Below are 51,347 nucleotides of genomic sequence, written 5' to 3'. Positions count from 1 at the left end.
ACTGCACCGCCAATGGCGCCAACACCATCGTCACCTGTGCGCTCAACCCGACCCCGCTCGCGGCCGCGGCATCGCCCGGCGCCAACGGCGGCACGGTCAGCTTCACCATTCCGGTCACGGTCAACTCGCCGACGCTCAGCGGCACCTACACCGCGAATGCCGCGCTCGGCCGCAGCGTGCCGGACGGCGACGGCGATACCACCAACAACGACTACAACACCGCCAATGACACCGCCAGCGGCCCGCTGGTGTTCCAGAAGCAGCCGATTCTGCGCCTGCGCAAGGCGCTGCCGCTGGGCCGTTTCGTCGCCGCCGATCAATTCGCGCTGAGCATCGCCGGCACCGGCGGCCCGGCCACGGCGACGACCACCGGCACCGGCAACACCGCGACCGGCGAGGCCCTGTTGAACGGCGCCGTTGCCGCGACCTACAGCTTCACCGAAGCCGGCGCGGCCGGCGCCAACCTGGCCAACTACACGACCGCCTATGCCTGCACCAACGCGCTCGCCGGCGGGCAAACCCCGAGCGGCAGCGGCGCCAGTTTCAACGTCACGGCGGTGGCCGGCGACGAGCTGACCTGCACCTTCTCCAATACCCGCGCACCGCTGGCCAACCTAGTCATCAGCAAGACCAACACCCCGGGCTCCGGTCCCGACGATCAGGGCACCGACACGCTGACCCGCGGCGCCGCAACGACTTATTCGATCGTGGTCACCAACAACGGCCCGGACGCCGTCACCGGTGCGATCCTGCGCGATCAGGCGGCCGGCCGCAGTGGGTTGACCTGCAACGGAACGCCGACTTGCACCGGCAGCGCCTGCCCCGGTGGTGTGACGATGGCCGCGCTCGAGGCCGGCGTCCCCCTGGGCACGCTGACGAGCGGAGCGAGCGTGACCGTGACCCTGCCGTGCACGGTCGACTGAGCGCCGTACACGCAGCACGGCGCCTGCACCGGGTCGGCATTGCCAAGTCGACCCGGGTTGAAAACCCGGCCCGAGCACCCATTGGATAGGGCAACCAGGCGCCGACGACCACGATGACGACGGACATCCGAGCCGCACGATGGCCACAGGATCTGCCTGTGGTGCGCAGCTTGTTCCACGAATACGCCGAGAGTCTCGGCATCGACCTCGGTTTCCAGGGGTTCGAGAACGAAGTCGCCGCGTTGCCGGGCAAGTACGCGCCGCCCGGCGGACGCTTGTTGATCGCCTGGCGCGGCGAGGAAGCCCTCGGCTGCATCGGGCTGCGCGCGCTGTCGGCCGGCTCCGGCGAGATGAAGCGCCTGTACGTGCGGCCGCAAGCGCGCGGCGAACGACTCGGGCGCCGGTTGGCCGAGGGTATCTGCGCAGAAGCGCGCGATGCCGGCTATTCGCGCATCTGCCTGGACACCTTGCCGAGCATGGCGCCGGCCCAGAAACTGTACGAGTCGCTCGGCTTCCGGCCGATCGCGCCTTATGTCTACAACCCGGTGGCGGGCGCGCGTTTTCTGGCGCTCGATCTGTAACACGACGAAGTGAAGCGGTCACCTTCGCCCCATCTCGTCGCGATCACGCGTCGGGCAAGCGCAACCGCGCTTCGCCATCGCACGCGCGCGCGCAGCGCGGAACGTGGCCGGATACGCGTCGACATCGCGTAACTCTGGTGAGACCGCCGGCACCGGTGCCGCGGTCGTCTCCAGGGGGAAAGGCCGTGCATCGAGCCAAGCGCTTCGCGTTGTTGTTTGCATTGTTCGCCATCGTCTCGACGAGCATGGGGTGCACCAACCTCGGCGCGGTCCGCAGCTTCGCCGCGACCTCCAGCCAGCTCACCGGCTATCGCGAAGTCACCGAGCGCTATGTCGGCAGCGCCGATCGGCAACTGGCGAATCTGCCCGCAAGCAAGCTCTACGACCCGGCCCGTAAAGAGCTGCAGGCGCTGAAGCAGAGCAGCGAGCAGCAGAAGGACAGCCTGCTCAAGCTGCACGACACCGCCACCGGGTATATGAGCGCGCTGGCCGAACTCGCCGGCGAGGACGCTTACAACCTCAACGCCGATATCGACAAAGTCTCCGGCGCGATTACCGCCGCGCCCGAGCTCGGCATCGGCGCCGAGGACGTGGCCGCCTACGGCAAGATCGCCAAGCTGGTCAGCAGTTGGGCGCTCGCGGCCAAGCAGGCGCGCGACGTCAAGGCCATGTTGAAGACCTACGGCGACGACATGGACCGTTTGCTCGGCGCCATGCAACGTGCGGCCCGGTCCTACGAAGGCGTCCTGCAACAGGAAAAGGCATCGGCGGACAGCATCCAGATGCTCAGGCTGACCGTGTGGAAACAGCCCAAGAGCGGCGATGGGCTGCTCGACGAGGCGCGCCGCGATGCCATTGTCGCCATGTCCAACAATGCCTATGCCGGCATCGCCGAGCAACAGGCCAAGGCGCTGCGGGCCGCGGCCGCCGCATCGCAAGGCCTGGCACAGGTGCGCAGCGGCCACGCCGCCATGCTCAAGGACGCCGACCGTCTGAAGTCCAAGCAGTTGCAGGCGCTGCTCAAGCAGGCCGTCGCCGACATGAAAACCGTGCGCGCCCAGCTGGACGCACTTTGACCGACAGGGGAAGGACATGGCCAAGCAGATACTCGAAACCGCCGAAAGCGTCCAAGCCGCGGCCGACCAGTTCGTCGCCTGCGCCGACGACGTCGGCAAACGCGCCAAGGCCGGGTTCGATGCCGGCGACATCGGCATCGAAGAATTCATCGCCCAGGTTCCCGAAGAGCTGCGCCTGCGCGGCCAGGCCATGGTGCTGTACAGCAAGGCCATCGATTACGTGCTGACCGATGCGCAATTGCCGCAGGCCGAGCTCGACCAGGCCATCGCCGAGGCGCGCGCCAAGATCGCGACGATCAAGCAGGTCCGCAAGGCGATCGAAATCTTCTCCGGCGTGGTCGTGCTGGCCGCGGCGATCGTCGCGCGCGACGCCAACGGCACGGTCAAGGCGACCAAGGCCCTGGCCAAGCTCGCGAAAAGCGACGAACACAAGCCGGCCGCGAAGGCCGCAGCCAAGAAGGCGAAGAAGGACCCGAAGACGGTGGCCTGATAGGCGCCGCTCATCGGTGGCTCGACGATCACGTCGAGCCACCGGGCCGGCTCAGACCATGCGCGCCTGGAACACCGCCAGCCCGTTTGCCGCGACCGCCGCCAGGTACAGCCCGATCCCGAACACGGTGTGGTTGAGCACACTGTGCAGACGCGCGTGGCCAGGGCGCGGCGTGCGGCGTGCGGCGAGGCCGGCGCCCATGCCCGGCTGCATCAGCAGGAACGGTGCGGCGACGCTGCCGATGCCGACGATCAAGGCCGGGGCGAGGCTCGGCTGGCCCGCCCAGTCGAGTCCCCATGCGGCGAGCAGCACCGCCGCGAAGGCGATGCCGATCAGATAGTGGGCGGTCCAGCCGATCGCGCGTTCGCCGCGTACGCGCGGCGTCGCGCCGATCGGGTCGTGGCGGAAGCGTCCGCGTGGCAGGCAGGCGATCCAACGGCCGACCAGGCCGTAATCGGGCGCCGCCATGCGCAACCACCGGCTCCGGACGAGACCCCAGACGTCCATCAGCGCGGTCGCACCGATTCCGATGGCAGCGGCACGCACCAGCGCTTCGACGAGCTCAGGCACGGTCTGCGCCGTTCGATGACAGCGAAGACGACGAGGCGCGCGCACCGATCATCCAGCAAGCGGCGGTGTAGCGGACCTCGGCGCCGTGTACGAAGGGATCGAACGCGGCGCGTACCGTTTCGACGATTTCAGCGCGGGTGCGCTCGTCGGCTTCTTGCAGGAACAGGCCGAGCGGCCCCAGCCGACTCAGATAGCGGGCCAGCTCGCTCGCGGGGAAACTGCAGGTCACATCGATGGGCTGCAGGCCGATGTCGGTCCAGCCGCTGTCGTCCAGGATGCGATGAACGCGCTGCGCATCGGCGAAGGCGAACTGGCCGGGGCCATCGGGCTTGCGCGCGGGCAGTGTCGGCAGCAGCGGGGCGGCGGCGCGTTCGGCCGTGGTCATGAACGGATTGTCGGCGGCGCCGCGCCAGGCGATGAGGCGCAACTCGGCGCTGTCTTTCGCGGCGTGTCGAAGATTGGCGAAGGCGGCGACCGGGTCGGCGAAGAACATCACGCCGAAGCGCGAAACGATCGCGTCGAAGCGGGCCGGCGCGAAGGCATGGGTTTGCGCATCGGCGCACAGGAACTCGGCGGATATGCCGTCGGCATCGGCCCGCGTCCGCGCCAACGCGATCATCGGTTCGGAAATATCGATGCCCACGCAGCGTCCGCCGGCGCCGAGCCGACGCGCCAGTGCGAGGGTGACCGCGCCGGTGCCGCAGCCGATGTCGAGCACCTCGCGCGCCGAGCCGGCGACCGCTTCGACCAGTCGTTCCTGGATGGGTTGGAACATGCCGTCGAGCAAGGCCTGGGTGTCGACCCAGGCCCGACCGGCCAGGCCGTTCCAAAGTTGCGCCTGCTCGTTACCGGCGTCGTAGGCGGTGTTCATGTCCGTGTCCCGATTGCCATTCAGCGGCGGAAGCGGCACTGTGCCAATTCAAGTCGACTTGAGGTCAAGAGGGTGAAGGAACTGGACATCGCCGAGGTGGCACAGCGCTCCGGAGTGCCCGCTTCGACCCTGCGCTATTACGAAGAAAAAGGCCTGATCGCCTCGATCGGACGGCACGGCCTGCGCCGCGTGTTCGCCGCCGGCGTGCTCGAACGGCTGGCGCTGATCGCGCTGGGGCGAGCCGCCGGTTACCGCCTCGACGAGATCGCATCGATGTTCGCGCCGGATGGCCCCCCGCGCATCGATCGCGAGCAACTGCGCGCCAAGGCCGACGAGCTCGACCGGACCATCCGCCAGCTCAGCGCCATGCGCGACGGCCTGCGCCACGCCGCGGCCTGCAAGGCGCCGAGCCACATGGAATGCCCGACCTTCCGTCGCATCGTCCAGGCCGCCGCCACCGGCGCCCTTGGTACGCGCATGCGCAAGCCTCCGCAGCGATCGCGCGACTGATCGAACGCGCGATCAGAACGCCCAGTCCGAGGAAGGCATCTCACCGTAATCGGATGCCGCGGTTTCCCTTGCTCATGCCGACGCCCGCAGCGGCCGTGACGACGGCGCGGTGCGCGCGCCGCGTTTGATGGCCTGCGCACGCTTGGCGATCAAACGGATCACCACCGCCGTGAACAGCAGCGCCGACGGCACCGCGTACCAGAAGTTGACCGGCACCCGCTTGAAGTACGAGTAAGCGAAGATCGTGGCGATGATCCACATGCCGACGACGTGCAGCCGGTGCCAGGCGGTCGGTCCCAGGCGCCGCGCCAGGGGCCGGTACGAGGTGATCGCGAGCAAGGCGATGAAGGCGTAGCCGAGGCTGCCGGGCACGTTGGTCAGTGCCGAACGGCTCGGCCAGAACTCCGGGTTGAGCTGTCCGAAAGCGTAGATCGCGAAGGCATGCAGCAAATGCGAGAACGCGAACGACAGCCCGACGACGCGCCGCTCCTTCAACAGTGCGCGAGTGAAGTCGCCGGGCAACAGGGTTGCGAACGAAGACGCGGTGAAGGCTGCCAGGAACAGCACGAACGAGGTGCGCGCGGTCGCCCGGATGGCGCGGCGGCTGCCTTCGACCGCGTCGGGGCCCATCAGGAAAGCGGCTGCCGCGATCGCGCACAGGACGATGGCCAGCAGCAGGAACAGCCGCCAACCGGTGAGGCGTTGCAGGACGAAGGTGGCGATCATGCGAATGCTCCAAAGCTCGGGTTCGGGTGGAGGCGGGACTCTCCGGCGGCGGCGCCGGTCGTTTGAAGTTGGGCGTCGACGATGCCGAGGGCTTGTAACTGCGCAAGCACATCGAGGCCATGCTCGATGAGGCCATCGGCCGGTTCGCCCGCTTCCTCGGCCAACGCCCGCAAGTGATCGCGGCTGCTCAGCGGCTGCGCCGACACGGCGAGCAACAAGCGATAGCCGAAGGCGGTTAAGCGCAGGGTCCGCAGTTCGTGATCGGCGCCGCGCTGGACGATGAGCAAGGTCGGCGCCTCGGGTGGGTCTTCGAGATCGCTCAGCCCGGCTTCGGCCGCATCGACCGGCCAGCGATAGCCGCAGATGCGCACCAGCGGCGACAGCATCGGCACGCTGTCGCCGGTCATCGCTACGGAGCCTGTCGGCGGCGCGGCCGTTGCGGCCAGCAACAGCGCCTGCTGGGTCCACTCGAAATGCGCGAGTTCCGCGGCCCAGGCCGGCAGGTCGGAGGCGTCCGCCCGACTCAGGTAGTCGACGAGCTCGCCGCCGACTTGGGGGAACAGTGGCGTCTCGCAGCGATGCCGTGCATAGAAGCGGGCCACCAAGGCCTGCCAGCCCGGCGCCTGCAGCGCCCGGCGCAGCCGCGGGAAGCTGCCGGCCAGCAGGTTCTCGACCGCGCCCACGCACAACGACCGGTACAGCGCCATGCGTTGCGGCGCTACGTCCTGCGGCGGCGGATGCGACGGGTCGCGCAGATGCCGCGCCCACGCCAGTTGCAGGGTTCTCAGCGATTCAGTCACGGACGGGCTCCGACGGATGCGTCGAGCGGACGGCCTCGGCCTGCAGCGCGCGGATCTGCGCGAGCTCGCCGAGCAGTTCGTCCCAGACCGGGAAATTGAAGTCGCGTTCGAGCAGGGTCGGTCTTACCCCGAAGCGCCGATGCGCCTGCTCGAGCAGGGCCCAGACCAGCGCCTTCACCGGTGCGCCGTGGGTGTCGACCTTGAAACCGTCGTCCTGGTCGAGGTGCCCGGCGATGTGGTAGGAGGCCACGCGCTCGCGCGGAATACGCGCGATGAAATCCAGCGCGTCGTAGCCGTGATTGCAGGCGTTGACGAAGACGTTGTTGATGTCGAGCAGCAGATCGCAGTCGGCCTGCGCCAATACCGCGTTGATGAAGTCGATTTCGCTCATGGCCGGCTGCGGCGCCGCGTAGTAGGAGATGTTCTCCACCGCGATGCGCCGGCCCAGCGTGTCCTGGACCTGGGCGATGCGGGCCGACACATGCCGTACTGCCTCGTCGGTGAACGGCAACGGCAACAGGTCGTAGAGGTGACCGCCGACGGCGCAATAGCTCAGGTGCTCGCTGTAAAGACCGACGTGGTGGCGATCCAGAAAGCGGCGCGTATCGGCGAGCAGTTTGCCGTCGAGCGGATCGGTGCCGCCGAGCGACAGCGACAGGCCGTGGCAGGCGATCGGAAAGCGTGCCGACAGGTCGGCCAGGGCCTCGCCGAAATGGCCGCCGACGCCGATCCAGTTGTCGGGCGCGCACTCGAGGAAATCGACCTGGCCCGGCGCCAGCCCGAGCAACTCGTCGATCAGGCTGCGCCGCAGGCCGAGGCCGGCCGAGGCCGCAGGCAATGTCTGGTTCATGGCGGTGCTCCGCGTGGATGAGCGCCGCCACCGCAGGACGATGGCGGCGCGGGGTTTCAGTCGGCGATCTGCGAGAACAGTCCCTTCGGCATCGGCTTGCCGTTGGCCTGGTAGGTGCGCTTGAGGAAGTCGTGCGCCTCGGCCTCGCTGATGTAGCCGTCCCGGCCGCGGTCGATGCGATCGAAGTCGGCCGCGCGACCGGCCGCGACGGCGAGGAACTCGGCGCGCGACACCTTGCCGTCGTGGTTGCTGTCGGTCTTGGCGAACGAAGCATCGCCGCACTTGCCTTCGCCGCAGGCACCTTCGGCCGTGGCCTTCTTTGCGGACGTGCCGGTTTTGCCGGCGCCGCATTTGCCTTCGCCGCACTTGCCTTCGGCGGCGGCGACGCCGGCGAAGCCGGCCAGGGCCTGCGGTTGCGCGGCCATCGCTTGAGCGCCGAACAAGGCGCCGCCGGCCAGGACGATGCTCAATGCGCCGACGAGGGAGTTGCGGGAGTGGGAGGTGGACATGGGTGGTACTCCGATTGGATGCACGCCAGGCGTGCGGGATGGCTGCCGCGGCTGCGGCAGGGAAGCAGGGAAGGGATTGCCGAGCCGGAACGGATCAGGCGGCGGACAGCGCCGGGGCCGGCCGTCGCGACTTCGCCAGGTGCAAGGCGATCGAGGCCAGCCCGATCAGCGCGCCGATCGTCGCGGGCAAGGGCAGCAGCGCGATCAACGGCAGGCACAGGGCGAAGGCGACCACGCCCCAGCCGAGCGAGCCGCCGCGCGCGAGGTCGGGTGCCGCGTGCCGGAACAGCCGGTCCAGGCTCAGCGTGCCGCCGCCGCCGAGCATCAGCGGCAACAGCATCGCCAGATAGATCAGGGGCAGCTTGAAGTTGCCGTAGCCCTGGTCGCTGATCGCATAGCCGCGCCACAGCTCGGCCAGGCCGCTCCAGTGCTCGGGCCAGTGCACCGCGGCAATGGCCACCACGGTCAGCACCCACAAGACGTACGCGACCGCGCGGGTGCCCAGGCCGAGCAACAGGGCGAGGCTGCAGCCCAGTTCGAGCCAGGTCGCCATGGTCCAGTTGAGATCGGGGCTCAGGCGCGAGAACGGAAACGGAAAGCGCTGTGCGATGTCGGCGAACCAGTTCTGGCCGTGCAATTTTTCGATGCCGGCCTCATAGAACTCCCAGGCCAGCAGGATGCGCAGGCCGAGCGGCGACAGCGATGCTCCGACGCGGTCGAGGCGCGGGCCGAGGCGGGTGATGAAGGACGGCAACATGCGAGGCTCCTGGCTGGACGAGTGACGAAAGACCGGGAGCCATTACGCGATCGCGACGTATCCGCAGGGTGTCGGGCGAAGCGCGGATTTGTGTACCAATGTGGCCGCGCGCGGCCGCGGATACATTGCGATACGAATCGGCGGCAGTGCGGCGCTCGGCGACCGCCACGAAGGCCCTGCCTGCGCCCGGCACCGGGGGTTGTCCACCGGCGCGGCGGCATCGGTTTGTAAGCGAACGTATCCGGCGCCGCCGGCGAAGCCTTGCGATACAAGAAGCGATGCACGCGGAAACACAGGCGATACAGCCGCGGCGCGCAATGGCCACTCCCCAGCCCAGGAGTGTCCCCATGATCCGCACGCTGTTGTTCGCTTCCCTGTTGGCCGCGACCGCCGGCTCGTCCGCGGCCGCCGAGCACGTCCGCCCGATCGATCCGCACGCGCCCACCGTCGTACTGGTCCACGGCGCCTTCGCCGACGGCTCCAGCTGGAGCCAGGTCATTCCCCGTCTGGCGTCCTGGGGCGTGCCCGTGGTGGCGGTGCAGAACCCCCTGACCTCATTGGAAGACGACGTCGCCGCCACCCGTCGCGCCATCCGCGCCGCGCCCGGCAAGGTGGTATTGGTCGGCCACTCCTGGGGCGGCACCGTCATCACCGAGGCCGGCAACGACCCCAAGGTGTCGGCCTTGGTCTATCTCGCCGCGTTCGCGCCCGATGCCGGCGAGAACTCCGCCCAACAAGGGCAGGGTTATCCGGTCGCTCCGGGCTTGAGCCGTCTGCTCGAGCGCGAGGGTTTCCTGTCCTTGCCCGAAGCGGCGGTGCGCGAGGATTTCGCCCAGGACCTCAAGCCCGCCGCCGCGCGCCTGATCTACCGCACCCAGGGTCCGCTGAAGGCGAGCGCTTTGGCCGAGCCGGTGACTCGAGCCGCATGGCGCGGCAAGCCGAGCTGGTACGTGCTGTCGCGACACGACCGCATGTTGTCGCCGCAGTTGCAGGCCGCGACCGCCCGCCGTATCGGTGCGCAAGTGCATTCGCTGTCGGCCAGCCATGTGTCGCTGTTGTCGCAACCGGACGCAGTGACCAACGCCATTCTCGAGGCCGCCGGCATCCAGGCCGCTGCCGCCACCGCCGATAGCGGAGGCTGAGGTGATCGCCCTCGCCCTGGCCGCGCTTGCCGGCATGGCCACCCTTCTCTCGCCCTGCGTGCTGCCGGTGCTGCCGATCGTGCTGGCGCGCGGTGCCGGCGGCGATCGCCGCGAGCCGCTGTTGATCGGCGCCGGCTTCATCGGCGCGTTCGCTGCCGGCGGCATCGCGCTCGGTCTGCTGGCGTCGTCGTCGGGGCGCTTCGAAGCCGCCGTGCGCCTCGCCGCGATAGCGGTGTTGCTGCTCGCGGGGCTGTCCTGCGTGTGGCCGGGCGTGTTCGAACGGGTGCAACAACGCTGGCTGGCCGGATCGCGGCTGCTGGCCTGGCAGCCGCGCGCCGCCGGGCCGGGCGGTGCGCTCCTGGTCGGGGTCTCGCTCGGCATCGCCTGGACGCCCTGCGCCGGTCCGGTCCTGGCCTCGGTGTTGGCGCTCGCCGCTGGGGCGCAGGACCCGGCGCGGGCCAGTGCGCTGCTGGGCATGTACGCGCTCGGCGCGGCGGTGCCGTTGTTGGCCTTCGTTTACGGCGGCCGTTGGGTCGCCGCGCGCATGGCCTCGCTGCAACGGCATAGCGCTTGGCTGCGCCGCGCATTCGGCGTGGTGGCGGTGGCCATGGCCCTGCTGCAACTCGCGCAACTGGATACCGCGCTCATCGCCTGGCTGCTGCCATGGCTTCCTTCGATCTCCACCGGACTATGACCATGTCGAAAACCATCACCGCACTGCTCACGGCCGCCGTCGTCATCGTCGCCGCCCTCGCCATCGCGCCCGCGCTGGCCTGGCCGGAGGCAGGCGCGCACGGCAAGGGCGCCATCGCCTCGACCGTCGCGCCCGACCTCGCCGGCGGCGGCCCCTGGATCAACAGCGAACCGTTGTCGTTGCCGAAGCTGCGCGGCCAGGTGGTGCTGGTCGAGTTCTGGACCTATTCGTGCATCAACTGCATCCGCGTGCTGCCGCATGTTTCGCGATGGCACGAGCGCTACGCCGCGCAGGGCCTGGTGGTGATCGGCGTGCACACGCCCGAATACGGCTACGAGCGGGTCGGCGCCAATGTCCGCGCAGCGGTAAAGCGCCTGGGCATCGGTTATCCGGTCGTGCAGGACAACGGTTTCCGTATCTGGAACGCCTACGGCAACCGGTATTGGCCGGCGCTGTACCTGATCGACCGCCAGGGCAGGATCGTCTACCGCCATTTCGGCGAAGGCGACTACGCTGTCACCGAAGCGGCGATCCGCGAACAGCTGGCACGCCCGTCCGCCGCGCCGGCGCCGCGCGTTACCATCGCTGGCGCAGTGCGATAAGCCCTCCGGAACCACGCCATGACCCATGTAGACCACATCCTGATCGTCGACGACGACCGCGAGATCCGCCAGATGGTCGCCGACTATCTGCAGAAGAACGGCCTGCGTACGACCACCGCCGCCGACGGCCGCGAAATGCGCGCGGCGCTGGAGACCAGCGACGTCGACCTGATCGTGCTCGACGTGATGATGCCCGGCGAAGACGGCCTGTCGTTGTGCCGCGGCCTGCGCGCCGGCCATCACCGCGCCGTACCGGTGGTGATGCTGACCGCGCGCGACGACGAGACCGACCGCATCGTCGGTCTGGAGATGGGCGCCGACGACTACGTCGTCAAGCCGTTCTCCTCGCGGGAACTGCTGGCCCGCATCAGCGCGGTCATCCGCCGCACCCGCATGCTGCCGCCGAACCTGCAGGTCAGCGAGGCGGGGCGCCTGATCGGCTTCGGCCGGTGGCGCCTGGACACGACCGCGCGCCATCTGCTCGATGCCGCGGGCACGGCCTATCCGCTCAGCGGCGCCGAATTCCGCCTGCTGCGCGTGTTCCTCGACCATTCCCAGCGCGTGCTCAGCCGCGACCAGTTGCTGAACCTGACCCAGGGCCGCGACGCCAATCTGTTCGATCGTTCCATCGACCTGCTGGTCAGCCGCCTGCGCCAGCGCCTGCAGGACGATCCGCGCGAACAGGCCTACATCAAGACCGTGCGCAGCGAAGGCTACGTGTTCTGCCAGGCCGTCACCCTGCTGGACGAAACGCCATGAACGCGGCGCCGCGCTGGCGCTGGTTCCCCCGTACCATCGCCGCGCGCCTCACCCTGATCCTGTTCGCCGGCCTGCTGCTGGCGCACGCGCTGTCGTTCGCGTTGCTGTTCTACGAACGCTACGTTTCGGCGCGCTCGATGATGCTGGGGAACATGGAGCAGGACGTCGCCATCAGCGTGGCCTTGCTCGACCGGATGTCGCCGGCCGAGCGCCGTCAGTGGGCGCCGCGCCTGGAGCGCCGCACCTATCGCTACCTGCTGCAACCGGCGCAGGCCGGCGCACCGCTGTCCAGCGAACGCGCGCGCCAGGTCGCCGCGTTGATAGACCGCAGCCTGCAGCACCGCTATCGGCTCGTGGCCACGGCGGTCTCGCAATCGCCGGAGCGTTTCCAGGTGCAGTTGAAGTTGGCCGATGGACAGCCGCTGACCCTGGAAGTGACGCCGTCGGTGATGCCGATCGCGCGCTGGCTGCCGTGGGTGCTGGTGGCGCAACTCGCCTTGCTGCTGCTGTGCGCGTGGCTGGCCGTGCGCTTGGCGACCCGCCCGTTGGTGCGGCTGGCCGATGCCGCCGAGCGGCTCGACCCCGCCCATCCCTCGGCGCCGCTGAGCGAGTCGGGGCCGGTGGAAGTGGCCAAGGCCGCGATCGCCTTCAACGCCTTGCAGGCGCGTATCGGCCACTACCTGGCCGAGCGCCTGCAGATACTCGCGGCGATCTCGCACGACCTGCAGACCCCGATCACGCGCATGAAGCTGCGCGTCGAAAGCATGGACGCCAGCCCCGAACGCGCGCGCCTCGGCGAGGATCTGTCGCAGCTGGAGCAACTGGTGCGCGAGGGCATCGCCTACGCACGCAGCACCCACGGCGCTACCACTGCGCCGGTCCAGCTCAATTTGCAGGCTTTGCTCGACAGCGTCGTCTGCGACTACCAGGACGCGGGTAAGCCGGTGCGCCTGAGCGGCCATAGCGATCTGTCGCTGACCACGCGCCCGCAAGCGCTGCGCCGCGTGCTCGAGAACCTGATCGATAACGCGATCAAGTACGGCGGCAGCGCCGACGTCGGCGTTCGCGCCATCGCGCCGGACCGGTTCGCCATCGACGTGGACGATGCCGGCCCCGGCATTCCCGAGGAGCACATGCAGGCCGTGCTGCAGCCCTTCCATCGCCTGGAGAGCTCGCGCAATCGCGACACCGGCGGCACCGGATTGGGATTGGCGATCGCCGAGCAGCTGGCGGCTCACCTGGGCGGCCAGCTGCAGCTCACCAATCGCCGCGAAGGCGGGTTGCGTGCGAGCCTGGTGTTGCCCCTCGTCGCCTGAGGCAAGGCGCGGCGCCTGCCCTTCGCTGGAGCTGAACCAGTCAGCTTGAATGCCGGTCGCGACGCAGCGGCTGCGGTCAGCCGCTGCTGGGGCCGCTGGCGTCGCCGAACCAGCACAGCGCATCCAGCTCCGCCGGCGACAGATAGCGCACGATGATCTCCGGTGCGTCGGGCGGATGAATCAGGCGCACGGCGGTCGTCGTCTGCTGCTCCTGATAGTGCGTCTTGGCGGCATGGCAGGCGCCGGCGATCGCATCGGCGCGCGACGAGTACGCCACCGGCGGCGCATCGGACGCTTCCGCGCGCACGCACCAGGCGCCAGGCTGTTCTTCGATGACGTCGTAAAACTGCACTGTCCTGGCGACTCGACCGTCGCGCCCCCTCTTGTTGCTCCTGGCGTGGAGAATAGCTTGCCGGGGCGCGGAAGACGCAAGTTGCTGCGCCAAATGTCACAGCTGTGAAACCTCCGCCCAGCGCAGGGGGGCCGAGCGCGATCCGGTCGAGGATCGCAGGCGCCGATCGTGTCGCTGAGCCGGAAGCGACATCGAGCCTTGGTCGCGCCGGCCGGAACAGGGCAGTCTCCTTTCGGCCCGCCCTGGCGCCGGGCTGGGATGGGCGAGGACCGCGCACCGGCGACCGCGATCGCCACAACGGCCGAGCGTACTTGCCTCGACTCGGGACGGTGTGGAAGATCACATCGAGGGATCGTGCTGTAAGAATGCTAGCGTCGAGGCATGGAAAACCGCTGCGCATTTCGACACACAGGTTTCAAGCGCGAGTCACGAATACCGAAACCCGGAGTGCGATGAACGACACCGTTTCGGCCGGAAGAGCGATCTCGAAGTCGTCCGGATTTTTCCCGTAGGGTCGAAGGTGTTCGCGCGGTCGCCCCGCTTCAATCGCAGCGAACCTTCGCGAAGGTGGGCGAGCGTCGGGGCCACGTCATTGCCGCGGTCGATGATCGTGCGAGACGAGCGCATCGCATCGCTCAATTCGAGGGGCGCAAAGTCTTGGGCTGCGCACTGGCGGACAGCGGGCAAGCATCGGTCAGGCTCGCCGAAGTTTGTTCGGCCGTTGCTCGGGGGCGGTCCGGTGTCGCCGCGATTCGCTACGCAGCGCCTTGCGCCCTGACCAGATAGCCGATCATCGAGACGATCAGCCAGATGGAGGCGAAGGTAATGGGCGCGGCCAACAGTGCTCTCCACCTCCATCCGGTGCCGCTGACCTTCGATGCCTTCTGCAGTCCCGCCACGACGTAGACGGATCGATTGCCGATGTAGATCGAGAGCAGTACCGCGAGCGCATAGGACGCATAGGTGAGCAGGCTGCTGCCGAATTTCGCTCCGACATAGCCTACGGCGGCGACGAGCGTAGTCCACTCGACCACGCGGAAAACCTCTTCCGATAGCCTTCTGAGTTTGTACTCGAAGCCGACTTCCTTCTGCAGCCCTGCCCAATCCCTGGTTTCGTGGTTCATGGAGGTTCCTGCTTCGGTCGTGGACTGATGAGCACAACGCGGACGGCGCCCCATGCCGGCCATGGTCCGGCTTCAAGGCGACAATCCGCGTTCGGTGGGTATGTCGTGCGGTGATTGGAACAGGCATTACTGGGACGATGGGCGAATGCGTTGCCCCTTGGTAGGCTCGCCTCGCGTCACCGGCGCGCCATCGGCGAGGTAGTGGGTAAACTGCGCGGGCAGCGCGGTCGAGCCGTTGAACTTCGGGCCGTCCTGCAACTGATAATGCAGATGCGCTTCCGAGGAATGGCCGCTGTTGCCGCATTCGCCCAGACGGTCGCCGGCATCCACGCGGTCGCCCCGTTTCACACGCAGCGAGCCCTTGCGAAGGTGGGCGAGCATCGAAAACTCGCCGTTGCCGTGATCGATGATCACACGGTTACCGGTCAGGTCCCTGGCATTCAACTTGCCGGGCGGATTATCGGCGACGTAGTCCACCACTTCGACGACTTCGCCTGCGGCCGGCGCCAGGATCGGCTTGCCGAAGCAATAGTAATCTTCATTGCGAAGTCCATCGCCGGCATGAGTGGCGCTGCCGCGAACGATGGCCAGGTCGGCGGCGAAACGCTGGCCGACGAATTCGGCATGGTAGTTCTGCTCGAGCGTGCGGCCGCCCCAGAACACCATGAACTCTTCCTCGAACGGCAATTGCAGCGCGGTCTTGGTCCGATAATCGAGGTGCTTGCTCGGAGCGGCCTGTTTCGGCGTTTTCGGCTCCTGGACGACGGAAAAATCGGCGACCTCGCCATCCTTCGCGAACGACCAGATCACCAGGTAGATATCGGGAGACTTCTCGAACCGGACCCGGCGCCTGTACACGCTCGCGAGGGGGTCTTCGCTAACGGACTCTTCGAGGACGGTCTGCTCGACGCCCAGATGAGTGTCGATCTGATCGCGAAAGCTCGCGAGACCGTCGCGGGTCTTGAGTGCGCCTTGCATTCTGGCGCCGAAGCTATCCCATACGGTATCGATTCGTTTCGCATAGAACGCGGCAGTCAGATCGGCGCCGGCTTTGCGCGCATCCAGTGCATGCGCAGTCGTTGCATGAAGCAGTGCGGACAGCAGGATGAGCAAGAGATAGCGCTTCATATCGCAGCTCCTGTATCGCATCAGTTTCTCTGATGCTCTAGATCGCGATTTAGCGCGATCGCGGAACTGCGACAGCGCCGCCTGTCTCAAATTCGACACGCATGCCAGCCAGAAGAATCGGTCGAACGTTCGTCGTGGAACTCGACGCGAGTAGGCGATCGATGCGCAAACAGGAAAACGCAGAACGCGGCAGGCGGCGGCCGCGCTTCCAGCGATTCCCTCTATCGCTTCGATGCCGTGCGGATGCGCCGCAGCAGCGTCGTCATACCGGCCGAAAGCGGCGGTTTGTTATCGGCATGTTAGTCTTCGTGAGCAAAGTGAACGCCGGACGTCCGCGCAGGACGCGAACCCAAGGAACGGACTGATGAGACAGACAGGCAAGTGGATGGTGGTCGGCGTGCTTCTGGCTTTCGCCACTGCCGATGCGCGGGCTCAGGGAGCCACCGACATCGGCGCCACCATCGACATATCCTCGTACCGGTTGAACCCGCCCGTGTATCCGCGCGAAGCCATCGAGGCCTGCGTCGCCGGCACGGCGGTCTTGCTGATCGATATCGACAAGGACGGTCAGCGCAGCCAGGCCGTGGTCGAACGTTCCAGCGGCTACGCCTATTTCGACCGGGCCGCCATCGAGGCGAGCAAGCGCTGGAAATACAACCCGGCGACGGAAAACGACCAGCGCGTACCCGGCAAGGTGCGCATACCGGTCGACTTCGCCGAGTACGAAGGGTGCTGGACGGCCGACCCCGACGTGGAAGCCCGTCTCGGGGCCGCTTCATTGAAGGAGCATCCGCCGAAATGGCCGGTGATCGTCGCAGAGCAACATCTGAGCGGCCTGGTCGTGCTGCTGATCCAGGTCGACAAGGACGGCACCAGGAAGAACGTGAAAGTCGGCGTATCCAGTGGCGACCACGACATCGACCAGGCGGCCATGCTCGCAGCGCTCGATTGGGAGTTCCAGCCGGCGACGCTGAAGGGCAAGCCGGTGCGGTCCTTGCTGCAGCTGCCATTGCCGTACGGCCAGCAAGAAGCCCGCTAAAGCCTCTCTGAGCGCTCCATCCGTCCTGAACTGAACGTATGAATCCACGTGTCGGCGGTCATGGGGCGCTTCGAGTTATTTTCTATCCAAGCCCGTGAGGTCTTAGCGTAGTGAGAAATCTTCGATATGCCCGATTCCTTTCGGAAAGAAACCGCCAAATTCAACGGTGCTGAACAGGATGGAAGAAAATCAGATTTATCCAGCAGGCTTTGATTTCGTGTGGATCGGGCGTGATGAAAAGGGTCGCCTGGCGGCTTTCGTCACTGCCGGGGGCGGTCAGATTCCGAAGAGCCTGCTCGGCAAGAGCGGCGAGATGCTATGCGATATCGAGAGAGCGATTCTCGACCTTCCGAAGGTCTCTGGCGTGAAGCTTCACGTCGAAATTCCCAGGCCAGATGACTTCATCGCGATGGCAGAGCGCGGGTTCTTTGTATTTGATTGGCGCGATGTACACCGAGCGACAAAAGAGGAAAGCGGCTGCTACGAACTCGTCGCGACTCCCTTGCGGCCGACGACCTTCGCAGAGGCTGCGGCGGGGAAAATAATCCAAAATGTGCCGCTATCTGATTTTGACCTTAGTGCCGTAACGAAGATTCGCTTACGAAATGTGGATGGATTCATCGGTCCTTATCCCGAGTGATCCGCTCGGAACCTGCCGATCGACCGTCCCTTCAAGACGGCGTCTGGCCGCTGCCGATCGCTGCAGCTTGAGGGGGTGAGTTGTTATTTAACAGTCTGTGGATTGAACTCATGAAGCCTGTATGTTGCGGCGCGCTGGTCGGTGTACTGGTGTTCTTCGCGAACGGAGCGTATGCGCAAGACGTCCCAAGCATCGATGCGCGCGTGGATCGGATGTCGAAGTTCCGCCATCCCCCGGTCTATCCCAAGCAGGCGATCCACGCCTGCGCCTCGGGCACGGCGGTCATCATCATCGATGTCGATGCCAATGGTCGTTTCATCGATGCCGTCGTCGAGAAGTCCAGTCGCAATGCCCATCTCGACCGGGCCGCGCTGGAAGCCTCGCGCCGGTGGAACTACAGTCCCGCGAGCGACGAGCAGGGCCGGAAAGTGGCGGACAAGATACGGATTCCGGTGGATTTCGAAGCGCACGAAAGTTGCTGGAGCAAGCAGGTACCCGACACCCCGGCGCGTCCCGAGCTGTCCTCAGTAGAGCGCTCACCGCCGCGATGGCCTGCCATCGTCGACGAGAACGGGCTGAGCGGCGAGGTCGTGTTGCTCGTGCTGCTCGAAGAAGACGGCTGGAAGCATGCGGTCAGGGTCGAAACAACCAGTGGCGACCCGGATATCGATTACGCAGCCGTGAACGCCGCGGAGAATTGGAAATATGAGCCGGCGCTGCTCGACGGCAAGCCCGTGCGCACGATTCTGCGTTTGCCGATGCGTTACGGCAAAGGCGAGCCCGCTCGCTGACGCAGCGTCTTGGGGGCAGTGAGTTCGGTGTGAGCAGGGGCTCGATCTGGATCGCACCAGCGGTAAACGAATCGACATTCGGAGATCGGCCTGTCTCCACCGCGGTCAATGCGCTGACTTATAAAGTTCGCGAGCGGGTGCTGCCAAATCGTGGAGCTTCAGTTGGCGTAGGGCGGAATCAAGCCCGCCCTACGCAACCTCCAGGTTAGCGCGATGCGTATGCATCCCAAAGCGGCCCTTCCATCCTGCCGCTAAAGATGAGAGTAGCGCCGTCAGAAACCGGCTCGTACCCGCACGCAAAAGAGCGAACTCCGTACTTGAGCGCCAACCGTTCCGCTCCATGTCTCAGTGATGTCGCCGTCTGCCCCGATGCAGAAGTCGTGTCCTTCCACTCGAAGATGATCAGAGCATCGGTAACCCCTTCCGCACAGATCAACTGGACTAAGGGCTGGGAAATTGAAGCCTCGCCAATCAAAAGTCTATTTGCTCTTAAGCTCAACATCCCAGGAGAGGGCGGCTGTGCTGAACTGAAGACGGAAATATAATCACCCAGGTGAGCACCGGCCTCCATCTCAAATTCGCTTGCCGAAAGATCAAAAGGCGGCTCTGTGGAAAAGAGCTCCATTACAAACGGTTCTAGCGCGCCCACCGGAACCGCTTCGAACACTAGCTCTATCAATTGGCCCATTGTGGCCCTGCCTTCTCCTGAGTACCTCAAAAAATCCTCCGATAGTGCCATCCATCGAACGAATTAGTTACGCCCGCCGCCTCCGCTCTGCGCCACCCAAAGAACAGCGCTACGGTCCAAGCCAAGAGAGTCAATGACTTCATCAATAACCTCTTCCCGTTTACTCGCGGAATCAAGGCGTAAAGTGAATTGTCCAGCCTGCTGATGAAGAAAGGAAATTAGCTCAATGACGGATCCAGACTTTAGTTGGGCACCGATGGATCTCCATGGCCCGAGACCTACCCCATCGCCTTCCAACAACTTGCCGCCGAAATAGGTGGTTAGAAGCGACTCATCCAGTTGCAGGATCGCCAGTTCTATGTAGTCACCACTTGGCCAACGTGTGCTCGGAGGAAGCGGGGTCATTGCTAGACTGCTCATATAATCGGAGAGATGCCAGTACGGTGTCGCCACACGACGAGGTCGCCTCAGTGGGGCCGCGCCTTCGTTTACCTGCACTCTTTCACCAATAAGCTAAAAGTAGTTTCTCGATCGGAACTGAACAAGTCGACGTAGGTCGTCAAGCAGAACCACGCTGCACAAATACTTTGCTCCCTTGCGTGCAAGCATTAGCTGCATCACGACCAGCAACCAATACCAACAATCAATAGCCAAAAAAGAACAACGCGATGCGGGTCTTGAGCTTCATGCGCTGCCAGGGAGTGAGCTTGTCCTATTAGGCCGACGGGGAAGCTGCAAAAGGTCCGACGCCATCAATGCTGAAGATCCACGGCTCAAGAGCCGACACAGAGAAGACTTCCAGTACGTGTCCCGTGGCGAATACCAGCGCCGGATCGAAGCCAGCAGTGGAGCTCTGGCTGCGGCATTCAACGATCATGTTTCCGACAAGAACCGATTGAAGTGAAGGAACGTCGACCTCGTCAGATCCCATCAGGAACTTCCCTGTCTCGAGTACTCGCCACGCGGTCAGCAGCGTCAGATGCCATCCATGGCCGTGAATCAGGAGACAAGGATCCGTGTAGGTCACACTCCTAGCCACGAGTGGGAGCTGCCGAGCTAGTATTTCCATGCTATTCGAGTTCATGCTTAATCTCGTTGCTCCACATGTGTTCTTTCCCAGACGTAATTCCGGCGTTCTGCGGTTGTAGCTCCCCATGGAGGGTGCGGCACTGCACCTTCAGGTGTAACTGGTCCGTCATTCGTGTGGTCAAATGACGTTCTTCGTGGAGCTTGACCCGAAGGGTCCATGGCTCGTGCGGTGACGCCGTTCGGAAGCTCGTACGCGCTGTTCTGCACTTACCCATGCGTTACGGCAAGGATGAGACTGCACCTTCTCGGTGAACCATGACTATCCAGGCTTGTGCAGTTAAGCAATAACCCGCAATTAGCTATGCACCATCAATAACGGCTTTGTCGCGGCCAATCCTGCTTGTTCCGTAGCGGATTGAACGCACAAGCCGCCAGGTAGTGGCTTGTACGTAAGTAGATAGATAACTTCATCTAGTATGTATAGCCGATGCTCTTCTCGACAGCAGCTATTAGCGATTCCAGCGATTGGTCGCGAGCACTAGCCCCTAATCGTTGTAGGAACTGAGCGAGCTCTTGCTGCAAATCTTCAGCCGCGTACTCGATTGGGTCGGATCTATTAAGGAGAACAGAGCGGGCCGGCTTTATCAGTCTGGTTTCAGAATTATCTGAACTCGAAATTAGCCTGAGACGCATTCCTTCGGAGTCATAAGCAACATATCCGGAGATGTCAGGAGATTCGACATACTGCTCGAGATCATGTGCCGTCCGAAAGAGTAGAACATCTCCATTGTCGATAAGAACTATCGGATTTTTCATTAGAAGCGTCCGTAGAATGACTGATCCGTAGACTTGGTTTCCCAAGGTCGATGTCTGCCAATACCTTGCCCTGGGCAGTGTACTTCCATCTGGAGCTAGCCCGCGGCGGTGATAGTGCGGCCATTTTCCAATAGGGTGTCCCGTTCGATTTCCGAATGGTGCGATACGGAGGTTCTTGCCGAAGGAGAACTCGTAGCCTAGGCGAATGAAATTTATCCCGCGCCAAATAGAGGAAATTGTGGATGCGCCGCCGGAACGTCCCAATGAAAGTGCTCCGAATCCAGCGACTCCAGATGTGATGCCCACTCCTCCCAGTTCATTACCGCCGCTTGGATTTCCATGGGATCAACGTTCGCAAACCAGTCTTCGTTATAGCTAGCTTGAGGCGCTACCCTTTCTGCTGCACTAGGGCCGCTGCTTGACGATTGCTTATTACGCCCCGTATCTAGTGAGCTGCGTGCGGATGTTTGCAATTCTGCGGCACCGCCGCTATCGCATACGCTTTTAATACGAGTTCCAGTGCAGCCCAAACGGCCGTCGGGATCCAAGAACTTGTACGGATTGTTGTTGGCATACCAGTAGCGATTGAAGTTCGCCTCAGTGCCGCTATTCGTCGTTACGGGATCGACCGACAAGAATCGTCCGATATCGGGATCGTAATAGCGCTGCTGCATGTAGTTCATACCGGTCGCCGCGTCAAACACATGCCCCGTGTAACCAGGACCATCATCAGGCGCCGTTGGCGCTAGCACCTTGCCGTACGGCTCGTACTCGTTGCGTTGCAGCGCGTTGCGCCTGGTATCCGCAAACTGCAGGCGACTTCCTAGCACATCCATGTGCAGGCACCCCGCGCAATGGCGCTGCCGCCGTAAGCGGCGGCTTCCAGATTGTCAGGCTGCCACCAAGGCAGACATGGTCCTTCGCGCCTTCCGAAAGTTCTGCTGATAGAGCAGTTGCCCCGACTACTGCATCCGCCGCTTCTAGCGCCACTATGGGGCTGCGCGCTTTGCAAAAGAGTCCATGGCTTTCTCAAAATCTGGTTCAACAACAGCGTTCGTCAAGTACTTATCTCCTTCAAAATCTAAAATGATCTTTGCGTCAGGAGCCCTTACTCGGTACACGTAAGATCCAATCTTCTCAAACACGCCATCGAAATCTATTTCGTAAAGACATTTGTCTGAACCCGCGGCGCTAAATCTTGTTGTCGCTTCGACAAACAGGGTGTATGTAGAGCCAATCTCTAACGGAACATTCGAACACATCGAACTGTAATTGGCGTTCACCCCCCTTTTTGATTTCAACTCTTTGATCGAAGCCTCATCGAGCGAAACCATGTATAGGCGCTTGCACACACCTCCAAGCTGATCGCAAGAAGCCGTTACTTTCGTCACTTTTCCAACGACCACAGCATCTGCGCTCTCAAATAGCGCCTCTACAGACCTACTTGATGGCGAGGTTGCACAACCGACGCTAGGCAATGCAGATGCAAAGGCTGTTAAAAGCACCAAGACTCGTTTCATGGTCAGTTCCCTTCGTCCATTTTAGCCCGCCCGGCATTCATAGTCTCTCGCGCAGCTACCTCAACGTCTCTCTCAAACTGACAACTCCATGGCACACAACCTGCCGCCTGCTGGAGAACCCTTTGGTTGTTGAACTCTGTGTCGAAATGGAAAATCTCGTGCATGAAGCGAAATGCCCTGTGGTAGTCCCCACGACCATCAAAGTACCTCGCGGCACTAAGAACAATAGAGCCACGGTCTGTCTTTGAATCAAACAGGGCGAAAGCCACAGACGTTGGCGCCACACTGCCTCCTTGGTAAGTAACAGAGTCCCAATTGCTGCTATCGATTGCGATGCCTGCAAGCTTGTTGAACGCCCTTACCGCTTGCGAGTCGCCAGAAGCCTTTGCCGTTCTACCAACGGCATTTGCATCTTTAACTGCCGCATTTATCTGGCCTTGCGTAGCTTGACTTGGCCCAACAGAACTGACTATAGATGAAGTGATCGTTTGCGGCTTTATAGCCGTATTTTCCTTGGTTGTGAACTCACCGGTGCTTTTGCAAGTTCCATCATCATTGGCGAGGCGCGACCCTGTGCAACGACCGTCTGGGTCGTAGAACCGATAAGGATTTCCTGTCGGCCCAGAGTTTCCGCCGTGCGCCGAGATAGGATCCACGCTCAAGAATCGCCCAATCTGCGGATCGTAATAGCGCTGAACACTCTGACCCGATGCGGGTTCCGCCTGTTACTGCGATCAACCCTAGACGCGATCTAGCCCGCCGTCGCATTTCGCCCTTGAAGCACCTCCTTCCGACTCGTAAAAACGCCTTGACGCGACTTTCGGCTATTTCAATGGCACAGCTCAAGACGCGGTTTCGCAAGTCATTGGCCGCGTTGAGGTCTTTCGGGGACGGCGAGAAGAGCGGTACTGATCAGGTACTACACGCCACACCTAACGCATTGATCTTGCTGCTGGTCGGCTAGTACCGCTCTAGTACCGCGTAATTGCGGCATGGTGCGTGCAACTACGCGATAAGCCGCATCGTCACAGCGTCACAATTCAGGGCGAACAGCAGCGCTCCGATTGGCCGGTTCGGCTCCAGCCGGGATCGTGTGTCGTCTCTGGCCACACAAGGTCAGCAGGCGATGACGGGGTGTCGGGGCAGCGCCCCGACGGTGACGCTCTTGATCGCGATCGCGCCGACGGCGATTCGCGTTCCAGGGCGGCAGTGTTCGTAATCCGATGTGACTTCCTCCCTGCTGACGCGCTTTTGCTGCAACCACGACGACAACCATGCGGCTTCGGCTCGAACCGCGCAGCGGTTAAGCCGAGCCGCCCGCACACAGCCAGTCGCCAAGCGTGGGCGCGTAGCGCGCACGCATCTCCGTGTGAGCGTGCGCAGCACGCGCACGAAGCGCGTGGCGAGAAGGCGATCACCGTCAGCGCCGACGAACTTCTGTTCGATGCGGACGAACGCGGCCCGACAACACCCTGCGCCTGAAGTCCGAGGCCCTGCAGCAGTTCGACGAAGACGAACGACAGACCGCGCAGGCCGTGCTTGAAGGACTCATCCTCAAGCACCAGGCCAAGCAGTCGCAGCTGCGCATGCAGCGGGCTCGCACCGACAAGAAGCAGGCCGAAGGCCAGATGCCAACCTCACAACCCCGATAACGAACAGGGCCCGCAGAGATGCGGGCCTTGTGCTCCCGCCTCACGAGCAAGCTCTACGGGACATCCTCGTAACTGATGTAAGCGCGCCTATTCTGCGCTCGCCCGTCTTCCGTCTCGTTATCACCAATCGGCCTCGCGCTACCTAAACCCTTCGGCGCAGACAGCCGAGACTTCGATATGCCATGACTGAGCAACCAATCGTGCAGAGCTTGCGCCCTGCGTAGCGACAACTCAGAGCACGGCAACTCGGAGCATTCTTCTGAGTCCGTAAAGCCTAGAACTCTTAAGGGGATCTCCGGCGGCATCCTTTTAAGGAGCGCAAGGTCATTCCCCAGCGCTTCTTGATCGCGAGGGCCAGCCACCGCTTCCAACAACGTCTTGTCGGAAGCTGGCTGGCCAGGCTTGAAGTTGACGCCCCAGAAGTCGCCAGGATCAGCAAAATAGCCTTGCTTGCTATCCGTAGCAGTAGATTCAACCGGGGACGAACTTGCACAAGCCGAGAGCGTGGCCACGGCGAGGCAAATGAGGAACGATTGCAATTTCATCGGCAGCTCCCTTCGTTCGATCCTGTGCAAGATGACATCACCGAGAAGTTGGCTCTCGCATCAACTGCGCTTTCGTTTATGCCGTCACCTGGATTCCAAGGCGCCCAAAGGTTGTTTGAGTTCTGAAGGAACCCCGCAGCCTTTTGGTAAAACGCTTCGGCTCGATATCCGGATTTTTCTCTATCCAAGCGGTCCGATCTCGATCCTGGAAAACCTTGATTCACTATCCGCACACCATGATCGCCTTCATGTAGCGACCGCATCGCCAGCCCATTCAACGTGCCGGATACGCTCGTGCTCTTTCCAGCGATAGCTTTCAAGTCAAACGTGACCGTACCTTTTCCTCCGCGGTTCGTGTTGATTCGAGCGGCGTCGCCCTTCAAATCGCCAAACGAAACTTTTATATCCGTATTGCCTTTTTCGCCAAAGAAGCCAACAGCCGCGCTCAGCGCGCCTCTTTGGTCTGCGGTTAACTTGGAGCTAGTGGAAGCCTCCTTGGCCATGTTGATCGCCTTATCAAAATTCCCGCAATCAGTCTTACTACCTGAGCAAACGTAGCGCCCGTTGGGGTCTTTGAACCGGTACGGGTTGTTGTTTCCGTACCAGTACCGGTTGAAGTTCGTCCCATTCGCCGGATTTGCCGTGACAGGATCAACGCTGAGGAACCTTCCAATCTGCGGATCGTAATAGCGCTGCTGCATATAAGTTAGCCCAGTCGCGCCATCCATGACATGACCGGTATAGCCGACGCCGTTATAAGTCGGCTTGCCGATTGCGGCTCCGTACGGCTCCCAGTCGGTGCGTTCGACGACGGCCCCCGCGGTGTTGGTAACCGCGACCGGACTACCGAGCGCATCGGTGTGTTGGTAGCGCACAATGGCCGGTGTATTCGCCCAATCGATTTGACGAGTGGCGAGCAGCGAATTGCCCAGATAAATATGCTCCAGCGCCTTTGCTGGTGTGCCGTGGTCTTCGCTATAGAGCATCTGCCCGGACTTGCCGTACATAGACAGGCCATAACCCCCGCCCTGACGCGTGGACTGCACGCGCCGGCCGAGCGAATCGTAGCGATACGATTCTTTGCCGGCCACTTCACGCAACCGGTTGCCGTAGTCGAAGGAGTAGGCTTGGCCGTTCTTGTTCTCCAGGTTGCCCTGCAAGTCGTAGCCCAGGCCGATCACAGACGCACCGCTGCCGTCGCGGATATTGGTCAGCTGGTTGTGGCCATCATAGTAGTAATGATGATTCTTTACTCCACCAAGCGACCAGCTCCTGAGATTGTCGAGCGCGTCGTAGCTGAAACGATGCCAGCAATCGCCGCCGAAACTGCAGGATCCGGCCGCTGTGAGGCGGTCCAGACTGTCGTAAGCCAGCCAGCGGCCGAACTGCTCGCCTCGTACACCGTCGAGGATCTCGATCACATTGCCATTGGCGTCGTAGCTCATGCGCAAATCGAGCACGCCGTTATCGAGACTGCGGGCGGGCAACTGACGCGAATTCTGGGTCATCGAATGCACGATGCCGTTGCCGTAGGAGAACTGGGCAATCGCGCCGTTCGGATGGTACTTAATCGCGCTGGCGTAGGTATGTTGTGGCGAATTCACCTGGGTGGGCTGACCCAGGGCATTAGGCGCGTAATCCAGCACCGTCCCGGTGGGATAACTCTGCCAACGCAGGTTGCCATTGGCGTCGTAACTGTAGCCCAAGACCCAGCTATACCGGTTCGACTGCGCTTGTGTCTCGGAGACTAGATGGCGGCGCTTGTTATAGGCATACGTGTTGATGATATTGCCTTGGCCGATGCCTTCATTGCTGGTGATGACTTCACTAGGCAAGCCATCGGAGGTGTATTGCCAGCTTTGATTGCCGCGCCCGTACGGGGAGTTCAAGGCCGTCAATCGATTGCGCACGTCATAAGCGCGTCCGACAACCCGCCCTGACGACTGCGCCTCGGTACGGTTGCAAGCGGTGGCGCTGGGCAGGTTCAGCCCGCTCGCGGACCATGCCAGGTTGCCGGCTGCGTCGTACTCCATCACGGTCGAGCCGGTCTCTGGTTCGATCACTTTGCAAAGGCGCTGATGTTGGTCGTACACGTAACGACGCGCCAGCGCCAAGGGGGCAGGCACGCTGTATACAGCTGAGCCGTTCAATAGAGGGTTGGAACCACCTTCCAGCGAGATGCCATGAATATAGATTTTCTTGTTGGCATGTTCCTGCCGCATTGTCGGCGTCAGCGGAATCGAAAAGCGGTAGGCCGTGCCTTGAGCGTGGCAGGTTGCCGCGACCGCGGGTTCGCTAGGCTGATTCGCGGTTTGCACGGCGACGAATGTCCCGGTGCCGTAGGCGCCTCCCACGTACATATGCACGTCGATGGACTGATTCCTGCCGGTCGAACAGGCCCAGCCGAAGACTTTGTACTCACCGTTGGCCAGGCCGACGGTATCGATGGAACCGGTAACTTCCGTTTGAGTTACCGTGACCGATACCGGTGCGGATGAAGTGGCTCCACCATTGTTGTCGACGGCTTTCGCATAGACCGAATAGGTGCCGACGGCGACGTTGTTTACGGTGATCCCATAAGGTGCGCTGGTCGCGGTGCCGATGTGGTTGCCATTGGCGTAGTACTCGACCCGAACGACTTGCCCATCCGGATCCGAGGCGTTTGCGGTCCAGGTCATGGTCGCCGGAGCGATGAAGGGGCCACCAGTCGGAGCGTTGATTGTCACCGTTGGGAGATTGCCGCCCGGCGCGATGACCTGGATCGTAACGGTCTCGCTGGCCCCGGCACCGTCGGCGACCGCTTGGCCGGTGAAATGGTGGGTGCCGATCTGCAGGCCGGTGAAGGTGTGCGACAGCCCGTACGGATTGCTTGCGATCAATTGTCCGTTATGGAACAGATTGACCTGCTGGATCGGAATGCCGTCGTCGTCGTTGTATCCGTTGACGCCGACGGTCACGGTGGCAGGCGCTACGACGTTGCCGTATTCCGAGGACGTCATGGTGACGTACGTGGCGTTAGCATCGGTGACCGCGCCGATCAACAACAGCGTCAGCAGCAGTCGGGAAATCATTGAGTACAGCATCGGGGTCGGTCCTTCAGGTCCTGGGCACTGGAACGCTCGAAATCGCTGCGAGCTTCAGTCTTCGTGTCGACGAGTGCGTACTCAGCCTTCTGGGCCGGAACGAATCATCTCCAGCGGCTTCCCGAAGATGTCCCGATTGATGGTCGTCGACACGCCTGCGGGCGAATCTATGCCCAGGGGTGCGTCAAGGGATGGTTGGTCGAAGACCTGGAACCGTTGCGTGGAAACCTTCTGGCGTGGGTCGGTGATCCGTCGCTGGAAACCCGTCAGGTACTCGGTGGTCGTGGCCAGGACGCCCAGCTCGCTGTCTTGTTCCACGCGCGTGACCCGGTCTAGTGCGTCGTAGAAGGTACGGGTGCCCTGAGCGACATCGCCGAAGTTGCCGACGTTCCGTAGCGGATAAGACCGAAAGTTCAACCGGCCGTTGGAGTCGTAACGCTTGACGACCTGGCTCAAGGTCCCGGCCGTGTCGGCAGCGTCGTGCTGCTCTTCCAGTACCGGCCGCCACAGGGCGTCCATGTACAAATTGATATGTTTGTTGCCTTCGACACGACTGCTGCGCCAGTGTCCGGCAGGCAGGCCATGTTCATCGGCGGCAATCTGCTGGAACGACAGCGAGACCGGGTTCCATGCCGTGCTGTCGCCGGTGGGATAGGCGATGCTGGCCAGACGTCCCATGGCGTCGTAGCCGTAATTGGTGGCGAAGCCGTTTTCGTCGGTTACCGAGCCTATCCAGCCTCTGTCGTTGACGACTGCCGATTGGGACGTGCCACCGGGGTAGCTGATGTTCTGCGGCACTCCGCGTTTCCAGTTCGAAAAACTGGTCCTCTGATTCAGGCCGTCGGCCACGCTCTCCAGCGTCGCATCCGGGTTGTAAACCAGCGTCTGGATGGTTTTGCCGAAGGAGCGGATCTCCGTCGGCAGCGCGGTCGTCGAGTGATAGAGGGTTTCCTCGCTCAGTACGCCGTCGATACTGGTCGACCTGACCTGCCCCAAAGTCCAACTCGTCAGATTGTCGTGATAAGCGGTGGTCTGCACCTTAGAGGGGCCGAGCGAGCTCCACTTCCTCTCGGCGACGGGACGGGCGAAGCTGTCGAACTGGTTGACGTATGAGCTGAACTCGACGCCGTCCTGCACGATGGTGTTGCGCCTGATCGGGCGAATACGGACGGAGCTGGAGTCGTCGGAACCCGTCAGGACGCCGTAGATGTCCGGGAACGGCATCGAAGATATCTCGCTTTCGGACACGTACTCGGAGGTCTGGGTTCTAAGCACGGTTCCATCGGCCTTCTTGATGGTCGTGCCGAGCAGGCGGCCGTCATTGACCAGCCACAAAGCCCCATACTTCTGCTCCTGAATGCTTCCGTCGGGCTGGGTGACCCAGACCCGCTTCCAGTCGCGGCAGGAGGTGCAAGGTATCTGATTGACGCGGCCGAACTCCTGCGGAACTTCGTACTCGTAAGTCCATTGCATGGCCGGCAAGCCGGGCCCTGCAATGGTTTTGGTGGCCAACGAGTAGTTGTCGAAATACTCGGGGATGCCCAGCGAGTAGTACTCGTTACCCATGTTGTCGCGATGATCGAATACGCAGGCGTTGGCAGGCGTGCCGTTCTTCAGATGGCGCATGAAGTTGAATCGGAACGTGCCCAAGGCGCCCGAGGGGTGGGTAATCTGCACCCCGAGCATGTCGACCGGCTCGAGGGGTTGCGCACAACGCAGATTGGCGTCGAGGCCCTGGTATTGGGGCAGCAGCAGGGCATTGCTGATGGTGCCGTTCTCGCCATAGATGCGGTACTGCCAGGACGATCCATCCGGTTGCACCACCCGGGACAAGAGCTTCTTGGGGTAATAGTCGCCGATCGTCTGCGTCGCGTATTCATAGGTCCACTGGCGCCCATCGGCGGTCGCGCTGGACACCCGTCCGTCGGTATAGCCGAGCTGGATCGATCGGCCGTCGCTGGAGGTGATGCTGGCGAGCTGGTCGCCCGAGTAGTTGTAGGCGACCCAGTTGCCGTGTCTGTCCTCGACCCGGCTGGCCATCAGGAAGACCTTGACGCGCCCGATCATGGCGCTGCCGTCCTCGGATCCGTACTTGCTGACGACCGGGGCTCCGCGTTCGATGCCCACATCGAAGGTATAGCGATTGCCCTGCGTATCGACGGCAATGAAGCCTTCGCCCGGGTAGCCGTTGCTGGTATTGGGCTTGCAGCGGAATCTATGGTCCGACCGGGAACCCCATTTGTAGGTCGCTCCGTCATTGGGGACGACGGTATTCGCCAAGAGCAGAAGCATCTCGGTATCTCCGCCTCCTGGAATATGCATGTAGGTCCCGCTCCAGATGTCGGCGGTACTGAACGGGGCTCCGACGTCCGGATACCAGACCTGCGAGCATCTCTGGGTAGTGCCCGTGCCCGACACGTTCCATTTGGACCCTGCTGGAAACACGCCATACATATAAGGGACATCGATATCCCAGGCGCCGAAGCCGCCCAGTACTTCTGTCTCCTTGCGTGACTCGACCTTGAAACGCCGGCCGAGGCGTACGGGAAGGGCGTTGTTGCCCGGAAGATCGATATCGGTCGCGACGAATTCGGTGGAGCCGTTGTAGAGGCTCACGCTTTCGCCCATCAGATCGGACTGCAGTGGGCTGACCATCTCGGCCGAACGTACGCGTTTGGAGTACTCCTCCAGCGGCGCGACCGGCGTACGGGCGTGTGCCGTCCCCATAGCAATAGCCACGGCAGCGGCCAGCACGCAAGCTGCGCGCCGCCCGATCGATCCCTTCATGCTGTCCCCTTTCTGCGCCCTTACCGGGCGGCTCTGTCGATCAACGGATTCCCAGTACAACAACACCTTGTCCCAAGCGCCGAGAAGCCGCGGCTTTGAATGGCTGCGGATACGCATTGGGATTGATCTATTCGTTTTCAGTCGGCGAAAAATGCCCAGTCCTTGTGCTCGTGTGCTTCCTGCTGCAGTTGATGCTTCGTGCTCGCCTGGACAGCCCCGGTGACTTGCCCCTATCCACCTGGCATTCGTGGCCGGATTGTTAGCCGGTGACGGTGTGTCCGCAACGGCCGATCGGCTCTGGCGGCATACCCGGTCGCATTGGGGGCGATCTGAAACTGCTTATAGCCGGTAAAAAAGCATGGCGCTATATGTGCTTTCTTCTGATCGGATATCGGCTTGGAGGTGCCGGCGAGCTTAGTGCAGGAACTGCCCGGGCGGATGTAGGGAAATTCTGATTCGGGGTAGATTCGCTCCCGGCGAATCATCGTTCCGCTTCCGCTCGGTACCTCCTGCTCGTAGCTCGGATGGCCACTCAGTCCACAGGCTGCAATTCGCCACCAACATGCGCGGTTTATCCAAGCCGCAAGCCCAGCGTCGGGGCCAGCATGCTGGCCTCGTCGATGCCTGGGTTGAAGATGAAAGACTGGATATTGCGCTGGTATGCGCCGCTGTTTCTGTTCGGTTTCGTCGGCACGGCCGCGTGGTGGGTCGGTTACCGCCACGGCCCTGCCTTGTGGTTGTTGCCATTGCTGGGTTTGGCGGTGGTGCTGTCCTTTCTGGCCGAACGCCGTTGGCCCTACGACCGGCATTTCAACCAGGACCATGGCGACCGGGCTCGCGATGTCGCGCACGCGGTGGTCAATGAGGCGCTGAACCTGCTGTCGATCGCATCCGTTCCGCTGTTGGCGGCGTGGATGCCGTGGCAGTACTGGCCCACGCACTGGCCGTTCGCGTTGCAACTGTTGCTGGCGGTCATCGGGGCCGATCTCGGCGTTACTCTCATGCACTACGCCAGTCACCGCATCGGTTGGCTCTGGCGCTTGCATGCGGTGCACCACAGCGTGACCCGCATGTATGGTTTCAACGGTTTGATGAAGCATCCGCTGCATCAGGCGGTCGAAGCGGTCGGTGGGGTGTTGCCGTTGTTGCTGCTCGGCCTGCCGTATCCGGTCGCGGCGGTGCTGGCGTTCGCCATCGCCATCCAGTTGCTGTTGCAGCATTCCAACGTCGACATGCGGCCGGGCCTGATGGGCCGGCTGGTGGCGTGGGCGCCGTTGCATCGTTTCCATCACCTGCGCTACGGCGCCGCCGGCGACGTAAACTTCGGCCTGTTCTTCACCGTTTGGGATCGGTTGTTGGGCACCGCTTTCGATGCGCCCGGTTATCGACTGGGCAGCCGCGACCTGGGGATCGGCACTCAGCCGGATTATCCGCGCGATTATGCAGGCCAGTTGCTGGCGCCGTTCCGGGTGCTGCCGCAAGGCGATGTGCCGGCGCTGCCGGCCGAACTGTTGCAGGCGAGGGTTCGGCGCGGTTAGCGATATGCCTGCAGTTGCAAGCCGTGTAACTGCGCCGCGCCGATGCCGAACATGCGCCGCAAGTTGCGCGACAGATGCGGCAAGTCGGCGAAACCGGCCGCGTGCGCGCTGGCGGTGAGGCTGTCGCCGGCCAGGAAGCGCGCCAAGGCATGATGCAGGCGTCGCCACAAGACCCAGCCGCGCAAGGTGATCGCCAGGTCGGACTGGAAGCGACGATGCAGCTGGCTCGGCGAGAGATGCGCGGCCTCGGCGATGTCGGTGGCGCAGACGCTGTCGGGCAGACGCGCAACGACCTCGGCGATGGCCGCCTGCAGGCGACGGTCGAGGGGCTGCGCCCGGCATAACTCGGGCAATAAGGGCTGCAGCGCCGGCAGCCGGGCCGGCAGCTGCGGCAATCGCTGCAGGATCGCTTCCACGTTGGCATGGCCGGGTTCGAGATAGACCGTGCAGCCTTCGCTCGGCGCGGCCAGCACCGCATGCGGCCGAAACGAGGGCAGCCACAGGCGCTGGCCCGTACGCGGTTCGCCGTCGATCTCGACCTGCCACGGCGCGCCATCGCTGAGCAACAACTGGTGCGCGTAATGGGCATGGCGATCGCTGCCGCCGGCCTGGCCCTGCAGCACCGCGAGGTGCTCGCCGAGCAGCAGGGTGCCGGTCCAGGCGCGATCGGCGGGCGGTGCGGTGATGCAGGCGTCGGGCACGGTCGATGGCGTCGGAATGGAGAGTGAAGGCGAAGGTATCGGCAGACAATCTGGATGGCGCTGTCAGTCTAGCGTTCGTTCCGATGCCGCTGCCTCGCCGTGCCCGGGACCGGGTCCTGACTGTGTCGCTTACGCGTTCCATCGGCGGCTTGGCAGAGTCGCGCGGGCAATGTGCTTTCTTCTGGCGCCGTCGCCGCCGAGGCTCAATCCCAGGCCGCCCATCTTTCCGGAACGGCCGGTCGTCGGGCGCACTCAGGTTCACCCGCCGGTTGGGCAGGTCCCGCACAGGCCGTATTCAAAGGGTTTGGACCTCTGAACTCCATACGGGCGCCGCGGAAAACGACCGGGCACGCTTACTTCGGCCTTGCGGTCCGGGTATATTTGGTGACGTTCGTCACATTTATGTGTCGCAGGCAGGGGTGGGACATGCGCGAGATCGGTCGGACGGGGCTCGCGAGCAGCGGGCCTGAGGGGCGTCGCTTCCAATGGGGATCGATCATTGGATTCGCCGAGGCTCTCGTAGTGCGCGCGATGACGGCCTGCGACCGCTCTGCCGACGCAGGCCGTCATCGCATCGGCGGCCGCGCCAACGTCGTCCTGGCCGCAATGCTGTTGCTGACTTGTTTCGCGCCACCGGCCTTTGCCCAATACGCCACCGGTGGCTCGGGCCAATACCGCAGTCAGATCTTGTGGTTCGACTGGGGTACCACGCCCAACAGCATCCCGCAGGGCGGCACGTCGGTCACCAACACCTTCAACATCGCCGGGCAGACCCTGATCGTGTCGTGCAGCCTGAGCAACATCTCCTCGACCGCCGCCGACCCTGACCTGCGTATCAGCCGACCCGGCTCGTTCTTCCTCGACGGCCTGGACGACCTCTACAACATCGGCGGCTCCGGTGCATCCAACACCATGGACATCGGCCTGATGAACCGGGTCGGCGGCGCCAACGTCTCTTTCACCTACAGTTGCTCGGCGACCTTCGGTGGGGTTCCGTATGCGCTCGACGGTCTGGTGTTCGCCGATGCCGAAACCACGAGCCCCACCGAGTACACCGAAGTGACGCTGCCGGGCGGCGCGACCATGCGCGTCATCGAGCGCCTGCGCGGCACCGGTTGCACCGATGGTTACAACGTCAATCGCAGCGGCGTGACCTACCGTTTCTCCACTCTGGGCGATTGCAGTGGCGCGGGCGCCATCGCGCCGATGGGCGTGTTCTTCATCGACAACGCCAGCAGCGCGAACATCGTCCTGCAAGGCGGGCCTGCGGCCGCGGGCCTGCAGGCCGTTGCGCTCGGCGTGATGCTCAACGTCGCCGACTTCGGCGATGCGCCCAACAGCTACGGCCTGGCCGGACACGTTCCGCAATACAGTTGGAGCGGCGGGACATTGCCGGTCGGCAACGTCAACATCTTCGGAGCGGGTTTCACGTTGGCCACGCAGGCGCAGCCGCTGACGGCCTTGCTGGGCACGCGGGCCGACGTCGAGGGCGCATCGCTGTTCAGCGCCAATGCGCTCGGCGACGACAACGACGGCGCGGCCGACGACGAAGACGGCGTCAATACCGCTGCCTTGGCGCCGCTGTATCGCGGCCTGTCCGGCAACGTCTACACCGCCACGGTGAGCTGCATCGGCACCGCGTCGCTGGCCGGCTGGATCGATTTCGACCGCAATGGCACCTTCGACAGCGACGAGCGCTCGGCGACCGCGATATGCGCGACCGGCAGCGCGAGCCTGAGTTGGACCGTGCCCGCCGACATCGCGCCCGGGGCCAGTTTCCTGCGCGTGCGCACGGCCACCAGTGCGCTCGAAATCCTCAACGCCATCGGCGTCGCCGGCACCGGCGAGGTCGAGGATTACACCGTGACCATCGCCGATCCGAAGATTCGCGTCGCCAAGATCACCCAGGCCGGCGCCGGCGGTTCGTTCGGTTTTTCCACCACCAACACGCTCAGCCAGCCGTCCGCGTTGACGACGGCGACGGCCGGAACCGCGGTGACCGGTACGCCGGTCTCGATCGACGATCTCGCTGCCAGCGTGGCCGTCACCGAGGCGACGCTACCCGCGGATTGGGCACTGACCGCGATCGCCTGTACTCAGTCGGGCGGCGCCGCCGTCGCCGGGGCGGTCTACGATCTGGCCAATCGCCGCGCGACCTTGCCCAGCAGCGCGCTGTCGTCGGCCGCGGACATCACCTGCACCTTCAGCAACGGCAAACGCCCGATCCTGCGTCTGCGCAAATCGCTGCCGTTGGGCCGTTTCGCCAGCGGGGACCAATTCGCTTTGAACATCGCCGGCCCAGGCGGGCCGGTCGCCGTTACCACGACCGGCACCGGCACTGCGGCCAGCGGAGAGGCGGCCTTGAATCCGGGCAATGTCGGCGGCGCCTACACCTTGTCCGAAACCGCAGCGGCCGGAGCCGACTTGGCCCGTTACGCCAGCGCCTACACCTGCGCCAATGCGCTCGCCGGCGGGCAGACGCCGAGCGGCAGCGGTACCAGCTTCAGCCTGACCGCGGCGGTCGGCGACGACCTAACCTGCACTTTCGCCAACATCCGCAACCCGATCGTCGACCTCAGCATCACCAAGACCAACACGCCGGCGGCGGGTCCGAGCGACCAGGCCGGGGATACCGTCAGCCGGGGCGCGCCGCAAACCTACAGCATCGTGATCACCAACAACGGCCCTGACAGCGTGACCGGCGCGATCGTTGCCGACCCGATAGCGAGCCGTATCGGCCTGACCTGCACCACGCCACCGACCTGCAGCGGCGCGGGTTGTCCGGCCGCGCCGATCACTCTGGCCGCGCTCAACGCAGGCGTTGCATTAGGCACTCTGCCGATGGGGGCGACGGTAACCATCACCCTGAGTTGTTCGGTGAACTGATTCCTTCAAGGCGGGCGGCAAGTGCAATCGAGCGCCGGACGTCGGCCATGACGGCAGGCGAAACGGTGCGAGGCCTGCCGCGGTAACCACAGACAGGTCGGCTGCGGCTCCAGAGGGGAGAGAGCCTCCGCCCAAGGCCGCAACGCGAACTCAGTGCATTGCCCGATGAATCGCGAAAGCCAGCAGCTCTTCGAGCGCGTTCCGCGATCGCTCGCCTGGCTCGACGATCGACACCCAACCGTTCGCGCCATAGGTCGGGTGCGGAATCAGCGTATCGACCGCAGCGAAGTCGAAGTCGCCGCGACGATCGGCCAGATCTCTGGGAGCGAAACCGAACAGCGCCTCGAACTTCGCCTTGCCGACATCGAGGTTGACCCGGTACAGGCCGCGATCGAGTTGGGACTCTTCGTCGAAGCCGGCGTAGTCCTTGGTGACGATGGTGACGAACGGCATCTTCTTCGTTTGCCCGTCGGCGCCCACAGCGAAGCAGAAGGTATCGCCCCAGGCCATCTCCGGGCTGCCGTCTTCGCGCGCCGCCACCTGGATGCGAACCGAGCCGTTTGCGGCGAGGTACCGTCGAATTTCGTCTTGGGTCACGAGTCTGTCTCATGGTTATTCGGGTGGGGATTCTAGCAATCGGGCCTGCGCGGATGGCCGCTATCCGGCTCGGTCCATCGAGAGCTCGGAGTGCTCCGGATCCCGGTTCGTGCGGGCGGCCTGTCCGATAATTCAGCCGAACCAGAACCGGCCGCGGCCCGGTTGGCCCCAGACGCCAGGCGTCCAACTCAGAGCATCCTCATGCGAATCGACAACCTGTTTACGAATGCCGCGGCGCCGGCGCAAGGCGAGCGCTTCGAAGCCTTGCTCACTCACAAGAACCTGGTGATCGAGCGCATCGTCAGTTCCGCGACGATCACTCCGACGCAGTACGTGCAAACCCAGGACGAGTGGGTGGCGATGCTGCAGGGTGAAGCGACGCTCGAGGTCGCAGGCGAGGCCGTCGAGCTGCGCTCAGGCGACTACCTGTTCCTGCCTGCCGGCACGCCGCATAGCGTGCGCCGTGTTTCCGAGGGCGCACTGTGGTTGGCGATTCACTTGCATTGATGGTGGGCACGGCCGCTTCTGCTCGCATCTCCACCCACGCATGGCCGCGGGGCGGCGCGACGATCGCTTTAGCGACGATTCCTAGCCAGACGAAGGGATCGCGTTCGTGGACGCTTCCTTCCGCAGCCACCGGCAGAACGCATCGACGGCCGGCGCAGTGTCGGCGCTTTGTCGACGGACGATCCAGAACGCGTAGGCGTTGTCGAGGGATCCGTCGAAAAGCTTGATCAGGCGGCCGCGTTGCACGTCTTCCTCGACCAAAGGGGCGACGCCCAAGGCGACGCCGTGCCCGGCGACGGCGGCCTCCTGGGCCAGGTACATGCTGGCGAACATCGGGCCTCGGGTCGCATCCACTCCCATCGCGCCGGCGGCTTCCAGCCAGGCGGCCCAATCCGGTACGCCGGCGCGCCCGGTCGAACCTTCGTCATGCAGCAGGGTGTGCTGGCGCAGGTCGTCGGGAGTGGCCAGCGGCCGGCGCTCATCGTTCGCCAGCGCAGGCGCGCACACCGGAAACACCGGTGCATCCAGCAAGCGCTCGGCATGGACGCCCGTGTAGGCGCCGGGCCCGTAGCGGATGGCGACGTCGATACCGTCGCGGACGAAATCGACGCGTTCGTTACCGGTCTCGATGCGCAGTTGGATATCGGGATGGTCGTGGTGAAACCGGTGCAGCCTCGGCGCGAGCCACTTCGCCGCGAAGGATTCCACGGTGCTGACGCGCAGATGCATCGCCGTGGGAGCGGCGACCCGGTCCAGCACCCGATCGAGCTGGCCGAACAGTTCACTCAACGATGCCGCCAGCGCTGCGCCTTCGGCGGTCAGCTCGACCGCGCGGTGGCCGCGCTCGAACAGCTTTACGCCGAGGTAGGCCTCCAGGCGCTTGACCTGGTGGCTGACCGCCGCCGGAGTGACGAACAACTGCCCGGCCGCCTCCTGGAAACTCAGGCAGCGCGCGGCCGTTTCGAAGGCCCGTAGGGCGTTGAGCGGGGCAGGGGGGCGTGACTTCAAGAGTGCCTCGGGTTCGCGGACCGAAGCGCGCATCCTATCAAGTTAGTTTTTCTAATGCGGGACTCAAAACATCTCGTTTGTCGGCGCCCGGGGCGCTGGCAATGATGGCCCGTCGCAACACGGTGAGCGTTGGTCATGAGATTCGAGTCCCTGGGTTCCGATGTACTGATGTTCGTCGGCGACGACTACGAGTCGGTCGCCACCGCCTTTCTCGATGGCGACGATGTCCTGCTCGTCGATTCGCTGAGCAGCGCGGACGATGCGAAGTGGATGCGCAGGGTCCTGTGCGACGACCTGGGCAAGACCGTGCGGGCCATCGCCGCGACGCACTACATGAGCGACCACATGGCGGGTCTGTCGCTGTTCCCCGACGCGCTCACGCTGGCCCACCGCCATCATCGCCATACGTTTTTGTCGCAGAACCGGCGTGTCGACGATTTCTATCGCGAGCCGAAGCTGGTCTTCGACAGCGCCATGACCCTGCGCTGGGGCGCACACGAACTGCGCTTCGTGCATAACCCCGGCAAGACCATGGACCACGTCAGCGTGGACGTGCCCACCGCCGACCTGGTCTGCGTTGGCGACAACATCGTCGGCAACATCGTCTACCTGTCCAAGGCGGACCCCGCGCTGATCCGTGCCGCGATCGGCCGGATACGCCAGTTCGGCCGGAGCACGGTGATCGGCGGACACCTGGGGCGATTCCCCGCTACCGTGCTCGACAACGCGATCCATTACCTGGATCGGCTGCGCGACCAGGTCATCCGCATTCGCAACGAAGCCGCGGGACAGGACATCGAGCGGCGCCTCGCCGCGATCGCCATCGAAGCCTGCCTGGCGCCGCAGGTCGAACCGACAGCGTTCGAACGCGACTGGCACCAGCGCAACCTGGAGGTCATCGTCGCGCAGTCGGTGTTCGAGCTCGATACGGCGATGGCCTCGCGGGAGCGCTGCGCATGAGCCGCGACGACGAAATTCTGGGCCGACCCATCCGTCGCCGCGAGTTCCTGCTCGGCTGCGCTGGCCTGGCCGGTGCGGCTTTGGGTGGTGCGGCCTTCGGCGGTGCCGCGTTCGCGGCGGGCCGCGCCGACGGCTTGCGCATCCAGCGGCTGACCTGGGCCGGTATCCGCCTGCAGTTGCCGCAGGCCACCTTGTTCATCGATCCGCTGGTGAATCCGCAGGAATGGGGCGCAGCGCTCAAGGACGCCTTGATTCCGGTCGGCGATGCCGTGGGCGACGCTTCGGTCCTCATTACCCATGCGCATGGCGATCACTTCGACGCGAAGGCGGTCGCGGATGCGCTGGGCAACGGCGGTGTCCTCGCGCATCCGGCGGGAACGAATCCGCTGCCGCTGCCTGCCAAGGCCCGGGTGCGGCCGAGCCCGCTGTGGGAGCCGCAACTGATCGGCGACTTCACCGCTACGGCCGTGCCGGCGTCGGACGGCTATGGCGACCCGCAAGTGTCCTGGGTGGTATCGGCGGGCGGGCGCCGCATCTTCCACGGCGGAGACACGCTCTGGCACGGGCACTGGTGGCGGATCGGCCGCCAGTTCGGCTCCTTCGATGCGGCATTCCTGCCGGTCAACGGCGCGCGTTTCGGTTGGCGCAAGCCGGTCAGCGGCCAGCCCGGCGTGCTCACACCGGAGCAAGCCGTTGCCGCCGCGACCATCCTGGGTGCGAAGCGCTTGGTCCCCATCCACTACGGCGTGTCCGGCATGGACGAATACGTGGAGGTCGCCGACCCGATCGAGCAATTGAAAAAGGCGGCTCGTGGAAAGGCGATCGACATACAGCCGCTGACGCCGGGCGCCTGGGTCGATTGGGGACAGTGAGGGCAGCTCGAAGGTCGGCCCGCATACGTCGGACCGCTCGAACGAACCGCGGCCCTTCACTCCCGGCTGCCGACCGAATCACTGCACCGCTACAGTTTCTTTCTGTGGGCGAGACCGGCAGCGATAAGGTCCATGGCACCGGCTCGGCCCTGTCGTGGGCGACGCAGACGATCGTCTTGCAATGCCTGGATGACGGATGTCGATGAGAGTGTCCGGATCGGCGCTCGCTTGCACTGTCCGAGTTCGCGAATCGGCACGTGATAGGCTGAAATCCGAATACAAGGAGAGTGTCAGCTGTGCGAAAAACAGTGCTTATCGCTGTCTTGACGATTGCTTGCGCGGATGTGGTTTTCGCCGCCCTGCCCGCAAAAAAACCCTTCGTTATCAAGCTGGTGCCGCCCGAACTGGCGACGTGGCCGAGAATGAAGGCAACCGATTTCGGTTGCATGCTCGAAAAGCGTTTCGGAATACAAGACAAAACATACGGCTGCGCGGCCGATTTCGACCGCATGGACTGGGGTGACGCCTGTCTCGGTGCTACAACTAATTACAATGTCGGGCCAGCACTTCCGCTCAGCGTTGCCAAGTCCCTGCCTTCGCCGATCAGTGAGGTCGACCTTGAATGGGAGCACGGAGAGCTGCAGGACCTGTCCGTGACATTCGATCGAAAGGTGAGCGCGCGCGAGGTCGAGGCCATGTTCGGTCTGCGCATCGATGGCCCGAAGCCGGAGAACGTCATGTCTGTGGATCTTCAAGATTGTGCGCAGGGAAAATCCTGTCTCACGCTGCAGGGATTCGACCATATGGGCGCGGCGGATTTCGAATGCGGCACTTAGGCTGCGGCCGAGCAAGCGAACTAGCCTGATTCAGCCGATCGGATCTCGCCTGTCTTGATCCTGTCATGGCCTGGGCATCGAATCCCCGGAACGGCTCAAGTGCCGGGGAGACGAGTCATGGTTTCGTTCTGCATTCTTGCGACGCGCCGAATCGCGGCCATCCCCGCTAGGCTGGCCCGGTACTTGGCCTGCCTTGCGTTCTTGCCGATCGCCTGGTCGGCGAACCTTGGCGCACAGGCCCCGGCGTGGCGGACGGTCAGCGACAAGGACGGCATCCGCCTGGAAGCCCGCAGCCTTCCCCGCGAACGTTTCGACGAGCTTCGCGTCACCACCTCGCTGAAAGCCTCGCCGCAAACGATTGCGGATTACCTGCTCGGCAAGTACCTCGACGAGAAGAACAAGAACATCCGCCGCAGCTTCGTCCAGCGCGGACCGGACCAGGCGATCTGGTCCGACGTGCTCAGCACGCCGGTCACCAGCGAGCGCTGCTATTCCATGCGTTTCGAGCGGCAAGCCCTGCCCAGCGGCGAGATACGGGTGAAGTTCGTATCCCTCGACTATGTCGGCAGAAAACCCAAGCCCGATTGCATTGCGCTGCGTTCGCGCGGTGAGTGGACCATGACCCCGACCAGTGCCGGGACGCGACTGACCTATTTGTCGTTGACCGACATCGGCGGCCAGACCCCCGCGTTTCTGGCGCACCGGTCGCTTTCGTCGGCCGCCGTCTCCAGCGTACGCAAAGTGGTCGCGGGCTCAGCGGGGCTGGCCTTGCCGCGGGGCATCGGCGACTGAGCGGTGCCCACGAGGGCGCAAATTCAGCAAGGGCCGAACATGGACGGCTGGGCTGACCGCGCAGCCCAGCCGCCCCTGATGGAGCTCTCTCGACTGGCGGGGAAAGCTCCGTGCACGATTCAGACTTCGGGTCGCGATCGCATGAGCGATCGAAACGCGTCAGTCCGAGGAGAGCGCTTCAGAAGCAGGGGCCTTGCTCGACCTCGACACGGCCCTGCGAGACACCGAAGGTCGAGACGATGCCGGTGCAGTCGATCAACCGGGCTCCCACCAGATTGTTGGAACTGTCGTAGTACTTGTATTCGATCCAGCCGGAACCGGTCGGCGGCGGGCGCGCGACCGAAGCGCCGAAGGCCAGTGCGGAAAGCGATGCTGCGATCAACAGAGCGGTGCGGACGGGACGTTTCATGAATCCTCCGAGGGATGGGGCAGGGTGGCAGTCAGACAAGGCAAACGCGCTCGGCTACGGGCGGGCGCCGGCTTCCGCCGTGCCTCGCCATCGACGCTCAGGCCGAGACGGTTTGTACGGTTTGATTGGGGTCGAACGAAGGGCAGGGATCGAGGCAAGGTTTGCCAGGCACGCAAGGCGGCGGCACGCACTCTCCGCCCGAGCCCGGCCCGCCCGGCCCGGTGCCCGGATCGTTCGGGTTGATGCAGTAGGGCGGATAATCCACTGCGATTTCGCCCTCGGCGCAGAACGAATAGTCCGGATTGCTCGGGCCGTTGCCTGCTTGCGCCTGGGCCTGGCCGACGCCCGTCGACCACGCCGCAGCCTGCAGCGCAGTGCCCAGCACCAATACTTTCAAAAGCATCTTCATCTTGTTCCCTCGTAGGTTGAGACCGATGGAGTACCTGCCGACGCGGCGCATGCGCACCCGCGGCCATGGCGAGGACGTCGGTGCACGAGTTCCTGCGCAGCGGAAACCTGTCCGCGCGTTCGCGGGGCAGGCAGGACACTCGCTCCATGCGAAGCCGCCGTGCGCGTCCGATGCGCCGGGTCGATACTAGGTAATGCCCGCCATCGCTCAAGGCCGAAACCGGGCCATGCCGGGAACGACGCGGGTCAAGCGGCGATGCGGCTCCGCACCGACGATCATGCGCAGGCCGCTGTCTGGAACGCCGTAACCCCGCGCTGCGCCTGATAATTACGTCGATTCGTTCCCGCCGATACCCGCGGCCATGCGGCCCTGCGCTTTAGACCGGGTCGGTGCCTGGCGTCTGTGTCATGGCCGTCCGGATTGCATCGCGGTTCACCGGCCGCGCTCCGTGCCGATGCGAAGTGAAGGTGCCCAGAGGCCCGCGCCCGATTCGATTCGCAGACCGTGCATATCGGCGCACACATCAGTGCGACATGGTCTTGGAGAACAGATTCATGACGACGACTCCGGCCACGATCAAAGCCATGCCGGCCCCTGCCCCCAGGTCGAGCTTCTGTCCGTAATAGATCCACGAGAACGCGGTGACGAGGACCACGCCGAGACCGGCCCAGATGGCGTAGGCGATACCCACCGGAATCGAGCGCAACGCAAGCGACAGGAAGTAGAACGCCGTCACGTATCCCGCGATCACCACGAGCGACGGAACAAGCTTGCTGAAGCCGTCGCTTGCCTTGAGTACGGACGTTGCCACTACTTCGCCGAAAATCGCCATAGCCAGGAATATCCAATGTTTCATGGTCCGTCTCTGCGGTTGGGAGCGACGGATTGTGGTGGCGTCGATCTGCGATAAACAGTCTTGTTGCGAACGGATTTCTCTGAGCACTCGCGCGTCGCAAGGCGAGTCCTCGACGCGCTCGAGGCGGCCGTCGTCGTCGTGTTCCTCTGCGTTCCTCTATAGGGATCACACAAATCGCCATGCGATCGGCTGGGGTAGCCGGGGGAGACATGCGCCTGCCTGCGCTTTTACCTGTAGCGAATGTGCACTCGCTTTCGCCGCGCGAACGTAGCGCGCCGTGCGCGCGGCTTACCTTACCCACACAGGAATCGAATCCATGAAGCTGTTAAACAAATCACTGCTTGCCGCGGCGTTGTTCGCTTGCGGCAGTGCGGCGGCAACCGCGAAAGTCCCGAGCAAACCCGTTGCCAAAGCCGCCGAGGCCGAGTGGAACGTGCTGGTGTTCATGAACGGCAAGAACAACCTGGAGCCGTTCACGGTCCACAACTGGAACCAGATGGCGAAAGTCGGCAGTTCCGACAAGGTCAACATCCTGGTCGAGTACGGCCGCATCGCAGGCTACGACAGCAGCAACGGCGACTGGACCGGCGTCAAGCGGTTCCGGGTCAAGAAGGGCGACAAGCCGACTGCCGCGGGCGCGCTGATGGACTTGGGCAAGTCCAAGTTGAACACCGACATGGGCGATAAGGAAACGCTCGCCGAGTTCATCAAGTGGGGCACGCAAAAGTATCCGGCCAAGCGCACGATGCTGGTGATCTGGAACCACGGCCAAGGCTTCCGCGTTGCGCCAGGGGCGAAAAACACCCACCGCTCGGTGTCCTCGGACGACGAAACCGGCAATATCATCTACAACTCCGACGTCGCCGATGCGATCAAGACCGCGCTTGGCAGCAAGAAGCTCGACATCGTTTCTTTCGACGCCTGCCTGATGGCGATGATCGAACCGGCTTACGAACTGCGCGATCGCGCCAAGTTCCTGGTCGGCAGCGAAGAACTCGAGCCGGGCGAAGGTTGGGATTACGGTTTCCTGGCCAATCTGGCCAAGCAGCCGGCCACGACCGAGGCGCAGGCGCTGGGCAAGTGGGTGGTCGACAGCTACAAGGCCTACTACACCAACAAGCCGTCGGGCCACACCACGCTGTCCTCGATCGACCTGAGCAAGACCGGTCTGGTCGCCGACGCGCTCGACGCGGTGACCGAAAGCCTGACCACCACCGCCGAGAAGCAGGCCGCGCGCGATGCGCGCAAGGCGATGACCCCGTACGAGACTTCCTATGGGGTGGACATCGGTGCGTGGCTGGCCACGCTCAAGACCAAGGCCATCGACGCCGACAGCAAGGCCGCGGTGCAGGACGCGCAGGACGCGTTGGCGCTGGCGGTCAAGGCGAACTACAGCAGCGGCAACAAGATCGGCAACAAGTTCTACGGCGACACCGGTCTGGCGGTGTTCTTCCCGCAGAACGCCAAGGAGTTCAACGCCGACTACTCCAGCGGCGGCTATAAGGTCGGCAATACCGATCGCCCGATTCGCTATGTGCAGGAGTCGGCCTGGCCGGGCTTCCTGAAGACGGTGTTCTCGGTGCCCACCAACTGATCGCGATCGCCTTGCGATCCCGATGACGCCCCGACGGAAGCGAGCGATCGCTTCCGTCGTTGGCGAGTGCGGGGGGCGAGGATCAAGCCTTGCCGTTCACGACCAAGGCATAAGGGCGCCGGCGCTAATCACCATAACGGTTTCATAAAGGTCGCCGGGAAAATGGGAGATGACCCCGAGCGTGACGGCCAAGTCGTATGGCGTGTCCGCACCCGGTAGCAGACCGATGCTATGACGCATGCAGATCTCGCGATGTCGGCGGGCGGGTCATCTCCGGTGTGTGGTCACTATCCAGGCACGCGAATCGAACCAGACGCCATCGGCCTGTTGGTGCTCGGTCAACAGACCGCGGAGGCGATCGAGGGCCTGTTCGCGTGGGCCGGTATCGAGGCGGGCGACCTTCTCCTGCACGGTAGAAAATCCGGACACGAACTCGAAGGCGGCATCGACGTCGGTCCCGTAGAAGGCGGGCTCATGCACTTCGTCGAACATCGGGGCAGCGAAGCCGGCGGCATCGAGAATGCGTTTGACGAAGTCCTGATCGCCCAGGGAGAAGGCGGGCGGAGCGGCGGGGGAGTTTTCGATTCCTGCTTCATCGGGCGGGAACGCGCTTTCGATGGCGGTGGCCCATTCGTTGCGATCGCGCTGCTGCCACACCATCATCACCAGCCGTCCCTGCGGACGCAATGCGCTGCGTATGTTGGAGAAGGCCGCGAACGGATGCTCGAAGAACATCGTGCCGAATCGGCTGATGGCCACATCGAAGGATTCGTGCGGCAGCCCATGTCGTTCGGCGTCGGCGCATGAGTATTCGACGTTGCCGAGCCTTGCTGCACGAGTGAGTTCCCGTGCGCGCTCGATCATCTCATTCGAGCGGTCGATACCTAGCGCAGACCCCGTTGCCGCGAGTTGCGCCGCTTCGCGTGTCGTCTGCCCGGTCCCGCAGCCGACGTCGAGGACCCGATCGGAAGCGAGGATGCCGTACGCGCGCCGCAACACGGCGTTGTGGCGTTGCAGCTCGAGGTCGTAGTCGATCATTCGGACGGCTCCTGGTTCGTGCTTCGGCTCCGGCGAGGACGGGTATCCCCGATAGGCGGCATGAAACTTGGCAGGCTAAGGACTCAAACGAACGCAAACCAGAGCCTGGGTACGAATCGCGGCGCCTGCGTGGGGGGCGGTGCTAGGATTCAAGAACAGCCGGGGTTACTCAGGGGTGATCGATGAACGAAAAGAACAGGAAGACGTTGCTTTGGGCGATGTTCGCCATCGCGATCGTCATCGCCTGCGGGACCTCGCTGGTAGTGGTCGCCTCCCGCTAGTGTTGCGGCGGCTGGATGAAAGCCGTCATCGCGCCCGCTGCAGACTCAGAAACTTGTACATGTTCTCGATGGCGCGTTGGCGCCGCGAGGAATCCATTCCGCCATCGTCGACCAATTCCAGCCCGGCGTCGGCGATCCGGTTCGAAACCACCGCGTTATCGATGTCGAGGTCTTCGCGGCGGACCAGGCCGGAGACCCGGTAGGTTTGTTGCATGCCGCTGACATCGAGCGCCAGCAGGCCCTGAATCTGCACGCTGCCGTCCGGCTTCACAGCGACCACCTCCGCCGGAATGATGGTCAGCAGGTCGTTGGACGCGTCCTGAGAACTGCTGGCGGCCGGCGGTTTGGCCCAGGTCGATTTAAGTGCGAACACCCTGATGGCGTCGCCGACATGATGCGCAGGCTGGACCGCCGGGTAGCCGACATAGTCGTTGACGTCGACCGGGCTTTTGAGCGGCAGCGAGGACGCCGGCGGAGGCGCCATCGGCATCGGTGGCGCCTCCAGCACCACTGCGGATGGCTCAGGCAGCGGAGGCGGAATCGGTGGCCGCGCCGGGCTCCGAGCCAGGACCGGTCCGGTGCACAGGGCCGCGACCATCAGCAGGGCCGGGATCGACACATGGCGGGTATCGGCTTGCGTACTCATCTGAAAAGTCCTTTTCTCTTGCGGTAGCGGGGGAAGCCCAGGCCGGTCTCAGTTCTCGGCCGCATCGAATCTACCTGCGTAAGCATACGCGGATGTCGACGAAGACCGCTGGCGTCGCGAGCAGCGAAACGGCTTCGGCTTGTCGGCCATCGCGATTACTTCCCCTGCGCTTGCTCACGGCACCAGTGGTCGATGGCCGCCTGATTCTGCCGTTCCTTGGCCAGTGCGCAGTTCTCGACGATCTCTCGCTCCGAGTCGGGTAGGTCGGCGGCTTTCTCTCTGGCAGGGAATGCGCATGCGGACAGAAGGCAGAGCAAGATCAGCGCCGAAAGCGCGGCGGCAGAGTGTGGCTTCATCTTGACGGCGGATACTCGGATTGAGCCGAGCCGCGGGGCGGCTTCGGTCGGTTGGATTACTCACGCTCGGTGCGGGCCGACGTTCCGCCGGCAATCGGCGACCTCAGCCGGAGCCGCTGCAAAACACCGGCGGAAGGATATGCGAGGCCACCTCGACCGCAAAATAGATCAGCCATATCGCGACGCCCAGCCAGATCAACTCGAACGCTCTCAGGTAGGCGACCGTCAGCAGCAGGATCAGCGCCGGGACGCCGAGGACCACCAGGCAGGCCAGGAACACATAGGCGCCACCCCAACAACCGAAGACCCCGGTGCTTAAGGAGACGACTGAAGCGGCTGCCAGCAGCAGTGCCAGGATCAGGCAGGCGATCGCGCAGATACGCGCGCGGCGATGGCGTTTCGTCAGCCGGGCATCCACCGGCGGCGGATTGGTTGCGGGCGGCCCTTGGTGGGTCATGGGGCCAGCTCGCGTTGCTGCCGGTCGGCCTGCGCCCGGCATCGACAGGAAAACACCCAATCCAGGATCAGCGCCACCGATACGAATAACAGGAGTACCAGTCCGGAAAAGATCACGCCCAGCATCGACAGAGCCCAGGCCATCAAAGCGGCGTTCTTCCATACATCGAACAGGCCGGCCGCCAGCATGCAGACAAGCAGCGGAACGAACTCGATGAAGAGGTAGCCGGCCACCGCACGACGCGCCGCTTTGCAAAGCCGCGGCCGCCAGGACGGGCGCAACCAGCCCGCTACCGGCAGTACGCCGAGCAGAATGAACCATGGGCCGAATACGAGGTGCAGCGGCAGGTCGCTGGTTCCGCTCGCCCCGAACTGCGCCTGGGCCTGGCCGATACACCCCATGAGCGCCAGGCAAAGCGCCGCGATCCGTGCGGAGCGCCGATACCGATCGTTCAAACTGGAATCCTTTCGATGTTGAAGGCGCGATGATCCGATTGAAGTGCCTTGATAACGCCAGGCGCCGGCAACAGCAAGTGCGGCCGTCTCCAGCGAATCCTAAGTCGCTGATTCGTATGCGTGCACAACGCTCGGCCGAGGACAGGTCTGGAGAACGCCGACAGCAGAGAGGGGGGCGGTCTTGGGCCGCACTCGCTAGGCGGGGATCGGTCGCCGATTACGGGCTATCGCCATAACCCAGCAAGAAGCCTTTCCGTGGTGCCGCGGCGACAGCGGAGAACGGACTGAAAGAGCCGTTTCGCCATCTTGCTACGGCGCGCGCGCTCCAGCAATGCTTGCCCCGAAGTCCACCGCATCGAGACCGGGTCTTGTCTCTCGTCTCTTTGGAGTTGAGCCGTGCTTGCGCGGCATACGGAAATGCAAAGGCCGGCCCAGGAAGCGGATGTCCGGTTCAGAACTGATGTGTCGCACTAACCGAGTAGTAGCGTCCGATCGGGTCGCTGTCGGCAATAGTGTAGCCGCCGTTGCTGTAGTTGTAGTTGCCGGGATGGCGATCGCCAAGGTTGTTGATGTTGAGGCTGAACAGCCAACGTTTGAGGCCGCGGTAAGCGATATCGATGCCGGCCAAGGTCGTGCTGGGCGTACGGCGCGTGTGGTCGACGTTACTGCCGTAAGTGAAGGTAGTGCTTGGCCCCGGCACGGACACCGTCGTTGGCCCTATGTAGTACAGATTGAGCGTTACGATCCAATCGCGATAGCTCCAGCGAACATCGCCCAGCACGCTTCGGCTGGGCATTTCGATGCCGGCATGGTCCTCGATCGGCGCGGACGGACGATGCTGCCGGAGCAGGCGATGCGTGTAGTGGCCGCTCAGGCTGAAATCGAGGTCGCCCCAGCGCTGCGTCTGGTGACTGTACTCGGCCTCGATCTCCCAGCCCCGCACTTCGGTGCTGCCGACATTATCGAGATAGCTGGCGACGGCGACCAGCTCGCCGTTTTCGTCGCGAATCAAGGCTTCCGGGGACAGTTCGTCGAGACCCAGCGCATTGATCGGCAGAATCTCGTTCCTGCGCCGGATGCGATAGTGACTGCCGGTCAGCGAGAAGTCTTCGCTGGGGGTCCAGGTCAAACCGAGATTGCGGTTGGTCGATGTCTCCGGCTTCAGCCTCGGGTTGACTCGTGCGCGTAGGTCGACGGCGCAATAGTCGTCGAACTCGTCACGGCAGGGGCGGGTCGAATCGTCGGCGGGGACGTAGGAAAGCGTCTGTTGCTTGATCAGCAGCGGGCCACGCAGCTCAGCCAATGTAGGCGCACGATAACCCTCTCCAACCGAGGCGCGCAGACTCAGCGACTGAAAAGCTTGCCAGCGCAGACCGAACATGGGGGAGATCTGATCGCCGTAGCCCCGGTTGCGATCCAAGCGCCATGCCGCGTCCATCGAGAGTTTATGGTGCAGCGGCGCCTTGAGCTCGGCATAGACCGCGGCTGCATCGCGGTGGTCGCTTCGACCCTGGAAGTCCATCGCCAGCGCGATATCGCCTTTCGTCAGCAAGGGGTCCGGCCGGTTGCTCAGGTGCTCGTGACGGGCTTCGAATCCGGCTGCGGCCTGGACGTCGCCGGCGGGTAATGCGAACAGAGGACCGTCCACGCTGCCGGACAAGGTTTCCAGCGACATCTTCCCGCCCAATACGATGGGAGGCGAAAGCTTGGCGAGCACGGCATCGGAATTCCTGTCCACCCGATTGAAACGATAGCTTCGATCGTCGACGACCGACCCGAGAGCCGACAGGCAGATCAAGCCATTGATGCGATTGGCGACCTCGTTGTCGCGGCGCGACAGACTCAGATCCCAGGCCCAAGTTCGGCGGTAGCCGTTTATGCCGATGGTGTAGTCCCGGTTGGTGGTAACGACCCGATTGCCGATCGGCCCCACGTCGGAGAACCAATAATTCAAGAACGAATAGTCGCGAGCTCTTTCGCTATCGGGGTGGTCGCCGGACAGCGGCATCACCCCATGGCTCGGAGCGTTGCGCAGCTCCAGCCCGACCCGGGACAGGCGCAGATCGGCGTAGGCCTCGAGGTTCTCGCTGATCGGCTGACGCAGGTGGGCGTACAAGGAGTTGCTGGCGATACCGGGTTGCAGACTGCTGTAGCGCGGAGCGTCGAAACCGCACTCGACGCCGGATGGCGTGGGATCGCGATTGCGACAGCCTGCGATCGGGAGCACGCTGCCGTCGTCCTGCAGGAAGCCCAGTGCGATCCGCCGATCGGTCCCGCCGAATCGCCGTCGATCGAGCGTGCTCCAAGAGCGCTGGCTGCCGATCAGCGGATTACGGGTGAAGTGATCGGCGCTGACGAAAACGTTGCCGCCGCTGCGCGTCTGCGCGCCGAAGCTGGCGTACTCGCGTTGCTGCTCGGCGTCGCCGCGCTGGGACACGCCAAAATTGCTGCCGACCTCGGCCCCGCGGTAGTCCTTCTTCAGGATGATGTTGACTACGCCGGCCATCGCGTCGGCGCCGTAGATGGCCGACGCTCCACCGCGAGCGATCTCGATGTGATCGACCATGCTCAAGGGAATGCCGTTGAGGTCAGTCAACGCGCCCATATCGGTCGAGACCAGGCCGTAGTTGGCCATGCGTCGTCCATCGACGAGAAACAAGGTCGCGCGCGGGCCGAGCGAGTACAAACTGGCCGAAGCCGCGGCTGCCGTCGGCACTTGGCTGTTGCCGCCCTCGCTGGCGATATTGCGGGGATGGTGACCGGTCATGCCCGGCATCAAGCGCAGCACATCGAACAAGGTCTGATGGCCGCTGGCGCGAATCTGCTCCTGCGTGATCAGCGTCAAAGGCAGTGCGCTCTCAAGCCCCGCGCGCTTGATCCGGCTTCCAGTGACGTGGACCGTGTCCAACTGGGTCGGAGACCTCGGCGAGGAGGTCGCCTTCGGCGCTGCCGGCCTCGCGTCGGCCCGCGGGCGCGGTGTGGGCTGAAGCAGGTAAACATTGGCTTTTACCGCGACTGCGGTGAGGCCGGTCCCTTCCAGTAATCGAGCCAGGCCCTCACGAACTCCGGGATGGCCTCTGAGGCCCGCGCTGCGCCGTTTGGCCACCAAGGCGGGCGAATAGATCAACTGCACGTCTTTGCGAGAGGCGAAGGCGTTGAGCGTATCGTCCAAGGCGCCGGGCGGAATGCTATAGCCACCGGGCGGAGCAGCGCTCGCTGAGGCCTGATAAGCCACCGCGACTTGCGGGGCCGTCAGTGAGAGGAAAACGATGAATGCGTGAGAAAATCTGGCCATACATAACCGTATCGATCAGACCCAAGCGGATTCCGGACGCCTGGCTTCTATGGCGAAATCGAACCATAGCATCGCCGCTGGGCTGATGGACTCGGCCGCATCGGACTTCAACGGTCTGAACCGCACGGTGCGTACCGGCGGTTGGAGGCGCATACGTTATCGTCCTCATGTGCGGCGCACATCGCGCCGAAAATGTCACACATGAACGATGTCACACATGACGGGGCCGAGCGCTCTCGGGACGTTCCGGCATGTCATGGAATACGTGCTGGATGGTCGCGTCGTGCGTACCGGGATGGACCTCGACGCATCTCACCTGCCACCAGTCGGGCCGTAACGCTCCGAACCCGTGGCGCATCGTGCGCAAGGCGAGATCGCCCCGAAGCCGTAAGCCAACGGGTTTCGGTGCGAGGGCTGGTCAGGCGGCTACACGGAGCGAGCCGTCCGAACGGTGTGCGGGCGCAGTCAACGTGCCGCGAACGCA

The 51,347-nt window shown here is 63.7% G+C and carries 51 protein-coding genes; 21 read left to right on the top strand and 30 right to left on the bottom strand.

The window, feature by feature from the left end; all coding sequences use genetic code 11:
- From ACTJJK_RS18885 to ACTJJK_RS18870, 4 genes are all read left to right on the top strand, one after another.
- Window positions 1–923, top strand: a 923-nt coding sequence (locus ACTJJK_RS18885; protein WP_440730953.1) for a prealbumin-like fold domain-containing protein, incomplete at its 5' end; no start/stop codon positions are given.
- A 158-nt stretch (window positions 924–1,081) separates the two neighbouring features.
- The gene (locus tag ACTJJK_RS18880) at window positions 1,082–1,504 is read left to right on the top strand and encodes a GNAT family N-acetyltransferase (protein ID WP_235186177.1); all 423 of its coding nucleotides are present in this window, start codon (window positions 1,082–1,084) and stop codon (window positions 1,502–1,504) included.
- Window positions 1,505–1,689: 185 nt separating this feature from the next.
- A complete protein-coding gene (locus ACTJJK_RS18875) occupies window positions 1,690–2,580 on the top strand; it encodes a hypothetical protein (RefSeq protein ID WP_440730952.1) in 891 nt (296 codons plus the stop codon).
- 16 nt (window positions 2,581–2,596) lie between these two features.
- A complete protein-coding gene (locus ACTJJK_RS18870; protein ID WP_440730951.1) occupies window positions 2,597–3,070 on the top strand; it encodes a hypothetical protein in 474 nt (157 codons plus the stop codon).
- Window positions 3,071–3,121: 51 nt separating this feature from the next.
- On the opposite strand, the gene ACTJJK_RS18865 is transcribed toward ACTJJK_RS18870, so the two are convergent.
- Both ACTJJK_RS18865 and ACTJJK_RS18860 read right to left on the bottom strand, forming a co-directional pair.
- The gene (locus ACTJJK_RS18865) at window positions 3,122–3,640 is read right to left on the bottom strand and encodes a DUF2938 domain-containing protein (RefSeq protein WP_440730950.1); all 519 of its coding nucleotides are present in this window, start codon (window positions 3,638–3,640) and stop codon (window positions 3,122–3,124) included.
- Window positions 3,633–4,511 carry a class I SAM-dependent methyltransferase gene (locus ACTJJK_RS18860; protein ID WP_223619082.1) on the bottom strand — a complete coding sequence of 293 codons (879 nt, stop codon included), beginning with the start codon at window positions 4,509–4,511 and terminating at the stop codon, window positions 3,633–3,635. Before ACTJJK_RS18860 ends, ACTJJK_RS18865 begins: the two co-directional genes overlap by 8 nt.
- A gap of 72 nt (window positions 4,512–4,583) precedes the next feature.
- On the opposite strand from ACTJJK_RS18860, the gene ACTJJK_RS18855 reads away from it, so the two are divergent.
- On the top strand, window positions 4,584–5,021 hold the full coding sequence (locus ACTJJK_RS18855) for a helix-turn-helix domain-containing protein (protein ID WP_440730949.1): 438 nt from the start codon (window positions 4,584–4,586) through the stop codon (window positions 5,019–5,021).
- A 72-nt stretch (window positions 5,022–5,093) separates the two neighbouring features.
- On the opposite strand, the gene ACTJJK_RS18850 is transcribed toward ACTJJK_RS18855, so the two are convergent.
- The 5 genes from ACTJJK_RS18850 to ACTJJK_RS18830 form a co-directional block, all read right to left on the bottom strand.
- Entirely contained in the window at window positions 5,094–5,747 is a 654-nt protein-coding gene (locus ACTJJK_RS18850) for a ferric reductase-like transmembrane domain-containing protein (RefSeq protein ID WP_440730948.1), read from the bottom strand.
- Window positions 5,744–6,547, bottom strand: a complete 804-nt coding sequence (locus tag ACTJJK_RS18845; protein ID WP_440730947.1) for an HvfC family RiPP maturation protein — start codon at window positions 6,545–6,547, stop codon at window positions 5,744–5,746. The genes ACTJJK_RS18850 and ACTJJK_RS18845 overlap by 4 nt, the downstream gene beginning before the upstream one ends.
- Entirely contained in the window at window positions 6,540–7,397 is an 858-nt protein-coding gene (locus ACTJJK_RS18840) for an HvfB family MNIO-type RiPP peptide maturase (protein WP_440730946.1), read from the bottom strand. The genes ACTJJK_RS18845 and ACTJJK_RS18840 overlap by 8 nt, the downstream gene beginning before the upstream one ends.
- A 56-nt stretch (window positions 7,398–7,453) precedes the next feature.
- Window positions 7,454–7,906, bottom strand: a complete 453-nt coding sequence (locus tag ACTJJK_RS18835; protein WP_408951654.1) for an HvfA family oxazolone/thioamide-modified RiPP metallophore — start codon at window positions 7,904–7,906, stop codon at window positions 7,454–7,456.
- A 94-nt stretch (window positions 7,907–8,000) separates the two neighbouring features.
- Complete coding sequence (locus ACTJJK_RS18830; RefSeq protein WP_031370264.1) at window positions 8,001–8,663, bottom strand: HvfX family Cu-binding RiPP maturation protein; 663 nt, start codon at window positions 8,661–8,663, stop codon at window positions 8,001–8,003.
- Window positions 8,664–9,010: 347 nt separating this feature from the next.
- Here ACTJJK_RS18830 and ACTJJK_RS18825 point away from each other — a divergent pair, with 347 nt between their 5' ends.
- From ACTJJK_RS18825 to ACTJJK_RS18805, 5 genes are read left to right on the top strand one after another with little or no spacing between them, the layout of a single operon-like run.
- Window positions 9,011–9,805, top strand: coding sequence for an alpha/beta fold hydrolase (locus ACTJJK_RS18825; protein ID WP_031370263.1), 795 nt, complete (start codon window positions 9,011–9,013; stop codon window positions 9,803–9,805).
- A gap of 1 nt (window position 9,806) precedes the next feature.
- The gene (locus tag ACTJJK_RS18820) at window positions 9,807–10,499 is read left to right on the top strand and encodes a cytochrome c biogenesis CcdA family protein (RefSeq protein WP_031370262.1); all 693 of its coding nucleotides are present in this window, start codon (window positions 9,807–9,809) and stop codon (window positions 10,497–10,499) included.
- Between the two features lie 2 nt (window positions 10,500–10,501).
- Window positions 10,502–11,101, top strand: coding sequence for a thioredoxin family protein (locus ACTJJK_RS18815; RefSeq protein ID WP_051884309.1), 600 nt, complete (start codon window positions 10,502–10,504; stop codon window positions 11,099–11,101).
- Between the two features lie 18 nt (window positions 11,102–11,119).
- Complete coding sequence (locus tag ACTJJK_RS18810) at window positions 11,120–11,860, top strand: response regulator (RefSeq protein ID WP_031370260.1); 741 nt, start codon at window positions 11,120–11,122, stop codon at window positions 11,858–11,860.
- Window positions 11,857–13,176: a sensor histidine kinase gene (locus tag ACTJJK_RS18805; RefSeq protein WP_031370259.1), complete on the top strand. Its 1,320-nt coding sequence runs from the start codon at window positions 11,857–11,859 to the stop codon at window positions 13,174–13,176. Before ACTJJK_RS18810 ends, ACTJJK_RS18805 begins: the two co-directional genes overlap by 4 nt.
- Window positions 13,177–13,252: 76 nt before the next feature.
- On the opposite strand, the gene ACTJJK_RS18800 is transcribed toward ACTJJK_RS18805, so the two are convergent.
- The 3 genes from ACTJJK_RS18800 to ACTJJK_RS18790 form a co-directional block, all read right to left on the bottom strand.
- A complete protein-coding gene (locus ACTJJK_RS18800; RefSeq protein ID WP_031370258.1) occupies window positions 13,253–13,528 on the bottom strand; it encodes a hypothetical protein in 276 nt (91 codons plus the stop codon).
- Window positions 13,529–14,283: 755 nt separating this feature from the next.
- Window positions 14,284–14,652 (bottom strand): hypothetical protein, encoded by a 369-nt coding sequence (locus ACTJJK_RS18795; protein ID WP_031370257.1) that lies wholly within the window; start codon window positions 14,650–14,652, stop codon window positions 14,284–14,286.
- Between the two features lie 126 nt (window positions 14,653–14,778).
- A complete protein-coding gene (locus ACTJJK_RS18790; protein WP_031370256.1) occupies window positions 14,779–15,780 on the bottom strand; it encodes a M23 family metallopeptidase in 1,002 nt (333 codons plus the stop codon).
- Window positions 15,781–16,165: 385 nt separating this feature from the next.
- Between ACTJJK_RS18790 and ACTJJK_RS18785 the strand changes: the two genes are divergently transcribed.
- The 3 genes from ACTJJK_RS18785 (at window position 16,166) to ACTJJK_RS18775 (ending at window position 18,250) form a co-directional block, all read left to right on the top strand.
- Window positions 16,166–16,819, top strand: coding sequence for an energy transducer TonB (locus ACTJJK_RS18785; RefSeq protein WP_440730945.1), 654 nt, complete (start codon window positions 16,166–16,168; stop codon window positions 16,817–16,819).
- A gap of 178 nt (window positions 16,820–16,997) precedes the next feature.
- Window positions 16,998–17,459 carry a hypothetical protein gene (locus ACTJJK_RS18780; RefSeq protein WP_152566052.1) on the top strand — a complete coding sequence of 154 codons (462 nt, stop codon included), beginning with the start codon at window positions 16,998–17,000 and terminating at the stop codon, window positions 17,457–17,459.
- Window positions 17,460–17,569: 110 nt separating this feature from the next.
- Window positions 17,570–18,250, top strand: coding sequence for a TonB family protein (locus ACTJJK_RS18775; RefSeq protein WP_081930540.1), 681 nt, complete (start codon window positions 17,570–17,572; stop codon window positions 18,248–18,250).
- Window positions 18,251–18,455: 205 nt separating this feature from the next.
- Here ACTJJK_RS18775 and ACTJJK_RS18770 read toward each other — a convergent pair whose 3' ends face one another.
- The 9 genes from ACTJJK_RS18770 to ACTJJK_RS18730 form a co-directional block, all read right to left on the bottom strand.
- The gene (locus ACTJJK_RS18770; RefSeq protein ID WP_440730944.1) at window positions 18,456–18,938 is read right to left on the bottom strand and encodes a hypothetical protein; all 483 of its coding nucleotides are present in this window, start codon (window positions 18,936–18,938) and stop codon (window positions 18,456–18,458) included.
- Between the two features lie 63 nt (window positions 18,939–19,001).
- Complete coding sequence (locus ACTJJK_RS18765) at window positions 19,002–19,343, bottom strand: hypothetical protein (RefSeq protein ID WP_440730943.1); 342 nt, start codon at window positions 19,341–19,343, stop codon at window positions 19,002–19,004.
- Between the two features lie 310 nt (window positions 19,344–19,653).
- Complete coding sequence (locus tag ACTJJK_RS18760) at window positions 19,654–20,022, bottom strand: hypothetical protein (protein WP_440730942.1); 369 nt, start codon at window positions 20,020–20,022, stop codon at window positions 19,654–19,656.
- A gap of 973 nt (window positions 20,023–20,995) precedes the next feature.
- The gene (locus ACTJJK_RS18755) at window positions 20,996–21,619 is read right to left on the bottom strand and encodes an RHS repeat-associated core domain-containing protein (protein ID WP_440730941.1); all 624 of its coding nucleotides are present in this window, start codon (window positions 21,617–21,619) and stop codon (window positions 20,996–20,998) included.
- A gap of 153 nt (window positions 21,620–21,772) precedes the next feature.
- Window positions 21,773–22,303, bottom strand: coding sequence for a hypothetical protein (locus tag ACTJJK_RS18750; protein WP_440730940.1), 531 nt, complete (start codon window positions 22,301–22,303; stop codon window positions 21,773–21,775).
- A 2-nt stretch (window positions 22,304–22,305) separates the two neighbouring features.
- Window positions 22,306–22,959 carry a hypothetical protein gene (locus ACTJJK_RS18745; RefSeq protein WP_440730939.1) on the bottom strand — a complete coding sequence of 218 codons (654 nt, stop codon included), beginning with the start codon at window positions 22,957–22,959 and terminating at the stop codon, window positions 22,306–22,308.
- Between the two features lie 1,049 nt (window positions 22,960–24,008).
- Window positions 24,009–24,500: an OmpA family protein gene (locus ACTJJK_RS18740; protein ID WP_081930538.1), complete on the bottom strand. Its 492-nt coding sequence runs from the start codon at window positions 24,498–24,500 to the stop codon at window positions 24,009–24,011.
- The gene (locus ACTJJK_RS18735; protein WP_440730938.1) at window positions 24,497–27,583 is read right to left on the bottom strand and encodes an RHS repeat domain-containing protein; all 3,087 of its coding nucleotides are present in this window, start codon (window positions 27,581–27,583) and stop codon (window positions 24,497–24,499) included. The genes ACTJJK_RS18740 and ACTJJK_RS18735 overlap by 4 nt, the downstream gene beginning before the upstream one ends.
- An 81-nt stretch (window positions 27,584–27,664) precedes the next feature.
- Window positions 27,665–30,487, bottom strand: coding sequence for an RHS repeat domain-containing protein (locus ACTJJK_RS18730; protein WP_440730937.1), 2,823 nt, complete (start codon window positions 30,485–30,487; stop codon window positions 27,665–27,667).
- 518 nt (window positions 30,488–31,005) lie between these two features.
- Between ACTJJK_RS18730 and ACTJJK_RS18725 the strand changes: the two genes are divergently transcribed.
- A complete protein-coding gene (locus tag ACTJJK_RS18725) occupies window positions 31,006–31,908 on the top strand; it encodes a sterol desaturase family protein (protein ID WP_440730936.1) in 903 nt (300 codons plus the stop codon).
- On the opposite strand, the gene ACTJJK_RS18720 is transcribed toward ACTJJK_RS18725, so the two are convergent.
- Window positions 31,905–32,609: a helix-turn-helix transcriptional regulator gene (locus ACTJJK_RS18720; RefSeq protein ID WP_223619060.1), complete on the bottom strand. Its 705-nt coding sequence runs from the start codon at window positions 32,607–32,609 to the stop codon at window positions 31,905–31,907. The two genes, ACTJJK_RS18725 and ACTJJK_RS18720, sit on opposite strands and share 4 nt — an antisense overlap.
- Window positions 32,610–33,140: 531 nt before the next feature.
- Here ACTJJK_RS18720 and ACTJJK_RS18715 point away from each other — a divergent pair.
- Window positions 33,141–35,495: a CshA/CshB family fibrillar adhesin-related protein gene (locus ACTJJK_RS18715; RefSeq protein WP_440730954.1), complete on the top strand. Its 2,355-nt coding sequence runs from the start codon at window positions 33,141–33,143 to the stop codon at window positions 35,493–35,495.
- 150 nt (window positions 35,496–35,645) lie between these two features.
- On the opposite strand, the gene ACTJJK_RS18710 is transcribed toward ACTJJK_RS18715, so the two are convergent.
- Window positions 35,646–36,092, bottom strand: a complete 447-nt coding sequence (locus ACTJJK_RS18710; RefSeq protein ID WP_031370245.1) for a DUF6194 family protein — start codon at window positions 36,090–36,092, stop codon at window positions 35,646–35,648.
- Between the two features lie 201 nt (window positions 36,093–36,293).
- On the opposite strand from ACTJJK_RS18710, the gene ACTJJK_RS18705 reads away from it, so the two are divergent.
- Entirely contained in the window at window positions 36,294–36,599 is a 306-nt protein-coding gene (locus tag ACTJJK_RS18705; protein ID WP_440730935.1) for a cupin domain-containing protein, read from the top strand.
- An 81-nt stretch (window positions 36,600–36,680) separates the two neighbouring features.
- Here ACTJJK_RS18705 and gcvA read toward each other — a convergent pair whose 3' ends face one another.
- Window positions 36,681–37,607, bottom strand: coding sequence for a transcriptional regulator GcvA (gene gcvA, locus ACTJJK_RS18700; RefSeq protein ID WP_440730934.1), 927 nt, complete (start codon window positions 37,605–37,607; stop codon window positions 36,681–36,683).
- A gap of 135 nt (window positions 37,608–37,742) precedes the next feature.
- On the opposite strand from gcvA, the gene ACTJJK_RS18695 reads away from it, so the two are divergent.
- The 4 genes from ACTJJK_RS18695 (at window position 37,743) to ACTJJK_RS18680 (ending at window position 41,067) form a co-directional block, all read left to right on the top strand.
- Complete coding sequence (locus ACTJJK_RS18695; protein ID WP_440730933.1) at window positions 37,743–38,567, top strand: MBL fold metallo-hydrolase; 825 nt, start codon at window positions 37,743–37,745, stop codon at window positions 38,565–38,567.
- Window positions 38,564–39,439 (top strand): MBL fold metallo-hydrolase, encoded by an 876-nt coding sequence (locus ACTJJK_RS18690; RefSeq protein ID WP_440730932.1) that lies wholly within the window; start codon window positions 38,564–38,566, stop codon window positions 39,437–39,439. The genes ACTJJK_RS18695 and ACTJJK_RS18690 overlap by 4 nt, the downstream gene beginning before the upstream one ends.
- Window positions 39,440–39,735: 296 nt before the next feature.
- The gene (locus tag ACTJJK_RS18685; RefSeq protein WP_440730931.1) at window positions 39,736–40,275 is read left to right on the top strand and encodes a hypothetical protein; all 540 of its coding nucleotides are present in this window, start codon (window positions 39,736–39,738) and stop codon (window positions 40,273–40,275) included.
- Window positions 40,276–40,392: 117 nt separating this feature from the next.
- Window positions 40,393–41,067, top strand: coding sequence for a hypothetical protein (locus ACTJJK_RS18680; protein WP_152566044.1), 675 nt, complete (start codon window positions 40,393–40,395; stop codon window positions 41,065–41,067).
- A gap of 178 nt (window positions 41,068–41,245) precedes the next feature.
- On the opposite strand, the gene ACTJJK_RS18675 is transcribed toward ACTJJK_RS18680, so the two are convergent.
- The 3 genes from ACTJJK_RS18675 to ACTJJK_RS18665 form a co-directional block, all read right to left on the bottom strand.
- On the bottom strand, window positions 41,246–41,476 hold the full coding sequence (locus ACTJJK_RS18675) for a DUF6289 family protein (RefSeq protein ID WP_031370238.1): 231 nt from the start codon (window positions 41,474–41,476) through the stop codon (window positions 41,246–41,248).
- 97 nt (window positions 41,477–41,573) lie between these two features.
- Entirely contained in the window at window positions 41,574–41,885 is a 312-nt protein-coding gene (locus ACTJJK_RS18670) for a hypothetical protein (protein WP_031370237.1), read from the bottom strand.
- 523 nt (window positions 41,886–42,408) lie between these two features.
- A complete protein-coding gene (locus ACTJJK_RS18665) occupies window positions 42,409–42,741 on the bottom strand; it encodes a DMT family transporter (protein ID WP_440730930.1) in 333 nt (110 codons plus the stop codon).
- Window positions 42,742–43,057: 316 nt separating this feature from the next.
- On the opposite strand from ACTJJK_RS18665, the gene ACTJJK_RS18660 reads away from it, so the two are divergent.
- On the top strand, window positions 43,058–44,335 hold the full coding sequence (locus ACTJJK_RS18660; RefSeq protein ID WP_223619051.1) for a clostripain-related cysteine peptidase: 1,278 nt from the start codon (window positions 43,058–43,060) through the stop codon (window positions 44,333–44,335).
- Between the two features lie 267 nt (window positions 44,336–44,602).
- Here ACTJJK_RS18660 and ACTJJK_RS18655 read toward each other — a convergent pair whose 3' ends face one another.
- The 5 genes from ACTJJK_RS18655 to ACTJJK_RS18635 all read right to left on the bottom strand — a co-directional run bounded on the left by ACTJJK_RS18655 (window position 44,603) and on the right by ACTJJK_RS18635 (window position 50,863).
- Window positions 44,603–45,373 (bottom strand): class I SAM-dependent methyltransferase, encoded by a 771-nt coding sequence (locus ACTJJK_RS18655; protein ID WP_440730929.1) that lies wholly within the window; start codon window positions 45,371–45,373, stop codon window positions 44,603–44,605.
- Window positions 45,374–45,679: 306 nt separating this feature from the next.
- A complete protein-coding gene (locus ACTJJK_RS18650) occupies window positions 45,680–46,273 on the bottom strand; it encodes a flagellar basal body L-ring protein FlgH (RefSeq protein WP_440730928.1) in 594 nt (197 codons plus the stop codon).
- 486 nt (window positions 46,274–46,759) lie between these two features.
- Complete coding sequence (locus ACTJJK_RS18645) at window positions 46,760–47,113, bottom strand: hypothetical protein (protein WP_440730927.1); 354 nt, start codon at window positions 47,111–47,113, stop codon at window positions 46,760–46,762.
- Window positions 47,110–47,568 carry a hypothetical protein gene (locus tag ACTJJK_RS18640; protein ID WP_440730926.1) on the bottom strand — a complete coding sequence of 153 codons (459 nt, stop codon included), beginning with the start codon at window positions 47,566–47,568 and terminating at the stop codon, window positions 47,110–47,112. Before ACTJJK_RS18640 ends, ACTJJK_RS18645 begins: the two co-directional genes overlap by 4 nt.
- A 451-nt stretch (window positions 47,569–48,019) precedes the next feature.
- On the bottom strand, window positions 48,020–50,863 hold the full coding sequence (locus ACTJJK_RS18635) for a TonB-dependent receptor domain-containing protein (RefSeq protein ID WP_440730925.1): 2,844 nt from the start codon (window positions 50,861–50,863) through the stop codon (window positions 48,020–48,022).
- Between the last annotated feature and the right edge of the window lie 484 nt (window positions 50,864–51,347).

This window comes from Lysobacter sp. 22409 (assembly GCF_052045105.1).
In the GTDB taxonomy this organism is placed as follows: domain Bacteria; phylum Pseudomonadota; class Gammaproteobacteria; order Xanthomonadales; family Xanthomonadaceae; genus Lysobacter; species Lysobacter antibioticus_B.
The sequence above is the reverse complement of the archived record's forward strand: the minus strand, read 5'-3'. Positions and strand labels throughout refer to the sequence as shown.

Excerpts from the sequence above, each read along its gene's own strand:
- ACTJJK_RS18870 (WP_440730951.1), top strand. The coding sequence starts at position 2,597 with ATGGCCAAGCAGATACTCGAAACCGCCGAAAGCGTCCAAGCCGCGGCC.
- ACTJJK_RS18860 (WP_223619082.1), bottom strand. The coding sequence starts at position 4,511 with ATGAACACCGCCTACGACGCCGGTAACGAGCAGGCGCAACTTTGGAAC.
- ACTJJK_RS18850 (WP_440730948.1), bottom strand. The coding sequence starts at position 5,747 with ATGATCGCCACCTTCGTCCTGCAACGCCTCACCGGTTGGCGGCTGTTC.
- ACTJJK_RS18840 (WP_440730946.1), bottom strand. The coding sequence starts at position 7,397 with ATGAACCAGACATTGCCTGCGGCCTCGGCCGGCCTCGGCCTGCGGCGC.
- ACTJJK_RS18835 (WP_408951654.1), bottom strand. The coding sequence starts at position 7,906 with ATGTCCACCTCCCACTCCCGCAACTCCCTCGTCGGCGCATTGAGCATC.
- ACTJJK_RS18830 (WP_031370264.1), bottom strand. The coding sequence starts at position 8,663 with ATGTTGCCGTCCTTCATCACCCGCCTCGGCCCGCGCCTCGACCGCGTC.
- ACTJJK_RS18825 (WP_031370263.1), top strand. The coding sequence starts at position 9,011 with ATGATCCGCACGCTGTTGTTCGCTTCCCTGTTGGCCGCGACCGCCGGC.
- ACTJJK_RS18815 (WP_051884309.1), top strand. The coding sequence starts at position 10,502 with ATGTCGAAAACCATCACCGCACTGCTCACGGCCGCCGTCGTCATCGTC.
- ACTJJK_RS18810 (WP_031370260.1), top strand. The coding sequence starts at position 11,120 with ATGACCCATGTAGACCACATCCTGATCGTCGACGACGACCGCGAGATC.
- ACTJJK_RS18805 (WP_031370259.1), top strand. The coding sequence starts at position 11,857 with ATGAACGCGGCGCCGCGCTGGCGCTGGTTCCCCCGTACCATCGCCGCG.
- ACTJJK_RS18795 (WP_031370257.1), bottom strand. The coding sequence starts at position 14,652 with ATGAACCACGAAACCAGGGATTGGGCAGGGCTGCAGAAGGAAGTCGGC.
- ACTJJK_RS18790 (WP_031370256.1), bottom strand. The coding sequence starts at position 15,780 with ATGAAGCGCTATCTCTTGCTCATCCTGCTGTCCGCACTGCTTCATGCA.
- ACTJJK_RS18785 (WP_440730945.1), top strand. The coding sequence starts at position 16,166 with ATGGTGGTCGGCGTGCTTCTGGCTTTCGCCACTGCCGATGCGCGGGCT.
- ACTJJK_RS18780 (WP_152566052.1), top strand. The coding sequence starts at position 16,998 with ATGGAAGAAAATCAGATTTATCCAGCAGGCTTTGATTTCGTGTGGATC.
- ACTJJK_RS18775 (WP_081930540.1), top strand. The coding sequence starts at position 17,570 with ATGAAGCCTGTATGTTGCGGCGCGCTGGTCGGTGTACTGGTGTTCTTC.
- ACTJJK_RS18770 (WP_440730944.1), bottom strand. The coding sequence starts at position 18,938 with ATGGGCCAATTGATAGAGCTAGTGTTCGAAGCGGTTCCGGTGGGCGCG.
- ACTJJK_RS18765 (WP_440730943.1), bottom strand. The coding sequence starts at position 19,343 with ATGACCCCGCTTCCTCCGAGCACACGTTGGCCAAGTGGTGACTACATA.
- ACTJJK_RS18760 (WP_440730942.1), bottom strand. The coding sequence starts at position 20,022 with ATGAACTCGAATAGCATGGAAATACTAGCTCGGCAGCTCCCACTCGTG.
- ACTJJK_RS18755 (WP_440730941.1), bottom strand. The coding sequence starts at position 21,619 with ATGGATGTGCTAGGAAGTCGCCTGCAGTTTGCGGATACCAGGCGCAAC.
- ACTJJK_RS18750 (WP_440730940.1), bottom strand. The coding sequence starts at position 22,303 with ATGAAACGAGTCTTGGTGCTTTTAACAGCCTTTGCATCTGCATTGCCT.
- ACTJJK_RS18740 (WP_081930538.1), bottom strand. The coding sequence starts at position 24,500 with ATGAAATTGCAATCGTTCCTCATTTGCCTCGCCGTGGCCACGCTCTCG.
- ACTJJK_RS18735 (WP_440730938.1), bottom strand. The coding sequence starts at position 27,583 with ATGCTGTACTCAATGATTTCCCGACTGCTGCTGACGCTGTTGTTGATC.
- ACTJJK_RS18730 (WP_440730937.1), bottom strand. The coding sequence starts at position 30,487 with ATGCGTATCCGCAGCCATTCAAAGCCGCGGCTTCTCGGCGCTTGGGAC.
- ACTJJK_RS18725 (WP_440730936.1), top strand. The coding sequence starts at position 31,006 with ATGAAAGACTGGATATTGCGCTGGTATGCGCCGCTGTTTCTGTTCGGT.
- ACTJJK_RS18715 (WP_440730954.1), top strand. The coding sequence starts at position 33,141 with ATGACGGCCTGCGACCGCTCTGCCGACGCAGGCCGTCATCGCATCGGC.
- ACTJJK_RS18705 (WP_440730935.1), top strand. The coding sequence starts at position 36,294 with ATGCGAATCGACAACCTGTTTACGAATGCCGCGGCGCCGGCGCAAGGC.
- ACTJJK_RS18695 (WP_440730933.1), top strand. The coding sequence starts at position 37,743 with ATGAGATTCGAGTCCCTGGGTTCCGATGTACTGATGTTCGTCGGCGAC.
- ACTJJK_RS18690 (WP_440730932.1), top strand. The coding sequence starts at position 38,564 with ATGAGCCGCGACGACGAAATTCTGGGCCGACCCATCCGTCGCCGCGAG.
- ACTJJK_RS18680 (WP_152566044.1), top strand. The coding sequence starts at position 40,393 with ATGGTTTCGTTCTGCATTCTTGCGACGCGCCGAATCGCGGCCATCCCC.
- ACTJJK_RS18675 (WP_031370238.1), bottom strand. The coding sequence starts at position 41,476 with ATGAAACGTCCCGTCCGCACCGCTCTGTTGATCGCAGCATCGCTTTCC.
- ACTJJK_RS18670 (WP_031370237.1), bottom strand. The coding sequence starts at position 41,885 with ATGAAGATGCTTTTGAAAGTATTGGTGCTGGGCACTGCGCTGCAGGCT.
- ACTJJK_RS18665 (WP_440730930.1), bottom strand. The coding sequence starts at position 42,741 with ATGAAACATTGGATATTCCTGGCTATGGCGATTTTCGGCGAAGTAGTG.
- ACTJJK_RS18660 (WP_223619051.1), top strand. The coding sequence starts at position 43,058 with ATGAAGCTGTTAAACAAATCACTGCTTGCCGCGGCGTTGTTCGCTTGC.
- ACTJJK_RS18655 (WP_440730929.1), bottom strand. The coding sequence starts at position 45,373 with ATGATCGACTACGACCTCGAGCTGCAACGCCACAACGCCGTGTTGCGG.
- ACTJJK_RS18645 (WP_440730927.1), bottom strand. The coding sequence starts at position 47,113 with ATGACCCACCAAGGGCCGCCCGCAACCAATCCGCCGCCGGTGGATGCC.
- ACTJJK_RS18635 (WP_440730925.1), bottom strand. The coding sequence starts at position 50,863 with ATGGCCAGATTTTCTCACGCATTCATCGTTTTCCTCTCACTGACGGCC.